The following is a 53,555-nucleotide window of genomic DNA, read 5'->3' on the forward strand; positions in this document are numbered from 1 at the left end:
AGGTTCCCCTAGCGCTACCTTGTTACGACTTCACCCCAGTCATGAACCACAAAGTGGTGAGCGTCCTCCCGAAGGTTAAACTACCCACTTCTTTTGCAGCCCACTCCCATGGTGTGACGGGCGGTGTGTACAAGGCCCGGGAACGTATTCACCGTGGCATTCTGATCCACGATTACTAGCGATTCCGACTTCATGGAGTCGAGTTGCAGACTCCAATCCGGACTACGACGCACTTTTTGGGATTCGCTTACTCTCGCAAGTTCGCCGCCCTCTGTATGCGCCATTGTAGCACGTGTGTAGCCCTACTCGTAAGGGCCATGATGACTTGACGTCGTCCCCACCTTCCTCCGGTTTATCACCGGCAGTCTCCCTGGAGTTCCCACCCGAAGTGCTGGCAAACAAGGATAAGGGTTGCGCTCGTTGCGGGACTTAACCCAACATTTCACAACACGAGCTGACGACAGCCATGCAGCACCTGTCTTACAGTTCCCGAAGGCACCAAAGCATCTCTGCTAAGTTCTGTAGATGTCAAGAGTAGGTAAGGTTCTTCGCGTTGCATCGAATTAAACCACATGCTCCACCGCTTGTGCGGGCCCCCGTCAATTCATTTGAGTTTTAATCTTGCGACCGTACTCCCCAGGCGGTCTACTTAACGCGTTAGCTCCGAAAGCCACGGCTCAAGGCCACAACCTCCAAGTAGACATCGTTTACGGCGTGGACTACCAGGGTATCTAATCCTGTTTGCTCCCCACGCTTTCGCATCTGAGTGTCAGTATCTGTCCAGGGGGCCGCCTTCGCCACTGGTATTCCTTCAGATCTCTACGCATTTCACCGCTACACCTGAAATTCTACCCCCCTCTACAGTACTCTAGTCTGCCAGTTTCAAATGCAATTCCGAGGTTGAGCCCCGGGCTTTCACATCTGACTTAACAAACCACCTGCATGCGCTTTACGCCCAGTAATTCCGATTAACGCTCGCACCCTCCGTATTACCGCGGCTGCTGGCACGGAGTTAGCCGGTGCTTCTTCTGCAGCTAACGTCAAACAAGCACGCTATTAACGTACCTGCCTTCCTCACTGCTGAAAGTACTTTACAACCCGAAGGCCTTCTTCATACACGCGGCATGGCTGCATCAGGCTTGCGCCCATTGTGCAATATTCCCCACTGCTGCCTCCCGTAGGAGTCTGGACCGTGTCTCAGTTCCAGTGTGGCTGATCATCCTCTCAGACCAGCTAGGGATCGTCGCCTTGGTGAGCCCTTACCTCACCAACTAGCTAATCCCACCTGGGCATATCCTGACGCGAGAGGCCCGAAGGTCCCCCTCTTTGAGCCGAAGCTATTATGCGGTATTAGCCATCGTTTCCAATGGTTATCCCCCACATCAGGGCAATTTCCCAGGCATTACTCACCCGTCCGCCGCTCGACGCCGTTAACGTTCCCCGAAGGTTCAGTTAACTCGTTTCCGCTCGACTTGCATGTGTTAGGCCTGCCGCCAGCGTTCAATCTGAGCCATGATCAAACTCTTCAATTTAAAGTTTTGTTCGGCTCAATGAATACTGATAAGTTCCTAGTAACTAGAAGCTAGTTCCTAGAAAACTTGAATTGACTGTGCTCGAATTCCCATCCTTTAACAAGGAAAGTCATTCAAATGGTCACTCAGTTCATTGAAACCTAATTTGAAACCGCTCTTTATTAAGAGAGATTTCTAATTGGATTATCATCAACGAGTGCCCACACAGATTGATAGGTTTATATTGTTAAAGAGCGTTCTTGGCTGTGACTCAGGTCACTCACAAGAGGCGGCCATTCTAGCGACTTAATTTTCAGTGTCAAACACTTTTTTAAGTTTTTATTTCAACGTTACCGCTGAGCTAGTTGACCTTGTCGACAACGCTGAACCCTTATGAGCTCTGCCCTGTCGACGAGGTGGCATTATAGAGATCGAAATCACATTGGCAAGTGATATTTTCATAAAAATGTAAAAATAGAGCCTAAATGAGCAATTAGCGCTCAAACCCCTATTTATCCAGCTTTACCCAACTATTTGCCACATGATAACCACAGAGTTATCCACAATGACTGATTCCAAGCGATAAAAAGGCCGCATACGCGACCTTTTTTTGAGGTTCATTGACGCAATTACCGCATCAAATACCCGAGCCATCGAGTTCGTTGTCTTCTTCATGCAGACCACACTCTCTCTTTAAGCCGAAGAAACGTGTTTCTTCTTCTGCCATTCCAGGCTCCCACTTCTTAGTGGTATGCGTATCGCCGACAGAGAGATACCCTTCATCCCAAAGTGGGTGGTAAGAGAGACCGTGCTCTTCTAGGTAATAGTGGATGTCCTTATTACTCCAATCAATCACTGGTAGAAACTTGAACACGCCATTTTGAATCGACAAAATGGGTAGTCCAGCTCGCGACTTAGATTGCTCGCGGCGTAAACCGGAGAACCAAGTGCTGACATTAAGCTCCTCTAGCGCGCGGCGCATAGGTTCCACTTTGTTTATCTTGTTGTACTTCTCGATACCCTCTATACCTTGCTCCCAAAGTTTGCCGTAGCGCGCCTCTTGCCATTGCGGACTCTCTTTAGCGCGATACACTTTTAGGTTGAGGTTCAATTTCTCTGTCAATTGATCGATAAAACGGTACGTTTGCGGGAACAAGTAACCGGTGTCGGTCAAAATGACTGGCACGTCCGGTTTCTGCTCAGTGACGAGGTGAAGCATCACCGCCGCTTGGATACCGAAACTCGACGAGACCGCGAACTCACCATCGAGGTTTTCAAGCGCCCATTTTACTCGCTGCTGTGCTGACAGTTGCTCAAGCTCGACATTGATCTGGGCAAGATGAAGACTTTGCTCGGTCTTGGTCAGTTTAAGCAGTTCTGCCAGCTCCGGCTTTGAAGCTACAGAATCAAGCATAAAAATCTCTCTTAGATACCAATACTTCTTGGATGATGCCAACACGAATCACGAAGTCACCGAAACACTCACCTTGCTCACGCTCAGTAGCCCAGCGACCGACCAGTTGATCTATCTCTTCGAGTATCTGACTATCTGTAATGTTCTCTTTGTACATTTTCGGCACGCGTGTTCCAGCGCGATTGCCCCCTAGGTGCAGGTTGTATCGACCTGGCGCCTTACCCACTAGACCAATTTCAGCCAGCATCGCGCGGCCACATCCATTAGGACAACCCGTCACACGCAGAATGATGTTGTCTTCTTTTGGTAGATTGTGTTTCGCCAAAATATCTTCTACGTCGGTCACGAACTGCGGCAAGAAACGTTCCGCTTCCGCCATGGCGAGCGGACAAGTTGGGAAGGCCACACACGCCATCGAGTTTTTACGTTGCTCGCTGACCGCGTCGTCCATCAAACCGTGTTCGCGCGCAATTTTCTCGATCTTCGCTTTGTTGCTTTTCGACACACCCGCCACAATCAAGTTTTGGTTGGCCGTCATGCGAAAATCGCCTTTATGGATTTTGGCAATTTCAGCCACACCGGTTTTGAGGGGCTTGCCTGGGTAATCCAATAGTCGGCCGTTTTCGATAAACAAGGCGAGATGATGTTTACCATCAATGCCCTCTACCCAGCCGATACGATCGCCACGTTCTGTGAATTCGTATGGACGGCTAGCTTGGAACTGAACACCGGCACGTTTTTCCACTTCCGCTTTAAACACATCAATACCGACGCGATCAAGCGTGTACTTGGTTTTGGCGTTCTTACGGTTTGAACGGTTACCCCAGTCACGTTGCGTAGTCACAACCGCGGCTGCCACATCCAACGTTTTTTCAAGTGGAATAAAACCAAAGTCATCCGCTCGACGTGGATAGGTCGACGTATCACCGTGAGTCATCGCAAGACCACCACCAACTAAAACGTTGAAACCCACCAGCTTGCCGTTATCGGCTATCGCGACAAAGTTCAAATCGTTCGCATGCACATCCACATCATTTTGCGGCGGAATCACCACGGTGGTTTTGAACTTACGCGGTAGGTAGTTACTGCCAAGGATCGGCTCTTCGTCTGTGGTCTCAACCTTCTCACCGTCTAGCCAGATCTCTGCGTACGCGCGCGTCTTAGGCAGCAGGTGCTCACTGATCTTTTTCGCCCACTCGTACGCCTCTTGGTGTAACTCAGATTCCACAGGGTTAGTGGTACACAATACGTTTCGGTTCACGTCACCTGCGGTAGCGATAGAGTCAATCCCAATACTGTGGAGCGTTTGGTGCATCAATTTGATGTTTGGCTTTAATACGCCGTGGAACTGGAACGTTTGTCGAGTCGTTAGACGGATACTGCCGTACAGAGAGTGCTCTGTAGCAAACTTGTCAATCGCCAACCATTGCTTCGGCGTGATAATGCCGCCCGGCATGCGCGCACGAAGCATCACATTGTGTAGAGGCTCCAGCTTTTGTTTCGCACGTTCGTTGCGAATATCACGGTCATCTTGCTGATACATACCGTGGAAACGGATCAGCTGGAAGTTATCCGCCGTAAATCCACCGGTGATGCGATCTTGCAGATCCGCTTCGATCGTCCCACGTAGGAAGTGACTTTCTCTTTTAAGACGTTCGTTATCGGAAAGCGGCCCTAACTCTTCGCCCAGTACCACCTGCTTGTTATTTTCAGTAGAAAAAGTCATTAGTACACATCCCTTTGATAACGTTTTGCTTTGCGTAACTCATTAATAAATTCTTCTGCGTCATCACGCGATAGATTGCCTTGCTGCTCAGCGACGATGATCAGCGCGTCATGAACGTCTTTTGCCATACGAGTGGCATCACCACAGACATACAGATACGCGCCATCTTGAATCCACTGCCACACTTGTGCCGCGTTCTCTAAAATGCGGTGCTGAACATACACTTTCTCGGCTTGATCGCGGCTAAAGGCCACATCCAAACGGCTGAGTACCCCTGATTTTAGGTATTTCTGCCACTCCACTTGGTAGAGGAAGTCCTGAGTAAAGGTACGATCGCCAAAGAACAACCAGTTCTTTCCAGACGCATCACGGTTCTCACGCTCCTGGATAAAACTGCGGAATGGGGCAATCCCAGTGCCTGGGCCAATCATGATAATCGGCGTGCTGTCATCTTGAGGTAATTTGAAGTTGTTGTTGTTTTCAACAAACACTTTGACCGCACCGCCCTCTTCGAGGCGCTGAGCCAAGAAACCTGAGGCACCACCAAAGCGAGACTCGTCACCTTGCTGGTATTCCACCAGCCCAACAGTCAAATGCACTTCTTCATCCACTTCGGCTTGGCTTGAGGCAATCGAGTAGAGTCTTGGCGTCAAGCGGCGCAACAAACCAATCAGTGCGTCTGCCGATAGGGTGGTTTTCTTCTCCGCTAACACGTCAACAATTTGCGTGTTGGCGGCGTACTCACGAAGCTTGTCTTTGTCTTCGACCAATTTTTGCAGTTTCTTGCTGCCTGACAGCTCAGCAAATTTTGTGACAAACTGAGGATTAGAAGCGGTGATTTCGAATTTAGTGACCAACGCGCTGTGAATCGACAAGCTCTCGCCATCCACTTCAACGCTTTCCACACCTGACAGACCCACTTTAGCTAGGATAGCATTGGCGAGTTCAGAGCTGTTCTCAAACCATACGCCCAAGGCGTCGCCTGGCTGATAAGTCAAACCTGAGCCTTCAAGATCAATTTCAATGTGACGCACGTCTTTTCCAGAATCACGCCCGGTGATCTTCTGGCTAGTCAGCAAAGTCGCGGTGTATGGGTTTTGCTTGTTGTAGGACGACACGACCGCCGATTGACCTACTGGCAACTGAACGACTTCAGCTTCTACGCCACCAGCCAACTCTTCTTTAACGATAGAGAGCGCTTTTTCACGCCACTCACTGGCTGGCGCTTCATAATCGACGTCACAGTCAACACGCTCAATAAAGGCCGTCGCGCCCAACTTGGAGAGATATGCATCGAAGTCTTTACCGGTTTGGCAGAAAAACTCATAGCTTGAGTCACCGAGCGCAATCACACCATATTTGAGGTTCGGCAGTTTCGACGCTTTCTTCGACTGCAAGAATTCATGCAGTTCAATGGCGTTGTCTGGGGCTTCACCTTCACCATTGGTTGACGCCACGATAATCACGTGGGTCTCTTTGGCTAAGCTTTTGCCTTTGTAATCACTGGCATCAAAGAGCGCCACATCAATACCTTGCGCTTTTGCGTCATGCTCGAGCGCTTCAGCCACGCCTTTCGCATTGCCAGTTTGCGAGGCGAAAATGATCGTCAATTTACCCGCAGGCTTGGCTGCCACCGCAACCGCCGCTTGACTGATGGGTGCAGACGCTGCTGCGGTTTGAGGCTGTTGTGCTAGGCCCCAAAAGTAGCCGCTGACCCATGCCAGCTGCTGAGTAGATAAACCAGCAACAGTTTGTTGCAAAGACCCTAGCTGCTGATCATTCAGCGGCGCAGCCAAAGCCGGTAATTCTTGTGATGCGTTTCCTTCAGAGGAGACGTTGTTTTTTAATGACATGGTCACGACATCCCTATTCATTGCGTGACGATAGATTAACCACTCTCCTTAATAACAAGAAAGAATAGAAGTGAATGTTTTATAACTTTTGGAATTAAAGGAAACGTGCAGCGCCTGAACGCCGTCAGCCAGTCGCGCGCCTTTACGCAGTACAAGCAGGGGAGGTAATAATGAGAGGTGATAGACAAGGCGTCTTTTTCTGTGAGTAGTGGGGACTATTTGGCTTCGACCCGTACGTGCTTAAAGCCCACCGCCATTGCCGACTTGGAGGCTAGATCAAGGTCTAGGTACTGACACTCCTCACCTTGAGCATCGGTCAATAACACGAAACCACCTCTAGCGTGGCGAAATTCCACCACCCAACTGCCCTCTTGGACAGACGGTTCAATAATGGCTTCCACCAGTTGATTGTCTCGATATAGGCTTCTTAGTTCATTAATCGTCATGAGATTCCCTTCTCTGGCTAGAAACAAGCGCCATCTATAAGCATGGAAGAAACTGACGATATCGCGACATTTTTTCGTGCATTTATAATGAATAGATATAAAAAAACAGTTCGATAGATACAAAAAAAGCGCCACATCAATCGCAGCGCTCTTTTTCTAGTTATAATGAAAGGCATGAGGCAGTCATACATCATGCTATCGAGAAGACGCATACATATTCTTCACTGGGAAGAATCGCTGACTTAGAAGCTCCACTCCGCGCCAACAAAAAAGCCATTGGCGAAGATAAACGATTTACCGAGGTCCTCGGATTTCGCATCGAACTTGCCCGACTCCAAATCAATCACGCGATAACCACCTCGGAAAGCCAACGTCGTCTCTTTCAGTGGCAGGCGGTACTGAACGCCCGCCATCAAATCGGTACTTTTGATGTCGTTGTTGTTGCCAAAGTTCATCTCACCGATGATATCAAAATGCGTATTGGGCACCGTCAGCTCTGCATAGCCGTACCACGCCCAGATAAATCCATCGAAATCGACTGGATTGTTGATGTCTTCGGCATTGACGTACTTGGTATCGGATAAATCCGTCAGGGTCACCCCCGCATCGAAATGCATTAAATCATGCTCAAGCAGGCGGTAGTAGAGCGTCAGGTCGAGCTTATCAAACGCCATGTAATCAGCATCAACACTGGAGTAACGCAAACGGGCATCGGGAAGGTACGGCGTGTCATGCTCAATCGCCAAATAGCCGCTGGGTGTGGTGTCGCTGTCGCGGTTTACTTCATTGACCTTGGTTTTCGGCCACCACATCTCTGCACCGACTTTCGCCGTGTACGAGGACTCCGCCATCGCCCATCCCGAAACCATCGAGGCGATAGTGAAAATTGCAGCCGATTTGATACCCATTGATTAAACTCTCCACACTGTTGCTATGCATCATAGATGACGTAGCGAAAATAGTACCACATTCACTGAGCTTGCCCGCAACAATTTAGCCTAAACAGCGCTAGGATCTTGGCTGCGCGACCACGCTTTTAAAAAACCATACCCCTATCGCGATAACCACTAACCAAGGGATTAATTTAATCACCGCCGACATCATCCCGAGCAGCAACATCACCACCATAGCAAAGCCAATGGCGGCCAATACGGTCAGGAAGGTCACGCCTGTGACCAGTAACGTCGCCGCGAAGATCAAAGCAAAAATCAATTCAAACATAGTGCTCTCCTTTTTGCTCAATCAATACAGATAGTGTGCCAAGATTAAAAATCAAGATAAGATCATGTTTTATATAGACAAAAAAAAAGAGGCTGGGTCTAACCCTACCTCTTCATATTCATCTATTGGTAAATTTAACCACTCAACTGGCGATTTTTACACATCTAACTCTTGGGGAATTTTCGCCAGCGCCGCTTGTACCACTTCAATTCCGGAACCCGGTTTGTGGGCGTTCTCACTGATGTAACGACGCCATTGACGCGCGCCTGGCATGTTTTGGAACAAGCCCAACATATGACGAGTGATGTGGCCTAAGTAGGCCCCCTTCGCCAACTGCTGCTCAATGTATGGGTACATCTCTTCGACCACTTGACGACGCTTCTTCACTGGCGTGTCGAGACCGAAAATCGTCTGATCAACGTGTGCCAATAGGTACGGGTTTTGGTAAGCCTCTCGCCCAACCATGACGCCATCAAGGTGCGCTAAATGTTCTAACGACTCATCCAAGGTTTTAATGCCGCCATTGACGCCAATGTTTAAGTGGGCAAAATCTTGCTTGATTTGATACGCGCGCGGGTAATCCAGCGGCGGGATCTCTCGGTTCTCTTTCGGACTCAAACCGCTTAACCACGCTTTACGAGCGTGAATCGTAAACTGCTCACAGCCACCTTTTTCAGACACAATGCGCACGAAGTCAGTTAGAAACTCATACGAGTCTTGATCGTCAATGCCGATGCGCGTCTTAACGGTCACAGGAATATCAACCACATCGCGCATGGCGGCAATACACTGTGCCACCAGCACAGGTTCCGCCATCAAGCAGGCGCCAAAACGACCATTTTGTACTCTGTCCGACGGGCAACCGACATTGAGGTTAATTTCGTCATAGCCACGCTCAGCCGCCAACTTCGCACACGTCGCTAAATCTTTCGGGTTGGAGCCACCAAGTTGCAGCGCCACTGGGTGCTCCTCCTCGTTGTACGCCAAGAAGTCGCCTTTACCATGAATGATCGCGCCGGTTGTCACCATCTCAGTGTAGAGCAAGGTCTCTTTAGTGAGGAGTCGGTGGAAGTATCGACAATGGCGATCTGTCCAATCGAGCATGGGTGCTATAGAGAAACGATTACTAGCGTATTTATTGGCTTTATCAGTGTTTATCATGATTTAGTCTCAAATTAACACTGTACAAACATACAGTGAATTACCTAGAATCTGATGGAAATTCCTCTTCCAGTCCCCCTATAGTCCCCCTCAAGGAGTAGGACAAATGGCAAGCTACAGCATAGAAACGCGCAAGCTAAAAAGTGGTGAACTTCGGTTCAAGGTAACGATAGTCGTGAAAAAAGATTCGCGCATTATACACAGGGAGAGCAAAACTCTAAAAAAGAAAGCACTCGCGAAGTCATACGGGATGAAAAGAGTGGCGGATCTCGAAGAGAATGGCGTTCATGGCCAGTCTAAGTCGGTTCCCCTCAGGGAGTTGATTGATCGGTACATGTATGAGCCCGAGTTGTGGAATCGAACCGGCAGAACAAAGCGTTACGTAATCCAATTATTGAGAGATTGCGATATTGCGAATATCGACTCCAACTCTTTGCTTACTAGTGACTTGATCACTCACTGTAAAAACAGAAAAGCAGCGGGAGCAGGTGGTGCTACCATCTATCATGACATTGCTTACCTACGCTCAGTCATGAAAAAGGCGAAGCCTGTATTCAACATAGCGGCCAACTATCAGATATTTGAAGAGGCTGTGCCAGTATTAACTGACATGGGGCTAATAGGTAAGAGCCAAAAACGCACACGGCGCCCGACTTCGGAAGAGCTCGATCGATTGCGTGAAGGACTGAAAAAACGTGAAGACTTCCGGCCAAATGGTAAGACCCGAATACCTTACTCTGACATTCTTGAGTTCAGTATTCTAACTTGTATGCGAATAGGCGAAGTCTGCAAAATTCTTTGGGAAGACTTGGACGAAGTAAACAAGACCGTAGTGGTTCGAGATAGGAAAGATCCGAGAAAGAAAGCGGGTAATCATATGCTTGTTCCCCTACTCGGAGAGTCCTTCAACATTGCCAAAAAGCAACCTCAAAAAGGGGATCGAATTTTCCCTTACAACGCCCGAAGCGTTACCGCTGGCTTTCAACGTGTCCGAAACGACCTAGGTATCGAGGATTTACGATATCACGATTTAAGACGAGAGGGAGCAAGTCGGCTGTTTGAAAAGGGGTATTCGATAGAAGATGTGGCGCAAGTAACGGGTCACCGGAATTTGAATGTGCTTTGGCAGGTTTATACTCAGTTATTTCCGCATAAGTTACACCAGAAGTAAGCCTTCCGTAGAGCCAAAAACAGCCCTCCCCCGATATACTCTGCGGCTTCTTAATTAGCAGTGCTATGAAACGAAATATGGCACTGTTCTCATATCAATCAGCCGTTAGATTCAACGACCTAACACACACATGTAGTACTTAACTATTGACTTGCGTTTCATATGCAGTAGAGAATTATGTGATTAATAGAATATAGAGCAATTTAAATGAAAATCATTTCCGTTTTTAACAACAAGGGTGGTGTTGGGAAATCAACACTAGGCTACCATTTGGCACATGCTCTTTCTGAGCAAGGCGTCAAAACACTGATGGTAGATTTAGATCCACAATCAAACTTGTCTTTACAGTGCCTCTCTCCAGAAACATTAGAGAAAATGTGGCTTGAGGAAGAGCCTTATATACAAGATTTTCAAGGTGCTATGGAAGATAGCACCGAAAGCTACGATGACTTTATATCTCAACCACGCTCTATTCATTGCCTTCTAAAGCCTATAGAAGATGGTATTTTCGACAAATTTAGACTGGGGGCAATTAACGAGATAAAAAAAAATCTTGGTATTATTCCTGGTCGATTAAGCCTCCATACCTTTGAAGATAAAATAGCCAAGTCTTGGAGTGATGCCTTCATGGGAGAGCCACAAGCTATTCGTCTAATCACTAGCATTCGTAATCTATGCCAAGAAGCTGAAAAAAAACATGGTTATCAGGTCGCAATTATAGACACGTCACCTAGTTTAGGCATACTCAACAAAGTCATCATATCTACATCTACTGGTTTTTTCGTGCCTTGTATGCCAGATATGTTTTCTACATTTGGCATAACCAATATAGGTATGGCACTAAAAATGTGGAAAACTCAATTTGACACGATGTATAGCCTCCTCACCGATAAAAAACGAGCAGCATTTCCCAATGAATTCGTAAAATTCTTAGGTTTCACAATTTATAATGCAAAAAGGTATGCAGGACAAAATGAACTTGACCTTGCCGCTGCACATTATTCATACGTGAAAAAGCTGCCTAAGATTATTCACCAAAACATACCTAATGAATGCTATAGCCATCTTACCGAAGACCAAATTAAAGATCCTATTGGTGGCATGGCCGTAATGCACTCTCACAATACATTACCCTCAATGGCACAAAAATATCGTCATCCAATTTGGGAAGTACCAGAGTTGAGCAACCTTGAAAAAAGTGATAAGGGAACTATTTCGGGAAATAGAAAGATGTATACCGAAAAACAACAAGGCTATCACGAGTTCGCTAAAGCTCTCCTCGTTCGTTTAAATGGTATAGAGGATTAATATGAACGAAGAATTAATGGAGAAGTATTCAGATATTCTTGCTGCTTACAAAGACAAGGAAGACCGAGTAAAACATTTTCACAAAAATGTAATCGCGTTTTTTGAGAACTCAAAACTTAGTAACACGGTCCATTCAATTCGTCATAGAAGAAAAGATATCAATCACTTAGTTCAAAAAATAGAACGAAAGAATCTCGAAGACGCTGAAAAGCAAGTTGAAGAGCAAAAAGGTCCAATTACTGCTGATAACTTTTTTGAACGTATAACAGACTATGCTGGAGTTAGGGTTTTACACCTCTACCAATCACAGCTTGAGTCGATTCATAAAACAATCGAACAAGCAATTAAAGAGGGTGAATTTTTTGAATTTGCAGAACCTCCCGTTGCTTATGTTTACGATCCTGAAGCAAAAAAATACTGCCAGTCTATCGGACTAAAAACTGCGGATAATGACCGATATTACACCAGCATACATTATGTTTTAAAACCGAACAAAAACAGTCCTATCACTTGCGAAGTTCAAGTGAGAACGATAATGGAAGAACTATGGGGCGAGGTAGACCATACGATGAACTACCCGCACCCTCACAAGGATGAACAATGTAGGGAAAACATTAAAGTCCTTGCTAGACTAGTGGGTGCAGGGGGAAGTCTCGCAGACTCGATAATGAAACGTTACTCTTAAGAGTACCTCTAGTGCCATATGGCCTGATCCTGTAAATAATCGTGCTATATGGCCCCCCTAAAAACATCACTCAGGATGCTCTGTTTTTATCTTCCAACCTAGTCAAGCGCTCATCCATTTTCTCCATCATCAGGCGTAACCATTTAACATCTGTCTTAAGAGTTACGCCTACACCCATACCGCTAGATAGAGCACTGGCCATAGCAACAATCAAAGTCTGATACTCAGCCATCACTTAAATTCATTCCGTATCATTTCCCAAGTACCAAGCAGTATTGGAAGTGTTGTTCCCACTAAGCCACCATATTGAACGCCTTCTGCCGTCACACTAGCCGTTAATAGTTCAGGATGCCCTGTAGCTAGAGCAACACCGGCCCCAAGTAGAGCAATACCTTTCTTCGTTGATGGCTGGTCTAAATCGATGCCAATCGTCTGTTTTAAAAATGCTTTCATTCGTTGTTTCCTTCTATGCCATGGCCACGCCTTCGCGTGCCATATTCAAACCGTAGTAGTTGCCGACTTCTTTTCGGCTCATTGCATGCAGCAACTTAGCAAGCTGCTCATGGTTGTACACATCCACCGTTTGATTGGGTTGAATGCCAGTCCAAGAGCTCACTTGTTGGATATACAGCGATGTGTTGTTTTCGCTTGGCGGTGCAAACCGAGTGATCATGTCTTTCAAGGTTTTATAACCTTGACGGGAGTAACTGCGAAGAACTCGCGCACCGGCTCGGAAGCCAAAAACAGGATGAGTGAACTCTTCAAAGGCTGAATCCAGATCCAAAGCGTGCTCACCTTCCCATTGGGTCGAATCACCTTCTGATTCTCGAATGTTTAACGGATTATTGTTTCGAACGCCTCGCGGCAATTCCTCTCGTAGCTTCATATAGCTTAAAACTCCTAGCGCTATGACCGCGCCGATAATCAGACGTGTATCCATGCTTAATTCACTTGGGAACCTTTAATGGTTCCAGTTTGGGTAAAGACTGCTTTTGATTTACCATCAATGGCATAACCGGCTCGTCCTCCCGTGCCACCACCGCCTCTTTTGTCAATGTGAACAGAAACGATCTCTGCGGCTGTCTCGCTGTGATAGACCCCAGCTCCACCATTCGCGCCTTTGGCACCGAGTGAGCCACCTTTTCCGCCTGACCCACCCAAGGTACGAAAGACCGCCGATGAAGAAGGCTTCCAACCAGAAGGACTACCGGAACCATTGGACCCAGCGCCGCCAGTCCCCCCATTTCCCCCTTTGCCGCCATAGCTATTGCCTTCGAACGTCACAAAGTTCTGTTGAAATGGAGGGCCAATTGCCATAGTCGCTTTAAAGTGCGCGCCGCCTCCACCTCCCGCACCACCACCACCGCCAGCGATCGTACCGTGATTTTCTATGGTGACAGGGTTGGCAGACTCACGTATGCGAAGTGCCGTACCACCGGCAGCGCCGTTACCTCCTCGGGCACCATTCGCACCGCCACCACCACCATTACCACCTCGCCCACGAATAACCCCATGATTACGAATGATGATATTTTTCCCTGAATACGCGTTGCCTATGCTTAACGCTGGAACTCCGCTATCCGCTGCGGTAATTACCGCACCTTGAGCGACTTCGATAACGATGGTGTCTGCATCAGGAATGCCTATTTTCTGGTAGAGATTGAAAGTGGAGTGACTACCTGTGACCGTCACTTTGAACTCATCGACGAACGAGACTTTCCAAGCGCCGTTTTGCTTCACCAACACCTTTTTGACTTTTTGCCATACAGTCGAGAGCTTGATGTGAGGCTTAGCTACCTGCCAAGCACCGGTCTTTTTCAGTTTGCTTTTCATGGCTTAACTCGTCACAAAGTAAACATCACCATCCCGACCTACATCAGCACTCGGTTCTACCGTACCATCAAGGATATTTGGCCTCGCTTCGAGTGCTTGTTGCAGAGTTGTCACGGTTTGCTTGAGCTCGTTGACTTTGGTATTCACCGTACCCACGGCTTTCTCACTGGCTGCAACATTGGTTCGAGTACCGCTGATTTGGTTGCTAAGTGTTACTTGTTCAGGAAACTCAATCTTTACCGGTGGCGGGATAATTTGACTCATGCTGTTACCTCACTGACATACAACTGGCAGTTGTCGGGAATCAGCACTTCTAGCTCAGCTCCATTCGATAAGATAAAGCCACCATCAGGGGCTAGCTCAAAGCCACGTTCAGCAATGCCACCAAGCCAAATAGATGCTTGGTTGTTCGCCCCAGCTTTTAAGATGAGCTCTTTCCGCTTTGTGTTACCACTAATGATTCCGGTAGCCGTCATGGTTTCATGCGCGACATAACGCAAATTAGGCGCGGTCTGTTCAACTACATGAACCTTTTGTACTTCGGGAACACTCTGAGCGTTGAGCACTTCCACTTTCATCTGTTCAGGAAAGTTGCTTACCTCTGCTTTGACTTGCTGACTAGGTAGCAATTCAACTGGCTGACGTCCTTCAAAACGTACTTCAAGGTTTTCCGCTTCAAGGTCTGCTGCGACACTGATTTTTGAACCGTCTAGAGTGGGAAAAAACTTACCTTCAATACAGACCAACGAGATCTCGCTATCTACTCCCATATTGACCACTTCAATTGCCTCGTAGGTCAATCCACTCGGCAGTTGAATTTGGTCACCACGACGGAGCATGTAAACGTGTCCTGAAGGGCGGCAAGTGACTTGCACCAACTCGCCCTTGCCTAGATAAACATTGGTACCACCAACGCTGGCTTTCAGTTTGTCGTTCTTACGTAAAAACTTCTCAACGTACATTTACTTACCCTTGTTCATCGTCAGAACCAGAAACCCGATCACTACCAATGCCATGACCAGGTAGAGATATTTTTGGTTGGCCAGCACATCCGAAGCGCCGCCAGTGTTGTTGCTCTTCACTGTGGACTGAATACCTTCAAGCAACTTAAAGTTGTTTGATGCTTGTTGACCTTGGAGCCCAGCCAAAGTGTCCAGTGAGCGATTATTTTGCTCTCGAAGGCTTTCCAGCGCCGAGCGAGTAATGACCTCACTGTTATCAAACGCTTCATCGATCACGTGAGAATTGGTGTCTAATGCTTTGGTCGTTACGGCTTCATTTGATTTCAGCGCGTCACTCACTACATCGAGCGAGTTTCCTAATGAGTCAAATGCTTCATCGGCAATCCCATCCGCAAAGTCAAAACTCGCCTTGATCGCACCGCCATCAAGCACATTGTTGATATTGTGGTTATTGACCACACTTGATTGAGAACTTTTAGACCGACTCATTACCACCTCCTAGTCGGATTCGATATGCCCCTTCTAGCCCTTCTCCCAAAATGGGAGTGGGTTGATGGCCACGCCAAAAGCGTAAAATCGCCAGCTCATCGTCAGCAATGTGAAACCTCATCGAAGTAGCACCGGCACTTTTCGCAATGTCCAAAACGAGTGAGGCCCACTTCTTCACGCCTTTTCCGAGTGAGGCCATCCACACCAATTCTCGGCCTTCACTTCGAAGCACCACAAGTAACTCGTCAAACTTCCAAACTTCACCAAGAAGAGTTAGCTCATCAAGAATGCTTGGTGTAAATCCGGCTTCTTCAAATCGCTTTCGCAATTCAGGCGACCATGCCAGTCGAACCGGTATCACTTTCTCAGCCATAGGAATACCACCACTAATACCGCAGCAATCATCAGGTAAGTTGAAGTGCTTTCTGTACGTCCTTGGTTGTTGTTAAACACCACACGACTGCCACCGCCACCCCCTGAAAAGTCGCCATTGGCAGCACTTGATGTGCCGCCAGTAATTCCACCGCCGCCGGTACTTACTCCACCGCCAATACTTGGAATCATGACAACCACCCCTTACGCCAAGCCACGTATGCAGCCGCGATAAGCAACACAATCAAAAGGTAAGGTGGACGGCCATTTTCACCACCCGTGACCGCCTCCACCGTCTCCTTTGTCCACCAAGCGCCACCAATACCGCCAACAATCAGCGGAATAAAAATAGGCATCGCTCCCCCTTACTTCTTAAGCAGCAAAACAAGAATGATGAGTAAAGCCACCCCGCCAAACATCAACATTTGTTGCTTGCTTTGAGCCTGTTGTGCTTGAAGCGCAGCATTGCTTTGCGCGATTCGCGCTTGCTCTGACAGCGTTGCATTTTCGTTGGCGGCTTTTTGCGCTTCTGCTTGGGCGGTCTGACTATTAAAATAAGACGCTGCTCCACCAAAAAGATCCGAAGCCAACTCACTGGCGCCATCTGTAAAGCCATCCCACCAGTTCGATTGAGTGGCATTTTCTGGAACTGCCATGCTCACCCCCTAGTTAATTCGGTAGCTTTTCAATTTCGATGTAATCCATGAAAACATCGACCGTTCCAACCGTGCGCTTCTCGATCACCAACTTAAGGCTGGTATTGGCCACCGGTACAAACGACTGCTCATTTGCAAAACCACAGCTCACAAAGTCGAGCCACACCCCTTTTGTGGGCGCTTGCGTCTCACCGTAACGAGACTGAGCAAACTTGATGTCTTCCACATCCTGTTCCCAAATCGTTTCGTTATCACGGCGAATAGATAGGCGCGTAATGTCATCATTCTCTGTTTCAAGTAGCATCGAGCGCAGACGAATATTGGCACCAACCAATGGGAACTCATGACGCTGCTCACCGGTCTGGGTGTGATCAATCGACGTTTCCGTGTAGCGTTGCTGAAAGAAACGGTCGCTTTGATAGTCCACCACTCGGGCTTTGGCCACGAACTCAGGAAAATCCGGATCGCCCTCTTCCTTTTGCTTCACTTGAATCTTTAGAACCAGTAGCTCACCCGCTTGGTGAACGTACTCACCGCGACGAATACCGGCTAGAGTGCGCAGCGTTTCATCGGCGAAAGGAATAATCAGGCGAGTTTTCGTCGCACCATTGACACCCTTTGCCTGCACTGGCAGCGCTTTTTTGATGTCGCGCTTATGAAAGAACGCCGCATCAACACCGATAATCTCTTTGTTGTTTCGTTCTAATGAAACACGCCCTAGGCGCTCAAGAGGCAGATCAGTGGTAATTTCCAGTGACGCAAACGCGTTCAAGATGTTGATGTCTAGAATTGCCTGTTTGCCATAAGGCGAACCGGCACGAAACGGATCCAAGTCCATAGGACGCACATTAAATGCGCCTTTAACCGCTGCAATCAGAGCAGCTTGTTGGCTAGTGTTTAGAGCCATAGATGTCATCCTTCTAAATAGTGTTTCAATCGAGCTTGGCGCTTAGTCCAAACCAACCTTTTCAGCGACATCTTCAAGCGCATCCACATTAGTGAGCGCATACATAACGGCTAGCATGACCACCACGGTCACCATCACCACTTTCCATTGTGCTTTTGAAATACCAAACATGTTTTCAAACCCTTTACTTACAAAAACGTTAAACGCAATTTTGAACATATAAACCTCGCCATTACTGGCTTGCGTTATTCAAAGTAAAAGTAGAATTTGAAGGATGGAATCAGGAGTAACCTATAGGTTAAGTGGTTAACCTATAGGTTGAATGAGCGTTAAATCAGCGGTAATTGAGGGATAATTTAGTGCCGTTAGCACAGTGAAAAGCAGCGTGCTCAACGTTGCCAATGCCATCACGCACTAACATATATTCGGCAACAGGCTTACCTATAGTTTGCTTGTTCATTTTCGCAGACACCAAAGCAGCAATTTGGTGCATGTCTAAGCCTTTCTTATCTGCCAGCCATTTAGCATCAGACATTGAGTTAACGGCACCTACCCACCATGTTGAGGATTGCTCCGTCACTGTTTTGGGTACCTCCTGACCTCGTTGGAACACTGTGTGAACCACCAGCCCATATTGACGGCCTCCACGAAGCAATTCACCAGCTCGACCTTTGAGCTTGCCTGACGTTTCAACACAACTGGCCAACTCTTCAATCACAACGTGGAGCTTTGACGCTTTACCGTTACCCATGGCCCATACCACCGCGCTAAAAAACTCGAGTTCTTCGGCGGTTGCACCATCGGAAGGGATGTAAGCCAATTTGAACGATTTACCACTCTTTCGCGCCATCAATAATGACTTGACGAACACAGCACGCGATCCCGTTGAGTGGCACATTTGCCCTTGAAATTTGCGCCCTGCATAGTTTCGGTATGGGTCAAAGAAAACGGCTTGCGACCCCTTAGGCACCAACCCAAGAAATCGCACTGCTGAGGTTTTTCCCCCACCGGTACCCGCCACATAGATGACATGCTCAGCATCATGTGACGGATCAGAATTAACCGGATTAGGCAGTTTGAGAGGCGTGGGCTTCTTCATCCTGTGCCCTCCGTTTTTCGGCTTTCAACGTCTTCAAGTTCATGCGTGTGGTATAAATCAGACCGAGTACCGCAAGCGCCAACGTCGCCTCTTCAAGGTAATCCCCAAACCAACCTGAAACAGCCGTGCCATGCTTACAAAGAACCGGTACAGCCGCTTGAGTCACTTCTTCACGGCTTTGCTCGTCAAACTTGAAGTCCACACCTGAAAACATTGCCGTACCCTTTTCAACAACCATGAACATGACTTCTAGAAATGCTTGTAATGATGCTGTGTTGTCGACATCTACAGCGGTACTCAGTTCTCCGCTATGCTCCGAATGTGCTTGTTCTTCGTTTTCCAGTTGATGAATGACCGCATCAAAATTACCCCAATCATCAGCCATGTTCTCTACTTCCTGCTCAGGCGGTAACGACATCAGTCACCTCCTGATTTGGCGTATCAAGTCGCTTTTTCTTCACCATCGTACGAACCAACCACACAACAAAAAGCAACACTCCCAATAGGAGCAATACTCGCTGCATCAGGTTTTTTTTATCATGCGTCGGCATGCTAGCAACGGTTGAGTCAGTGCTTTCAACCTTATCGTTATTGGTTTGAGCCACCATTGACTCGCCAGTTAGCTCAACGCTTTCGCTAGTCACTTCTAATGCACTAGCTGTACTGACCGCTTCATCATGTTCAGCGTTGTGTAGCGTGGTTAAATCCGGTTGAGGCGTTTCCGTCATTGCTCCCTCAATGTAGTTGTTCACCGTCTTACTCATTGAGCTATTACCGCAGTTGGGACAGCGGTAATACTTCAATCCAAGGTTGCGAGCGTTTTTAGTGGGTTCACCTTCCGCCATTAAACGCCCCTCACCTACCTGATGCACCGTTGCTTCGGTATGACAAACCGGACAGGGGACGTAGCCCCGCACTGGATTTGGAAATTTGCTCATGCCACCACCTCAGCCTCTTCAATGCTTTTCAATTGGTTCAAGTCAGACGTCACCACAGCACGGTACTTCTTGCGCGCCACGTTGTTGAGCTTTACTAATTGCTCCAGCTGTTCAAAAAAGTTATCTGGTAAGCCAAGGGCGGACAGAGATAGCTTGCCTGTCATCATCATGGATGCAGCTTTCTTCATTAATCCGTTGGCACCTAAATTACGCAGTGCTTCCACTTGGCCACTGATATTACCCTCAAGGCGGTCTGCCGCATCCAAAGCGGCGAGATCACGTTGGCACTCTTCGATACTTAGACGTTTTGTTTCTGTCATGGTCTTTTCCTTACGTTGTAATGAGTCGCCCTTGTCGTAGGCGAAGGGATAAATCTTTGTCTATCGGGACACGCTGCCCCGCGAGAAGGGGATAAATTAGGCATTGCACTCCCTCAATGCTCCATCCGGTCACACGTTGAAGGGCTTCAACTAGTGGGGAGTTACAGTTATTTTCAGTGCTCCAAGGTGCGGCGCTCCGCGCCTCTTGAAGACGCTTCACGTCTTTCTTTTTCACGATAGAGAACTGATCGCTAGCAGTTTCGATAAGATGACCAAGCCATGAAAAACCGATCACCTTCTTGGTCGTTTCACCGTATTGGTTTTGCTTCGATTGATATTCGACTTTTGCCCCATGAGCGAGTTGACAGAAAAGCGACCACTTGGACGAATCCGCAGCTTGGCGAAGTTCTTCTAGCTTTGGGTCTATGGTTGTCTGATCCGGTTTTGCTCTGCGTAAATTGCGCCAAAGCGATACAGGCTGACCACCAAACTGTTGAAACTGACGAATGCGATGCGTCGACGCCCATGCTCGCGCTCGATAGGCATACTCTTCTGCTTCACTTTCAGGCATGTGATTGCCATTGATATTCTTAGATACGTATTTAGCGATGTAGGCAGTAGCGCCGCCTTTAGTTGGATCGGCTTCTTTGACATCGAAACGAGGTGACACATCTTTGCCTAGCTCATTGCGGTCTTCGGCAATCGCGCACCCTTTAAGAATTTCGACAATGGTGCTTTTGTCTTCATGCGCACAAAACAGAAAATAGTGCGCATGACTGGTCGCATCTTTGTGCGGCTCGGCCACTCGAAATCCAAAATAATGAATGTCTTCCTTTGCGAGTAACGCTCGACCTAAAGCCCATTGATTCATGAGCACTTGGTGACCTTCTTTGACACTCGCTCCATTCCACTTTTTAGAGATTCGGTGGTACTTACTTGGTAGAGTCCAAGTAATGAAAAGTGCTGTATATCCCAAGTCCTGAGCAAGCTCTTCAAAGCCCCTTGAACGCACCATCATTTCAATACGGCGATTTTCAGGGTTGGCAGTAGTGCGCTTGACCACCTCAGCCAGATCAAAAGCTTCACCAGTCTCGTTATTCATCACTGCCATCGAGTCAGTAAACTGCTTAGCGTCTCGCTGCTTTTGCTTCCAGTTGGAAAACGACAACGCACTCACAACGGGTGACTGGTGCTTTCCTTCCCCAACACGCTCAAGTGCGATTTGTGCATACTCAATGTATTGAGCTCGTAAATGGAGTAAACGCGCCTCAATCCATGACTCTGACTGCATCTTTAAGATGGCTACTTGTAAGTCTTGCTCTAACTCTTCTGGCTTATCTGCACGTTTGTCCAGATTGACACATGGCGGGTTAATGTAGATTTGCTTGATTACTTGAACTTGTTGAGTAAAGACGTGCTCAAGGGCTTCCAAAAACGACCCAAATCGCTCTGATAAGCCCTCCTCCATAACAAACTCCGCGCACTTATCCGAGTACTCCTTGGCTAATGCTTCGACGGCTTCATCGCGCATTAGAATGTCGTGACTCAACGCCTTGTTTTTCGCTCGGGCACGGCAATCTACAAACGGATACTTATCTTCGATGAAGTGGGCGCGTTTTAGACCAAACTTAACTGCTTCTTCCGCAGATTTAATCAGGTTTTCTCGTGTGGCATTACTGCGCTTCTTTCGATGCACAATTTTACGCTTTACATCGTTGCGCACTATCTGAGGTAGACGAGGAAAAAAGCGCTTGGTAAACGCAGAGTAGCGAGGGATCTCCCCCGCTTCACTCTTATCGTTCATCGTCTTTAAAGCTTGATTAAGTTCGGCTTGGTTGAGCATGCTGCATGGCCTTTCGTTTTAAGCAATTGGCTTGCTGACTGATCAAAGTCTTTTGGCGCTCGGATTTAGCGCTTCGGTATTTACTGCGCTTGATCATGAGCTTTAGTTCTAGAGGTGGAGGAACCGCCATGATTCCTCCTTAAGCGTTAACGCTGAGCCAATCGCTTTTGGCTTCCTTGTGTCGCGCATCAATGTACGCCGCTAAATCCTCAACTTTGATTAGTGAAGGGCTACGTTCTGAATCTCGGAGCTTGAAGGTAGGAACAGGAAAGTCACATGCCTTAGCACGTTGCTCTGCTGTTTTGGGAGTGATACCAAAGAACTCTTGGCAAACTTGCTTAAGTTCAACTGTGGGGCTTTCGAAACGAGCTAAAAGTGCAAATGTTGTATTCATGGGTCACCTATGCGATTCTGAACAACTAAAAGAGGTTCAAGTGTGGTTCAATTCATTCCGACCCACTATAGAACCACTTTAATTCATTTGCAACACCACTGACCCACTTTGAACCACAGGTGACCCATCATGACTGATGTGAACGATAGAATTGAAGAATTAAAGAAGCTAACAAAAACTAGCAAAAACACTGAGTTAGCTAAGGTTCTCGGAATCTCCCCCTCTACTATTCAAACTTGGAAAAAAAGAGAGAAAGTTCCCGATGACATTTTCTTGAAGGCTAAAGAGATCTCAGAGAATGGTGCTGTACTACCTCGCGGCTATTTAGAGCTCAAATTCTTCGATATTGAAGTAAGTGCTGGGCATGGCGCTCTAGTTGAAAAAGAAGAAGAGTCACAAGCTATGGTTTTCAGCGAGAGGTTCATTCGCCAAGAACTTGGATACAACCCAAACAACATATTCTTGATGCCCGTTCGTGGCGATAGCATGACACCTACTTTGAAGAATCAAAGTATTGTGATGGTAAATAGGGTAGATGGATTCTCGACAGATGGGATCTATGTCTTTCGCTATGATGGCCGCTTGATGGTTAAGCGACTTCAGTTCCTACCAAATGGAATCAAGGTAGTGAGTGACAATCCATCATACGAGCCTTGGGAACTAAGCAAAGAAGACGTTCAAAGCGCAGACTTTGAAATCATTGGCGAGGTAGTTTGGTCAGGTCAGAGAATTTAGGAGAGTTTAAAGTTGGCTATAAAATACTCCCCGAAAGTCGGACAAATTCTAATGTGCGACTTTCACGGCTTTAGGGAGCCTGAGATGGTAAAAACAAGACCAGTATTAGTGATCGCTACAAGACCAAACGGTCATAAGCTAGCAACGGTTGTCGCTTTGAGTAGTACACCACCTGAAAAAGCACAGGGTTACCATATGACTTTGGAAAACAATCAGTTGCCTAGACACAAATTTTTTAAGGATAAAACTTGGGTAAAGGGAGACATGATTTATACGTTGAGCTTTGACAGACTCAGTTATGTTGCGACAGGTTCAGAAAATGGAAAGCGCATATATTTTCAGAATAGATTGAGCAGAGAAGTGATGAAAAATGTTTACTCATGCGTGCTGACAGGTATGAACCTAAATGGCCTATGTCAGCATCTATAGTGCTTACAGTTACCTTTAATTACGCTTAATAACCTTTTCTGCGCCTTTTAGACACAAATATTATTTGCATTTGGCACATATCAGCCATACTATCACCTTGTCACAGCTTCTTTGAGTCTTACTCAAAACGGAGCACTAAGACTGCATCTCGGATGTAGCCAGCCCACAACCAAGCGATGACAAGCTTACGTGGCGCTGCTGTACAACCCTCGCTTTTAGCGGGGGTTTTGTCTTTCTCAGGGATTAAAATTCAATCTCTCTTATCAAAACATCCCGCATTTCAGCTAAACTCTGTGCTACCGAGAATAACTAAAATACTAACGGGGCTCCCTATAGTCCCCCTTAATAAACCTAACTAACTGATAGTAAATATTAATCAACCCAATCGAGCATGGGTGCAATAGAGAATCGAGAGCTTGGAAAAACCCCGTTGTGAGTCGGTTTTTTCTCTTCGTTAGTGTCTAACATTGAACTCGCCTTTGTTTGCATCTTCTCACCCTATCAGCGCCCAACTCGCTGCCTCAAAGCTGCTTTGGGGCGCTATTGTGCCAAAAGCAGTCAGTGCTCGAATCGTGGTTTCATTAAAAAGAGCGCAGATTCTACATCAAGTTATCGCTGTGCCCAAGCATGGCGAGACACCACACAGACCTTAGAAATCTAAATCATTGATCTTGCGATATTGAACCTGTGTTTTCACACCATGCCAAGCAGTGGGGCATTTAACTCTCCCCACTCTACTGGGTCACTATGACGCTCGAGCGATTTCAAAACGGCCTGTCAGTTGATCGAGACGCTTCAGTGCATTTTGCATTAAGGCTGTTCGACGCGCGAGCTGTTGAGAAGAGATAATCAATTGTTCGGAGGTCACTTGAGCTTGATCGACCGTTTTACTGTGTTGAACACTGTTTTCAGCAATACCGTTAATAATGCGAAACAGTTCGGTAACTCGGTTCTGGAGAACCTCATTGCCATCCGTTCCATTGACCATGATGGCGTTGCTTTCGACGTTATCAATACCTTGCTGCATAAAGTTAACGGCTGTCTTTGATTGTGAACGAAGCTTTTGCAGCATGGTGCCGATATTGTTCGCTGCTTGAGAGGTTTTGTCTGCTAACGTACGAACTTCATCTGCAACCACGGCAAACCCACGTCCGTGCTCACCGGCTCTCGCGGCTTCAATCGCCGCATTTAATGCCAGCAAATTCGTCTGTGCCGTGATTTCAGAGATGATGTCGACAATGTCGGTGATCTTTTCCATTTCAGCGTTCACATCATTGACACTCTGAGCTGACGCTTCAACGATTTCTTTGATACCGTTGGCGGACTCAACCGCACGTTGATACTCCAGCGCCGCATGTTCAATTGTGCTTTGCATCGCTTTATCCATTTCTGTTGCAGAAAGGTTCGCACACTCGATGTCAGTTTGCTGGCCTTTACTAAGCACTATCATATCTTCAATGGAAGCACAGGTGTCTTGGCTAGCGGTGGTGAGCACTTGGCTGCGACGCAACAAAGAGGCGGACACTTGATTTACCTCTTTGCTTGCAAAGACCAACTCCGTGACCACGCCCTCTAAGTTATCGATAAAGCTATTGGTCCAGCGGCCAAGCCCGCCAATTTCATCAGGCTTCAAATGCTCCGTTTCAAGGCGCTGAGTCAAATTGCCATCCCCCTCTGCAAGGGTACGAATCACATTCGTCATTTCCTCAACACGTCGAGACAGTGGACGTGCACAGAGAGCGTGAAAAGAAAACGTCACCGCCATACAAACCAGTGCCGTCAACAGCCAGACAAACACTTGCGAAAGTTGAAAGTAGTGCGCAGCGAAAGACGGAAGCAATACAGAGGCCAAAACCCCGAACGCAAAATGTCGAGTTTGAGTTAAAGACAAACTTCGGTGTCGATAGACTTCTTCTAAGTCCGACTCACACATCATCCCCCAACGGTCCGGTGAACCGGGCAACTGAAACGTAACCCCTTTACCAATAACGGGAATGTGACGGTAGTCAGAGTAGCCTGGGTATTCAATATAGAGATTTTGCCCGTGACGAATGGTTTCTCTGACGCCAGGGTGTAACTCTTTCGTTGCCGGGTCTGTGAACAGAATTTCAAACTCAGTGTGATGGCGAACTTTCACCACACCGAACTCAGTGGTGATCCCTTGTTTTAAATTCTCTCCATGAGAAAAGGTATTGTCTTCAAAACGTGAGCGCGATAATGCCGTTCCCGGCAGAATACTTGGATCATGCTTGGCTTCAACCATAAACAGGTAGTTGTCACCAGATTCACTGTAGATGTGCCCTGCTTCGCGTTGAATAATGTCACCAATCACATCGTTGGGAATTCGACCGCAAAGGCATGCTTGCTCCTCACCGGGCTTACCCAACGGTTGATAGAACATCAATGTCACCGCATCATGAAATGTGGAACTTGAAGGGCCAACAGCCAGTGTGCGCTCATCCACATAAGGGCCTAGCAAGTATGGCGCCTTTAGACCCGATGCTAGCGCCACATCATCGACGATATGACTGCCGATATGATTCTTATGACTGGAGTGAGTGGTCATGCCCTGACTATCGACAATAAACAATTCTGAGAAGTCTTTTCCCCTCTGAGTCAGTTCCTCTAATGTCGTATTACGCTCATTGATAGGTTTACTTGAAAGGTAGAGCGCGGCATTGGTCAAAAAGGCCCATTGATTGTTCGCCCAATCCTGAAGCAAGTTCACTCGTGTGTGTGCGATATTCTCAAACGTTTGTTCGAGCTCATTTTTTCTATGGCGATTTAAATAGCACGCCTTTTTCATGGCAAGCTTACCTGTACTACCAAGCCACGGTAGCCAACGTTGTTCACTCTGAGTTAGGTTCATCCTTGTCCCTTATTATTATCTTATCGTATACAATCAAAACGGCTTCGAGTGATGCAAGTTTCACACCCGCCTCAACAAAGAAATAACCATTTGATTTTAAATAACAAAAAACAAGACCTCACCAAAAAAGCACAACAACTTGCACTAAAACCAAGCACTTAAAAAACAAAGCACTTACTTGGTGCAAATGACATTAACTCGGATGAACAAGGTAAAAGTAGAGAAGAAGTAATCGTAGCGAGGTGAAGGAGTGAACGCGCTGATGGCGATTCGTCCCGTGAAGGATACAGTAGCTCAACCTCTCACGTCTTGAGCAGAGCGCTACGATGAAGAGGTTGGAAGCAATTTGACGTTGACGCGCCGATTATTGATTGGCGTTAAGAAAGCGCTCGGCGCTGGCGAACAGTGCGTCACATTTCTTTTTCTGTTTGGCGTGTTCTGCGTCGCCTTCACTCATGGCGTCCAAGAGCTCTTTCTGTTTGTTGTATTCACCCACCATGAGAGAAAACTTATCTTCAAAGTCACTCTTACGCATTTTCTTGCCTGATTTTCTTGCAGGTCTTGCTGGTTTTCTCATTGTTTTCTCTCCAATTTAGAGTTCAATTCGTTCTTTCTGATCACGTTCTAAAAGAATGTCTTCAATTCTCTTGCGAATTTGATGGATGTTTTGGGGCTGGTCTTCTTGTTTCGTTGAAGCCTCTTCTGCAGGCTTACGAGGTTTTGCGTTCTTCTTCAATGCTTAATCCTTATCCGATTCGATATGGAAAGAGCCTAAAACCACACCGTCAGAATTTTGAAATTGACCAGACTCACTCACTTCACAAAATGAAAAATGTAAATCTAAATCGTCGGTGTTTAACTGAGGCAGCACGTGCCGCTTGAGAACGTCGCTATTGAGCTGGTGAAGGGAGGCAGACCAAGATGTCGACCTAGAGTAAAGGTGATAGTGTATTTTGAACAATGGCACTTTGCCCTTTAGGTAATTTTTGTTCGCGAAGAACATAATACCAATATGTTTTTCGGTTAGATTTTCTAGTCATTGAACTCCTTGATAAGCAATGAAAACAAAAAGACCTCGCCATCTGAATGAGACAGCGAGATCTCTTAAGTACAATTACAGTACAGTTACGTCCGCAGCTTGTGGGCCTTTGCCACCTTGCTCAACGTTGAACGCCACTTTTTGGCCTTCTGCGAGAGTTTTAAAACCATCGCTAACAATAGAACGGAAGTGAACGAAAAGATCCGCGCCACCGTTGTCTGGAGTGATGAAGCCAAAACCTTTAGTTTCGTTAAACCATTTTACTGAACCAGTTGTCTTATTAGACATAAATACCTCGATACATTGATACATTAATGAAGAAAATAGAAGCTACTAAGGAAAGCATGTAGAAAAAGGTATCGCAGGATAAGTATGACGACTGAATCGAAATGAAACTGTGAAGATCTTGAACTAGATATTACATTAATAGCCCGCTTTTTGAGCTGACGACACTATACACCTTGTAAAAATAATAGATAGTGATTTCTCACATTTTTATTTTCAACTCGCTTTTTCGTCAGCCCGCCCTGTCTTGGCGCAGCTCTGTGCTGGCTCGAACACAATTTCGCCCTGCCGCTTTTGCCTCGTACAAGGCTTGGTCAGCGCGTTTAAGTAAACTTTCAGGTGTGAGATCGAAAGCGCTAGGTGCCACCGCCCCTATACTGACGGTGATCGACATCCGAGTGCCATCATACTCATACGGGTATTGTGCGAGCGTGGCTCGAAGCGACTCAAACACCGACATCGCAGATTCCAGTTCTGACTGACGAACAATAAGCGCAAACTCTTCACCGCCAATGCGCGAGACATGCCCTAACCCTTTCATTTGCTGCATGGTGAGCGTCACCACTTGCTTTAAGACCTGATCCCCCGCTAAATGGCCATAGCGATCATTGAGCGGTTTAAAATGGTCAATATCCATCAAGCCAAGTACAAAGCCTTGGTGTTGTTCATGAAAATCCGACAAGGTTTGTTGAATCTTGGCTGAAAATACCCGGCGATTGGCAGCGCCAGTGAGCTCATCCGTCGTGGCCAGTTGGTTTAGCGCCATCACTTGCTGATGCAGTTGGATATTGAAGCTGACCCAATTGGCAATACATTGCAAAGTAATAGCTTGCTCTTCAGTAAAGTAGTGACTTTGATCGTGGCCAATATTAAGAGTACCCAAACATTGGTCACCACACACGAGAGGGGCATCCATACAGGTCTTTAGCCCAGAATCCCGCAGCATGACGCAATCTAACTCCTCAGAGGTGGCAAGATCGTCACAAATGAGCAGTGTACGTGTTGAGAAGGCTCGGCCGACGAGCGTTTGCGCAATAGGGAGATGGGAATCGAGTGGAATGGCTTTATTGCCACTGATCGAGTAGACCTTGAGCGTATCTCCGCCTTCCTTAAGCGTAATGCTGGCTCTTTGGGAGGCAAACATCTGCGACATCCATTGGGAGACGGTATCGAGCACCGCTTGCAGTGAGGTTGACACCGACAACGCCTGTATAAAAGCCGCAGGCAGTGTCACATGATGGCCTCGTTCTAATTCGGCAAGCTTCGAAAGACCATAGGCTCTTTCTGACCGCATAGCTCCCCCTAATGGTGCATTGTCGTTATTATAATTTTTGATGATTGACCCATTAAACATTAACCCTATTTCTGACAGATGCAAGCAACAAACACAAAGGGCACGCGTTATTGGTATCGTTTTCCCTGTAGATAAGGTAACTTATGCGCAAGTGTCAAAATGATGCTCTGTGTCCGGTGAGGGTAAATAACGCACTGACACACTTATCAGAAAATGCCTTACGCGCGACGCTAAAGTTGCGGAAATGGTATATTATTAAACATGTCCAATGGTTATGGTGAGAAATTTGGACCCACAGCTAGTCACACAAATTGAAGAAATCTGTGTCGCGAGAGGCGTACGGCTGACCCCTCAAAGAAAACGAGTCTTTGAGTTGATTTGTGCCAGCCCGAAAGCGTCCAGCGCGTATGAACTTTTAGAGGAGCTGAAACTCAGTGAACCGCAGGCTAAGCCGCCAACCGTTTATCGAGCACTCGATTTTCTGTTAGAGCAAGGTTTCATTCACCGAGTCGAGTCGACCAACAGTTTCATACAGTGCTGCTCTTGTAACGCACACAAGCACTTTTCTCATCTACTGATCTGTGACAAGTGTGGAAATGTCATTGAATTACAAGATGATAGTTTGATAGCCTTACTGGCAGACAACGCGGAAAGGCACGGTTTCAGACTCACAAACCACGTGATTGAATCACATGGGACTTGTCAGTCGTGCAGCGCTGACAAGGTGCAATAAGTCGCACAGTAAAATAAGTTTCACAGTACATTAAGTTTCAAAGTCCATTAATGAATAGAAGAAGATTATGCGCGCTGAATTTGTAAACCCGTTTTTAGCTTCACTGATGAATGTGTTGAAGACCATGGCATCACTGGAGCTAAAACCGCAAAAACCTCGTGTGAAAAAGGATGAGATCGCTCGCGGTGATATCTCTGGTTTGATTGGTATGGTTGGCCAGCAAACGCGTGGCTCGATGTCTATTACCTTTGATGAAAACTTGGCGCTGGAAATCATGCAAAACATGTTGGGTGAACGCCCGAATGGTTTGAATGATGAAGTCACCGATATGGTGGGCGAAATCACCAACATGGTCACTGGCGGTGCAAAACGCATCTTGGCAGAAAGTGGCTTTGATTTTGATATGGCGACACCTGTCGTGGTGTCAGGGAAAGGCCATACGATTCGCCACAAATGCGAAGGCTCGATCATCATCATGCCGTTCACCTCACAATGGGGCAACGCCTTTATCGAAATCTGTTTCGAATAAGCACAGCGCATCCCTCACGGCGTATCACAATGGCGCACATGAATGGCACACATGCGTGTTAAGCCTTGATGCTAAAACACGGGTGATAAAAAAGCTTCCGACATGGAAGCTTTTTTGGTTAAGCGATGATCTGCCGCTCTTTTAATGTCTCAAGACACATTGCCACCAGCTCATCGATGCTCTTTTCACCCGCAGGTAAATCGATTTCTGGGTTAAGCGGTGCTTGATACTCAGAATCAATACCGGTGAAGTTTGGGATCTCCCCTGCTCTTGCCTTTTTGTACAGCCCTTTTGGATCGCGCTGCTCACAGACATCGAGCGATGCGTTGACAAACACTTCCAAAAACTCGCCCTCAGGCAGCAGTTCACGCACCAGCTGACGCTCGGTTCGATGCGGTGAGATAAACGCAGACAGGACAATCAAACCGGCATCGGCCATCAATTTCGCCAGCTCACCGATGCGGCGAATATTCTCGCGTCGGTCTTGCTCTGAAAATCCTAAATCACTGCACAGGCCATGACGAACATTGTCGCCATCAAGCAAATAGGTGTGGTAACCCAGCTGCGCCAACTTGGTTTCAAGCGCGCCAGCCACGGTCGACTTTCCCGCTCCAGATAGCCCGGTAAACCAGAGTACCGCAGGGCGCTGATTTTTAAGTTTGGCACGCTGCGCTTTATCAACGGCGTGTGAGTGCCAAACGATGTTTTCGTCTTTTTCGCGGGTTTGTGTGGTCATAGTCAGTCCTTGTCAATCATTCCACTCTGCGAGCGAGGCAAAGCGGAGAAATAGCTGCATCAGAAGGGAAAAAAGATCGGGATAAGCCCAAGCACCAGTATCGAATAGACGATAGAGAGTGGAATTCCTACTTTGACATAATCCAGTAATGTGTAGTTGCCAACGCTATACACCAATAGATTGGTTTGATAGCCATACGGCGAAATAAAGCTCGCACTCGCGCCAAACAGCACGGCCATGATAAACGGCATCGGGTCTACCCCATAGCCCAACGCCATACTGTAGCCAATCGGGAACGCCAAGGCCGCGGCGGCATTGTTGGTCACCAGCTCTGTCAAAATCAGGGTTAAGAAGTAGGTCGCGACCAGTGCGCCAAAGACGCCCCAACCGTTAAATGCCTCGATAAACATCTGCCCTAAGTTTTCCGACAGGCCCGTCGAAAGCATCAATTGGGCAATCGACAGCGCCGAGCCGACAATGACAACGATATCGATAGGAAAACGGCGCCTCAGTTCGTTGATGTGGACAATGCCCGTCATCAAAGTCGCCAGCAAAAATACGCACAGCCCCTTAATGAGCGGCAGGACCTCCATCAGGGCGAGCCCAATCACCAGAGCAAAGCCCAGCAGCACCAAGGCGGATTTGTTGCCATCGAGGCGAGCACTCGAATCGAGATCATTCATCACCACAAACTCTTTGCGGTGAGCTTGCCTTTCTTGCTCAAAACGTTTCCCAGGCACCAATACTAAGGTATCACCCGCATTCAGCACTATGTTACCCAAGCCGCCTTCCAAACGCTCATGGCCACGACGAATCGCCACCACCACCGCATCAAAGCGATCGCGGAAGTGACTCGATTTTAACGTCTTGTTGCAAAAGCTCGCCGAAGAGCTCACCACCACTTCCACGTAGTTTTGCCCGTTGATGTGGTGCTGACCAAACAGCGTTAAGCCTTGGATCTCTTGCAAGGTCGCGACGCTTTCTATATCGCCACAAAAGAGCAAGCGGTCTCTGGCCTGCAAGACAAAATCAGGGTCCACCGATGGCATGGTTTGCCCATCACGGATCACTTCGGCCAAAAAGAGTTTACGCAGCGCACGCAAATTGTTCTCACTGATACTGCGCCCAACCAGCGGCGAGCCAGGCTCAACCCGCGCTTCTAAAAAGTACGGTAAGTCGTCTTGGCTGTGATCATCATAGTTTGGCAACAGATAACTCAGAGGGATCAAGATAAGCAGCCCGCCAACCAAGACTGATAAACCAATCAAAGTCGGGGTAAAAAAGCCCAAACTTGGCAATCCAGCGTTTTCAACAAAGCTGCTGATGATCAAATTGGTCGAGGTACCAATAAGGGTTAACGTACCGCCTAAGATGGCGGTATACGAGAGAGGGATCAATAACTTCGACGGGGCGTGTTGCTGGTTGCGCTTAATGGCGCCAATCAGCGATACCACCACCGCCGTATTATTAGTAAACGAAGAGAGCAGCGCCGTGGAGATACCCAACTTCGCCACGACGGTGCCTAATTTGCCCGTCGACAAAGAGCGGCTCACCCAGCTGATCAGACGCGTTTTTTCTAGCGCGCACGATGCCAAGATGAGCAGCACCAGCGTCACCAATGAGGCATTGGTGAAGTTAGAGGCGATCTCACTGACGTCAATCAAGCCGGCAATGAAGGCAATAAACGCTGCGCTGGCAAACAGATAGCTCGGTTTAACTCGTGTGCTGACTAAACAGGTCACAACCCCGACCAACAACGCCAGCACCACTCCTTGCTGCCACATTTCGCCTCTCCCTACTCGCTTACCTTGGCTTACTTCTGGCCAAGCAGTTGGCTGAGATCAGCCGCACCCCAATGAGGGAAGTGCTTACGAATCAGTGCATTGAGCTCAACTTCAAACTCAGAGAACTGACCTTCACCACGCGCAACCTGCGACAAGCTTTCGCGAATCAATCCCGCGCCGACTGTCACATTGGTTAAGCGATCAATCACGATAAAACCGCCGGTGTCTTGGCAAGCGAGGTATTTGTCCAGTGCGACCGACTCGTTCAAGGTCCATTCGCACAAACCGATCCCGTTTAACGGTAACTCGTCAGCACTGTGGCTCGAGAGGTTGTTGATATCGTACTGGTGACGAATCGTTTGCACCTGACCTACCGTTTTCTTACCCGCGATCTTGATGTCGTAATCACGTCCCGGTTTAAGCGGCTGCTCGGTCATCCATACCACATCGGCCAGCAGGTGGTTACTCGACTCCACAGAAGAGGACTCCAGTACGAGCAGATCGCCGCGGCTAATGTCGATTTCATCTTCCAGCGTCAACGTCACCGCAAGTCCGGCTTGCGCCTTCTCCAAATCGCCATCAAAGGTCACAATACGCGCCACCGTTGAGGTTTTGCCTGATGGCAACGCTTTAATTTTGTCACCTACGCTGACACTGCCAGAGGCAATCGTGCCGGCAAAGCCACGGAAATCGAGGTTCGGGCGGTTAACGTATTGCACAGGGAAGCGGAAATCGCCCACTTCTTTTTCGCTGTCTACATCGACAGACTCCAAAAGCTCAAGCAGTGATGGGCCTTTGAACCAGCTCATGTTGGCACTGGGCTCAACCACGTTATCGCCTTCGAGCGCTGACAGCGGGATGATCTGAATGTCCGTCTCACCTTGCAGGTTCTTGGAAAACTCAAGGTATTGCTCACGAATCTCTTCAAAGCGCTGCTGTGAGTAATCGACCAAGTCCATCTTGTTAACCGCCACCACAAAGTGCTTAAGACCAAGCAAATTAGAGATGAAGGAGTGACGACGCGTTTGATCCAAGACGCCCTTACGCGCATCGATCAAGATCACCGCCAGATCACAGGTTGACGCACCGGTCGCCATGTTACGCGTGTATTGCTCATGCCCCGGTGTATCCGCAATGATGAATTTGCGTTTTTGGGTAGAGAAATAACGGTAGGCCACATCAATGGTGATGCCCTGTTCACGTTCCGCTTGCAGACCATCGACCAACAGCGCCAAGTCTGGGCGCTCTCCGGTGGTGCCGACACGCTGAGAATCAGAGTGGACCGCCGCCAACTGATCTTCATAAATTTGTTTTGAGTCATGCAGCAAGCGACCGATCAAGGTACTCTTGCCGTCATCAACTGAGCCACACGTTAAGAATCTAAGTAGTGACTTGTATTGGTGCTGTTTTAGGTATCCCTCGATACCAAGCTCTGCGAGCTCCGCTACGACTGCGCTGTTCATTTTCTTTCCTTAGATCCTACTTAGAAGTAACCTTGACGTTTTTTGAGCTCCATCGATCCTGACTGATCGTGGTCGATCGCTCGACCTTGGCGCTCACTCGACGTCGCCACTAACATCTCTTCGATAATACCGGTCAACGTGTTGGCGGTGGACTCAATCGCCCCAGTCAGTGGGTAACAACCCAAGGTACGAAAACGCACGCTTTTCTCTTCCACCACTTCACCCGGTTGCAGCTTCATGCGCTCGTCATCGACCATGATCAACATGCCATCACGCTCAACAACAGGACGCGTATCCGCCAAGTACAAAGGCACAATCTCGATGTTCTCTAAGTAGATGTATTGCCAGATGTCGAGCTCAGTCCAGTTCGACAGTGGGAACACACGAATACTTTCGCCTTTGTTGATTTGACCGTTATAGGTGCGCCATAGCTCTGGACGCTGGTTTTTCGGGTCCCAGGTGTGGTTTTTATCTCGAAATGAGTAGACGCGCTCTTTCGCTCGAGACTTCTCTTCGTCACGGCGGGCACCGCCAAAGGCAGCGTCAAAGCCGTATTTGTTCAGCGCCTGCTTTAACCCTTGGGTTTTCATGATGTCCGTGTGTTTCGAAGAGCCATGATCGAATGGGTTGATGCCCATCGCCAGACCTTCTGGGTTCTTATGGACCAAAAGCTCAAAGCCATACTTCTTCGCGGTTCTATCGCGAAATTCGATCATTTCTCTAAACTTCCAGTCGGTATCGACGTGCAGCAATGGAAATGGGATCTTGCCTGGGTAAAACGCTTTACGCGCAAGATGCAGCATTACTGAGGAGTCTTTACCGATGGAGTACATCATCACAGGGTTATCAAACTCAGCGGCAACTTCGCGGATGATATGAATACTCTCCGCTTCCAGTTGCTTGAGGTGAGTTAAACGTTCTTGGTCCATGTTGGTGCTTCCTTTACGGCTCGCGTTGAGCTTCTGACTATTAAATTCAGGGTGATGTGCAAAAATTAAGCGCTATGCGCTCTGGCGGCCAAGTTGGCTTATGGGCGCCTCGGTTTGCTCGCGGGCAAACCAATCGAGCTTTTCGGACAACGCCACCACTTCACCGATCACAATCAATGACGGGGACTCGGCGCTTTTGGCCAATTCACTCAAATCGCTCAATTGACCTTTCAGTACGCGTTGGGCTTGCTGCGTACCACGCTCGATAATGGCAATTGGCGTGTGCGCGGCGCGGCCATGCGTAATCAACTGGCTTTGGATGTAATCGGACTTCATCAGCCCCATATAGATGACTAGCGTTTGATTGCCACGCGCCAATGTCGACCAATCCATCTCATCACGTTCGGCTTTGAGATGACCGGTAATAAACATCGCCGACTGAGCGTAATCTCGGTGCGTCAATGGAATGCCTGCGTAGGCCGTCGCGCCAGCAGCAGCGGTGATCCCTGGTACCACATGAAAGGCGATACCCGCGTCAGCCAACACTTCGAGCTCCTCTCCGCCGCGACCAAAAATAAACGGATCGCCACCTTTAATGCGCACGACTTTGTGCCCTTGCTGAGCAAAATCGACCAACAGTTGATTGGTTTTCTCTTGCGGTACGCTGTGGTGACCCGCACGTTTGCCGACGCAGACCAAAATGGTGTCGCTTGGCACCAGTGCCATGATCTCGTCTGACACCAAGTAGTCATACAGCACCACATCGGCCTGCTGTAAAAAGCGCAACGCTTTAAGCGTCAGCAACTCCACATCGCCTGGCCCTGCGCCAACCAATGCCACTTCACCGGCTTTCAAACCACTGCGGCCCATTGCGTGCAACGGCGGTAGGTTGCGCTCGACTTGGGGCTGGCGAAGTGGAAAGGGAGAGACAGTTTCCTTGTGCGCCATAACGTCATCCTTTTGCTAATCTATGGATGGCATTATGGCGCTGCGAACATATTACCTGAAATTCTAAAATTTCATTTTTTATACCAATTGCTGATAAGAGACGACTCTTGTGACACCGAATCGAGGCAAAAAGTGAGAGTTGAGCACCACAACCCGTTGATACCAACGGTTAAGATCACGTTTTCCTGATGAATGAAATTCTTGTTTCATACAACTTTGTTACATTATGCAGTACTGTTGACCCCCCCTCATCGGAGCAAAAAATGAACGTAGCAGTGAAACCTCTCTCTCTGGCCGTCCTCAGCGGGATGCTGGTTATGGCCAGCCCAGCGATGGCAGAAACCATCAAACTTCGCATTATCGAGACCACCGACATCCACACCAACGTGATGGATTACGACTACTACAAAGACAAACCGTCACAAAAGATTGGTTTGACTCGCGCCGCAACCTTAGTCAAAGCCGCGCGCAGTGAAGTCGAAAACAGCGTCTTGGTTGATAACGGTGATTTGATTCAAGGCAGCCCAATGGGTGACTACATGGCGGCCAAAGGCATTGAGAAGGGCGAAGTTCACCCTGTTTACAAGGCAATGAATCAGCTTGGCTACGATGTGGGTAACATCGGTAACCACGAGTTCAACTACGGCTTAGAGTTTCTGGCAAAATCGCTGGAAGGTGCCGAGTTCCCTTATGTCAGCGCAAACGTTTTTGACCAAAAAACCGGTGAGCACTACTTCAAACCTTATCTGATAAAGTCGCACATGTTTAAAGATGTCGATGGTGTCGAACACGAAATCAAAGTCGGCTACATCGGCTTTGTGCCGCCACAAATCATGGTATGGGATAAGAAAAACCTCGAAGGCAAAGTGTTTGCCAAAGACATCAAAGAATCAGCGATGACCCTAGTGCCACAAATGAAGGCTGAAGGCGCAGATGTGATTGTCGCCATCCCGCACTCAGGCGTATCCTCTGATCCGCACAAAATGGGCGAAGAAAACTCCACTTACTATCTCTCTGAAGTCGAAGGCATTGATGCGATTGCGTTTGGTCACTCGCACGCCGTCTTCCCAGGAAAAGGCTTTGAAAACATCCAAGGTGTGGATAATGAAATGGGTACCATCAACGGCGTTGCCGCCGTCATGCCAGGACGTTGGGGCAGCCACGTTGGTGTGATTGACCTAGAGCTTAAGCAAGAAGGTGAGCAGTGGGTGGTGGTAAAAGGCCAGTCGGAAGCACGCCCAATCTTTGATTCAGCGACTAAACAGCCTATCGCCGACGCGGATGCCGGTATCGTCAAAGCGCTTGAAGCAGACCACAAAGCGACGCGCGACTTTGTCAATCAGCCGATTGGTAAAGCCAGCGACGTGATGTACAGCTTCCTCGCCTTGGTGCAAGACGATCCCACCGTACAAATCGTCAACCTTGCACAAAAAGATTACGTTGAGCGCTTTATCCAAGGCGATCCTGATTTATCAGACATCCCTGTGCTCTCAGCGGCAGCGCCATTTAAAGCGGGCGGTCGTAAAAACGATCCGAATAACTACACCGAAGTGGAGTCAGGTCAGTTGACCTTCCGTAACGCTGCGGATCTCTACCTCTACCCAAATACTTTGGTGGCGATGAAAGTCAGCGGTCACGAAGTGAAAGAGTGGCTAGAGTGCAGCGCCGGTCAATTTAACCAGATCGATACCAACAGCAGCGCCGTACAAAGCCTGATTGATTGGGATGGCTTCCGTACTTACAACTTTGACGTCATTGATGGGGTTAACTACCAGATTGATGTGACCCAGCCAGCGAAATACGACGGCAACTGTAACGTCATCAATGAAGATGCTGAGCGTATCGTCGGTTTGACTTATCAAGGGAAAGCGATTGATCTGAAACAGCCATTTATCATTGCGACCAACAACTACCGTGCGTACAGCAACAAGTTCCCAGGCACGGGTGCCGAGTTTGTTGCGTTTGACTCGCCAGATGAAAACCGCTCGGTTGTGGCTGCGTACATTACCCGCGTCAGTGAAGAAAACGGTGAGTTTGTACCAAGCGCAGACAACAACTGGTCTTTCGCCCCTATCCAATCGGATAAAAAACTCGATATCCGTTTCGAAACCTCACCGGGTGAAAAGGCAGCTAAGTTCATCGCAGATAAAGGTCAATACCCAATGGCCTTCGTTGAGAATGATGATGTAGGCTTTGCGGTCTACCAAATCGATCTGCAAAAATAGCACTTTGCTCAATCAGAGATTCTTTCATTAAGCCGCAGTCACTGCGGCTTTTTTCTCTCTATTTTACAAAGATCGTTAATATTGCAGCCACTTATCTCAGGTTGATATGATGGCGTCCCTTATTTACCACCAATAGGTGTCCGATGGATTGGCAACTGCGTACCTTTGAAGCTTTGAGCAACCACGAACTGTATCAATTACTCAAACTAAGAGTGGATGTGTTTGTGGTCGAACAAACCTGCCCATACCCCGAGCTCGATGACAAAGACCCAATCACGGGGGTGTATCACCTACTGGGTTATGAGCAAGGCCAACTGATCGCCTGCGCGCGCTTACTGCCTGCGGGGATCAGTTATCCGAGCGTCAGTATTGGCCGAGTGGCGACACATGAAAAAGCGCGTGGCAACGGGCTGGGTCATCAACTGTTGGAGCAAGCGATTCATCAATGCCAACGGTTGTGGCCAAACAGCGCAATTGAAATCGGCGCGCAGGAGCACTTAAGTGCCTTCTATGGCCGATATGGATTTGTTGCCACCTCTGAGATGTATCTCGAAGATGGCATTCCTCATATTGATATGAAGCGAGAGAGTGGGGCTTGAGGGGCAAAGGGGAATGGGTAGCGGGCAGAGGGTAAGTGATTACTTACTGCGGCCAAATCCACCATCTGATAACCTAAAGAACATCACCGATTGCTGATTTTTCTCAAGCTGAAGAATATCAAGCTGACCTTCATCGGTCACTTTGTAGCGCACCAACTGGCCTTGGCGAATTTGACTAAGCGGTTTATCTTGCCCCTCGACTTTGACGAGTGCGTTTAAGTCCGCCATTGAGAGCCCATTGCGTCGAAACATCTCAGCTAGGGTATCGCCACTTTTCACCGTATCTTCTTGCCACGGGTTCGTGACTTGTCTTGGGTTTGTTACTTGTTCTTGATGTGAGACTGGCGTTGAGCTTTGCTGGCTCAGTGAGGTGGTGTTGATATCAATGGAGACACGTTGAGGTGACGCAACCTGCACCGAAGCCGTCTCCGGTGTCGACTGTGATGTGGGCAACATCAGCAAAATGACAAGCAGTGGAACCAGTACCATCAACCCACGTTGATGCCACTTAGGTAGACGATGCCAAAGCGCCTTGCCTTGCTCGGGTAACGTGCGCCATTTAGCCCCAAGGGGAGACGATGGGTTCGTCTCAGGCGTGCTTGAGTCGGGCTGACTAGGCCCTTGCTTTTTCAGCTTGAGTGCGCCCAACGGGTTTGAATGACGAAAGCGCGCCAACTGTGTTTTCAATACCTCAGCATAATCGACACGTTGTGGTTTCTTCTTTCTGCGATTCATCGCCCTATTTCTCCCAATACTACCCTGCCCCAAGTATAAAAATGATAATCAACCGAGTATAGGGATTTTGCGCGCGTTAAGTAATAACTCGGTCAAATCTCACGGAATTCTCATCGATAGGCGCATTTCACCCCGAGAGTGATGGTTATTCTCCCCCGAGAGTGATAGTTAAAAGGGCGCTATCGTTTCATCACTGTGTGAGAACTGGTAGACTTGATGACTTTATACACCCAACAAGAGAGACATCATGTCTGAAGTGAAATTTGAAACTGTAGAGCAAAAAGCCAGCTACGGAATCGGCCTACAAATGGGTCAACAACTTGCGGGTTCTGGTCTTGACGGCCTAAACGTTGACGCCATTGCTGCGGGTATCGCAACAGCATTGGTTGGTGACATGCCAGCAATCGAAGTAGACGAAATCAACAAAGCGCTGCAAGAGCTGCACACTCGTGCAGAAGCAGTACGTCAAGAAGCGGCAAAAGCGGCGGCGGCAGATGGCGAAGCCTTCCTAAAAGACAACGCTCTACGTCCAGAAGTGACCGTACTAGAGTCAGGTCTTCAGTACGAAATCATCACTGAAGGTACGGGTGAAATCCCAACTTCAGACAAGCAAGTTCGCGTTCACTACCACGGTGAATTGACTGACGGTACGGTATTTGACAGCTCAGTGTCTCGTGGCCAACCAGCAGAATTCCCAGTTACTGGCGTGATCAAAGGTTGGGTAGAAGCCCTACAACTGATGCCTGTTGGCTCAAAGTGGAAACTGTACATTCCTCAAGACCTTGCCTATGGTGAGCGCGGCGCTGGTGCGGCGATCCCTCCATTCGCAGCCTTGGTCTTCGAAGTCGAATTGCTGGCTATCCTGTAATAGCCTGGCAGAACAGCCGAAAGTTCAAGACAGACAGCGGTGCTCTATGAGCGCCGCTTTTTTTCATCTTGACGCAGAGATGGCTCTATTCACTGTGAGATGAGTGTGATACAAGTATCGCTTATGGAAGCAATATACCCATTGATCCATTCAATCACTCTGGCCTATCAGAGTGTTAAAGCGAACACTGCATGGAGGCTCTATGCGCAAACACCTTCTTACTGCGGCGCTGCTGGCTCTGTCTGCCGGACAAGCGCACGCCTTTCTCAATTCCATTACTGAAAAATCAAGCCAAGAGGGTTTGATGGACATGGTTAGCCAAGGGCTCAACCTGCAATCTTCACCAATAAGCGAGCTGTTGACCAGTCAGCTTCCTGTGACCAGCGAACAAGCGACAGCGGGCGGCGGCGCACTGTTGGCGTTCGCACAAAGTCAGTTATCTTCTGCAAACAGCAACGAATTAGAGTCTTTAGTACCTGGCCTCTCGCAACTCAACGATGCGGGTGGGCTCTTTAGTCAACTTGAAAGTATCGAGGCGGTGCGCGGCGTCTTTGATAAAGTGGGCCTAGACCCTTCGATGATCAGCCAATTTGCACCTGTGATCCTTGGCTATCTTGGCGACCAAGGCGCCAGTGACAATCTATTAGGCTCGCTCGGTGGACTCTGGACCGATTTAGAATAGTCGTCAGTGAGTAGAGTGGTGCTCTGCATTAAATCTTGATGTCTCGATGAGATAACGTACAGAGACATTACCTATACGACAGGCACAAAAAAGCCGAGCTAACGCTCGGCTTTTTCGTTATACGAACTGATTACTCAGCAGCTTCTTCAGCAGCTGGGCGATCAACAAGCTCAATGTAAGCCATTGGAGCTTTATCACCAGCACGGAAGCCAGCTTTTAGGATACGAGTGTAACCGCCCTGACGAGCAGCAAAACGTGGACCTAGTTCGTTAAATAGTTTTGCAACTACTTCGTTGTCACGAGTACGTGCAAATGCTAGACGACGGTTAGCAACGCTGTCAGTCTTAGCTAGTGTAATCAAAGGCTCAACTACGCGACGTAGCTCTTTTGCTTTTGGCAAAGTAGTCTTGATAACTTCATGACGTACTAGAGAGCTAGCCATGTTGCTGAACATCGCTTTGCGATGTGAGCTGTTGCGGTTGAGTTGACGACCACTCTTACGATGGCGCATGACCTAATCCTTCTAACTAGTATCGATTAATCTTCAGCGATAGACGCTGGTGGCCAGTTTTCTAGGCGCATGCCCAGAGACAGACCACGTGATGCAAGTACGTCTTTAATCTCAGTAAGAGATTTTTTACCAAGGTTTGGCGTTTTAAGTAGCTCAACCTCAGTGCGCTGTACAAGATCACCGATGTAGTGAATCGCTTCTGCTTTCAGACAGTTAGCAGAGCGAACTGTTAGTTCAAGATCGTCTACAGGACGCAGTAGGATCGGATCGAATTCTGGCTTCTCTTCCTTCTCCTCAGGTACACGTACATCACGAAGATCTACGAACGCATCCAATTGCTCAGCAAGAATAGTTGCTGCGCGACGGATTGCTTCCTCAGGGTCTAGAGTTCCGTTCGTTTCCATGTCGATAACAAGCTTGTCTAAGTCTGTACGCTGCTCTACACGAGCGGCTTCAACAGCGTAAGCAATCTTGTCTACTGGGCTGTACGTAGCGTCAACCAGTAGGCGGCCAATTGGACGCTCATCTTCTTCAGTATGGATACGAGCTGAAGCTGGAACGTAACCGCGACCACGTTCAACTTTGATACGCATAGCGATCTCAGCGTTGTCATCCGTTAGGTGACAAATTACGTGTTCTGGGTTAGCGATCTCTACATCACCATCATGGGTGATGTCACCTGCAACCACAGGGCCTGAGCCTGATTTGTTCAGTGTAATAAACACTTCATCTTTGCCTTCGGCAACGCGAACAGCCAAACCTTTAAGGTTTAGAAGAATTTCAAGAATATCTTCTTGAACGCCTTCTTTAGTGCTGTACTCGTGCAGAACGCCTTCAATTTCAACTTCAGTCACTGCGCAACCTGGCATAGACGAAAGTAAAATACGGCGAAGTGCATTACCTAGAGTGTGACCAAAGCCACGCTCTAATGGCTCAAGAGTTACTTTTGCGTGTGTCGTGCTGACTTGTTCGATGTCAACCAGACGTGGCTTAAGAAATTCTGTTACAGAACCCTGCATTGTGTCCTCTCTTTAGTTTAAACCTTACTTAGAGTAAAGCTCGACGATCAGTTGTTCGTTGATGTCAGCAGACAGATCAGAACGCTCAGGCAGACGCTTGAACGTACCTTCCATCTTAGTGCCATCTACTTCAATCCAAGTTGGTTTTTCGCGTTGTTCAGCAACTTCTAGTGCACCTTTGATGCGAGATTGCTGTTTCGCTTTTTCGCGAATAGAAACAACGTCGTTAGCCGCAACTTTGAAAGAAGGAACGTTTACCACTTTACCGTTAACTAGAATAGCTTTGTGGCTAACTAGCTGACGTGCTTCTGCGCGAGTTGCACCAAAGCCCATGCGGTAAACTACGTTATCAAGACGACCTTCAAGAAGCTGAAGCAGGTTTTCACCTGTGTTGCCTTTAAGGCGAGCAGCTTCTTTGTAGTAGTTACGGAATTGTTTTTCTAGAACGCCGTACATACGACGAACTTTTTGCTTCTCACGAAGCTGAACGCCATACTCAGATAGACGACCGCGACGAGCGCCGTGTACACCTGGTGCGTTATCAATTTTACACTTGGTATCGATCGCGCGTACACCAGACTTAAGGAATAAGTCAGTACCTTCGCGACGGCTAAGCTTCAGCTTAGGACCCAAATATCTTGCCATGATCTTTCTCCAGTAATCTAAAAAACGTTATACGCGACGTTTCTTAGGTGGACGACAACCGTTATGAGGGATTGGTGTAGCATCAACAATGTTTGTGATGCGGAAACCAGCAGCGTTCAGTGCGCGAACAGTAGATTCACGACCTGGACCTGGACCCTTAACCATAACTTCCAAGTTCTTTAGACCGTATTCTTTAGCCATTTCAGCACAACGCTCAGCAGCAACCTGTGCAGCGAACGGAGTAGACTTACGAGAACCACGGAAACCTGAACCACCTGCAGTAGCCCAAGCTAGTGCGTTACCTTGACGGTCAGTGATGGTTACGATTGTGTTGTTGAAAGAAGCATGGATGTGCGCTACGCCATCTGCAACTTGCTTGCGTACGCGCTTACGAGCGCGAGTTGGTTGTTTAGCCATTGTACTCTACCTTCCCGATTATTTCTTGATCGGCTTACGCGGACCCTTACGGGTGCGAGCGTTGGTTTTAGTACGCTGTCCACGTAGTGGTAGACTGCGACGATGACGAAGACCACGGTAACAACCAAGGTCCATAAGACGCTTGATGTTCATAGATACTTCACGACGTAGATCACCTTCTACAGTGTACTTAGCTACACCATCACGCAGTTGATCGATCTGCTCTTCAGTTAGTTCACTGATCTTAACATCTTCAGCAATACCCACTTCAGCTAGGATAGCTTGAGAGCGAGTTTTACCGATGCCGTAGATTGACGTTAGTGCAATCACAGCATGTTTCTGATCAGGAATGTTAATGCCTGCAATACGGGCCATTATTCACTCCTAGTGTTTCTTAAAAAGAATTAGCCGCAACAAAGCCCGTTATGGATACGTTGCGGAATACTACTTCTTTTGCACGCAAAAGGTAGGCCGAGGAATATACTCGACCTAACCTTCTATTTCAAGTAAAAATTTCTGCTAATTAGCCTTGGCGCTGCTTGTGCTTTGGCTCACTGCAAATCACGCGAACGACACCGTTACGCTTGATAACTTTACAGTTACGGCAGATTTTTTTAACGGAAGCACGAACTTTCATTGCTAAACTCCGTAAATGAAATCTGAGACTACCGCCGAATTAACGGCCATAACCTTTCAGATTCGCTTTCTTCAACACAGAATCATATTGTTGAGACATCATATGAGTCTGTACCTGTGCCATAAAGTCCATGATAACAACAACTACGATAAGTAGTGATGTACCGCCGAAGTAGAAACGTACGTTCCATGCGACCATCATGAACTCCGGAATCAGACAGATAAAGGTAATGTAAAGCGCGCCCGCAAGGGTTAGTCGCGTCATTACTTTATCAATGTACTTAGCTGTCTGCTCACCTGGGCGGATGCCGGGTACGAATGCACCTGACTTCTTCAAGTTATCTGCTGTTTCACGCGGGTTGAATACCAACGCCGTGTAGAAGAAACAGAAGAAAATAATCGCTGCTGCATAAAGCATTACATACAGAGGTTGACCTGGGCTAAGAGCCAAAGACACGTCAGTTAACCAACCGAACGCGCTGCTCTCACCGTTCTGACCGAACCACTGAGCCAATGTTCCTGGGAACAGGATAATGCTCGAAGCGAAGATTGCTGGAATAACACCGGCCATATTAATTTTTAATGGCAGATGCGTACTTTGCGCAGCAAATACTTTGCGACCTTGTTGACGCTTCGCGTAGTTGACAACGATACGACGTTGACCACGTTCCATGAAAACAACAAAGTAAATGACAGCGAAAGACAATACAGCAATCAACAGCAGAAGAAGTACATGCAATTCACCTTGACGCGCTTGCTCAATTGTTTGGCCGATTGCCGAAGGCAATCCAGCAACAATACCTGCAAAGATCAGCAACGAGATACCGTTACCAATTCCGCGCTCTGTAATTTGTTCACCTAACCACATAAGGAACATGGTACCGGTTACTAAACTTACGGTCGCAATAAGCGTAAACATGGTTTGGTTGATAACAACCAGATTGTCGACCATGTTTGGTAGGCCTGTTGCAATACCAATAGCTTGGAAGGTTGCAAGTACAAGCGTGCCGTAGCGTGTATATTGGCTTATCTTACGACGGCCTGCTTCACCCTCTTTTTTGAGTTCAGCTAACGCTGGATGAACTACAGTTAGCAGTTGGACAACAATCGATGCCGAAATGTACGGCATGATGCCCAACGCTAATATAGATGCACGCTCAAGAGCACCACCGGAGAACATGTTAAACATCTCTACGATGGTACCTTTTTGCTGTTCGAACAATTGGGCAAGTACAGCAGCATCAATACCAGGTAGTGGTACAAAGGAACCTGCACGGAATACCAAAAGTGCGCCTAAAACGAACAATAAACGCGACTTTAATTCCGCCAATCCATTCTTTGCACTACTAAAATCTTGTCCTGGTTTTTTAGCCATCTGTACCCTTCCTTCGAAGATTATTCTTCGATTTTACCGCCAGCAGCTTCGATTGCAGCTTTAGCGCCTTTAGTCACACGTAGACCTTTAACAGTCACTGCTTTGTTAATTTCACCAGAAAGAACAACTTTTACAAATTCGATGTTCTTAGTGATGACGTTAGCAGCTTTAAGGCTGTTTAGGTCAACCACGTCACCTGTTACTTTCGCTAGCTCAGCTAGACGAACTTCAGCAGACACTAGGCTCTTACGAGAAGTGAAACCGAACTTAGGTAGACGTTGTTTTAGAGGCATCTGACCGCCTTCAAAACCTGGACGAACACTGCCGCCAGAACGTGATTTTTGACCTTTGTGACCACGGCCACCAGTTTTACCAAGGCCAGAACCGATACCACGGCCAACTCGCTTCGCAGGAGTCTTAGCGCCCGCAGCCGGTGCTAGAGTATTCAAACGCATTCTGATTACTCCTCAACTTTAACCATGTAGTAAACCTTGTTGATCATACCGCGTACACACGGAGTATCTTCAAGTTCTACTGTATGGTTGATTTTACGAAGGCCCAGACCACGCAAAGTAGCTTTGTGCTTTGGTAGGCGACCAATTGAGCTTTTAGTTTGAGTAACTTTAATAGTTGCCATGGTGTTCTTACTCCGAAATAGATTCAACAGTTAGACCACGTTTAGCAGCAACCATGTCTGGTGACTTCATGCTACCTAGCGCATCGATCGTCGCACGAACGATGTTGATAGGGTTCGTAGAACCGTATGCTTTAGATAGTACGTTGTGTACACCTGCTACTTCTAGTACTGCACGCATCGCACCACCTGCGATAACACCTGTACCTTCAGCCGCTGGCTGCATGTAAACTTTAGAGCCCGAGTGGCGACCTTTTACCGGGTGGAAAAGTGTGCCTTCGTTAAGCGCGATCGTAGTCATGTTACGACGTGCTTTTTCCATTGCTTTTTGAATCGCTGCAGGTACTTCACGGGCTTTGCCGTAACCGAAACCTACGCGACCGTTACCGTCACCAACTACAGTTAGTGCAGTAAAGCTCATGATTCGACCGCCTTTAACCGTTTTAGATACACGGTTAACTGCGATTAGCTTTTCTTGCAAATCATTCGCTTGAACTTGTTGTTCTTTAGCCATCTTCCAACCCTACCTTAGAATTTCAGACCAGCTTCGCGAGCAGATTCTGCTAGCGCCGCTACTCGACCGTGGTATTGGAAACCAGAACGATCAAATGCAACTGCGTCAACGCCTTTTTCAAGCGCGCGCTCTGCAATAGCTTTACCTACTGCTTTTGCTGCATCGATGTTACCAGTGTTCTTCACTTGCTCACGGATCGCTTTTTCTACAGTAGAAGCTGCTGCGATTACCTCAGAGCCGTTTGATGCGATAACCTGTGCGTACACGTGACGAGGAGTACGGTGTACTACTAGGCGAGTTGCACCCAGTTCTGCAATCTTACGACGTGCGCGTGTAGCACGACGGATGCGAGATGCTTTCTTATCCATAGTGTTACCTTACTTCTTCTTAGCTTCTTTAGTACGCACATTTTCATCTGCGTAACGAACACCTTTGCCTTTGTATGGCTCAGGCTCACGGTAAGAACGAATGTCAGCCGCAACTTGACCAACTAGTTGTTTGTCACAACCAGTGATAACAATTTCAGTTTGGCTTGGACACTCAGCTTTGATACCCGCTGGCAACTCGTGCTCAACTGGGTGAGAGAAGCCTAGTGTTAGACCTACAGCGTTGCCTTTGATAGCAGCACGGTAACCAACACCTTTAAGAGTTAGCTTCTTGGTAAAGCCTTCAGTAACACCAACAACCATGTTGTTCACTAGAGCGCGAGCAGTACCTGCTTGAGCCCATGCGTTAGCAACACCTTCTTTAGGACCGAAAGTAAGGTTGTTTTCTTCCTGAGCGATAACAACAGCGTCGTTAAGAACGCGTGTTAGTTCGCCCTTCGCACCTTTTACAGTGATTTCTTGGCCGTTCAGTTTCACCTCTACGCCAGCTGGAATAGCGACAGGTGCTTTAGCAACACGAGACATTTTCTACTCCTATTACGCTACGTAAGCGATGATTTCACCACCAAGACCTGCTTTACGTGCAGCACGGTCTGACATCAGACCCTTGGAAGTTGAAACGATAGCAACACCAAGACCACCCATTACAGAAGGAAGTTCATCTTTCTTCTTGTAAACACGTAGACCTGGACGAGAAACACGTTTAAGTTGCTCGATTACTGGTTTCGCTTGGAAGTACTTAAGAGTAACTTCTAGCTCAGGTTTTACTTCGCCTTCAACAGCGAAATCAACGATGTAACCTTCAGCTTTTAGTAGTGCAGCAATTGCAACTTTAAGCTTTGAAGAAGGCATTTTAACAGAGACTTTGTCTGCTGCCTGACCGTTACGAATGCGGGTCAGCATATCCGAAATCGGATCTTGCATGCTCATATGATTTACTCCAAATGATTAAGTGGCAATTACCAGCTAGCCTTACGAAGTCCAGGAATCTCGCCTTTCATGCAAGCTTCGCGAACTTTGATACGGCTTAGACCGAACTTACGTAGGTAACCGTGTGGACGACCAGTTTGGTTACAACGGTTGCGCTGACGTGATGCACTTGAATCACGTGGAAGAGTTTGCAGTTTAAGCACTGCATCCCAACGATCTTCTTCAGATGCGTTTACATCGCTGATGATAGCTTTAAGAGCCGCACGCTTTTCAGCGAACTTAGCTACAAGCTTCGCACGCTTTGCTTCACGTGCTTTCATAGAATTTTTAGCCATAACAGTAACCCTTCACCTTACTTACGGAATGGGAAGTTAAAGGCAGCCAGCAGAGCACGGCCTTCCTCATCAGTACCAGCAGACGTCGTAATAGTGATGTCTAGACCGCGTACTCGATCAACTTTATCAAAGTCGATTTCCGGGAAGATGATTTGCTCGCGAACGCCCATGCTGTAGTTACCGCGACCGTCAAAAGACTTAGCGCTAACACCACGGAAGTCACGTACACGTGGAAGAGCGATCGAAATTAGACGCTCAAGAAAATCCCACATACGTTCGCCACGCAAGGTTACTTTACAACCGATAGGGTAGCCTTCACGAATTTTGAAGCCTGCAACAGATTTACGCGCTTTAGTGATAAGTGGCTTTTGACCAGAGATCGTTGCCATATCAGATGCTGCGTTTTCTAGCAGTTTCTTGTCGTTGATTGCTTCACCAACACCCATGTTAAGGGTGATTTTCTCGATTCTAGGGACTTGCATGACGCTTGAGTAACCGAACTGTTTGGTCAGTTCAGCGACTACAGACGACTTGTAGTAATCATGCAGTTTCGCCATAGTAGAACTCCAAATTACTTTCTATTAGTTAGAAACAGTTTCGCCGTTAGACTTGAAGAAACGAACTTTCTTGCCATCTTCGATACGGAAACCGATACGGTCAGCTTTACCAGTAGCTGCGTTGAAAATCGCCACGTTAGAAACGTCGATTGCTGCTTCTTGCTCTACGATACCGCCTTGGATACCCATAGCAGGAACAGGTTTCTGGTGTTTCTTAACAAGGTTGATACCTTCAACGATAACTTTACCAGTAGCTAGGACCTTAGTTACTTTACCTTTCTTGCCTTTATCTTTACCAGCAAGAACGATTACTTCGTCATTACGACGGATTTTAGCTGCCATCTTTACGTGCTCCTTACAGAACTTCTGGAGCCAGTGAAACGATCTTCATGAACTTATCGTTACGAAGTTCGCGTGTCACAGGACCAAAGATACGTGTACCGATTGGTTGCTCAGTATTGTCATTTAACAGTACGCAAGCATTACGGTCGAAGCGAATGACAGAACCGTCTGGACGACGTACGCCTTTACGGGTGCGAACTACCACCGCCTTCAGTACATCACCTTTTTTAACTTTACCGCGAGGAATTGCTTCCTTAACAGTAACTTTGATGATGTCACCGATATGTGCATAACGGCGGTGAGAGCCACCCAGAACCTTAATACACATTACGCTGCGAGCGCCTGAGTTATCAGCTGCGTCCAGCATACTTTGCATTTGGATCATGTTAGTGCTCCGCTAAATATATAAAAAAACTAGACCCTCACGGGTCGGGCTGCCTCTTTAAAAGGGACGCGAATTGTACCACCCTTTTTTTCACTTGGGTAGTCAAAAAATAAACGGCCCCAAAAAAACTTTTTGGAGCCGTTTCATCATAGAATTAACGAGATTACATCTTCGCTTTTTCTACAACTTTCACCAAAGTCCAAGACTTAGTCTTAGACAGTGGACGACACTCTGCGATTTCAACTTTGTCGCCTAGGCCACATTCGTTGTTCTCGTCATGTGCGTGTACTTTTGTCGTGCGTTTTACGAACTTACCGTAAATTGGGTGTTTTACGAAACGCTCGATAGCAACAGTGATAGACTTGTCCATCTTGTCGCTGATAACACGACCTTGTTGAGTACGTTTTACTTCGCTCATTATGCGCCTGCCTTCTCAGTCAAAACAGTTTTCACACGTGCGATATCACGGCGTACAGCTTTCAGAGTATGAGTTTGCTGTAGTTGACCAGTCGCAGCTTGCATGCGCAAGTTGAACTGTTCACGTAGCAAACCTAGAAGCTCTGCATTTAGCTCTTCAACGCTTTTTTCGCGTAGATCTTGTGCTTTCATCACATCACCTGCTTAGTTACAAATGTCGTCTTGAATGGCAGTTTACGAGCCGCTAGGCGGAACGCTTCACGTGCCAATTCTTCAGGTACACCACCCATTTCGTACATCACCTTACCAGGTTGGATTTGGGCTACCCAGTACTCAACGTTACCTTTACCCTTACCTTGACGAACTTCAAGTGGTTTCTCTGTGATAGGCTTGTCTGGGAACACACGGATCCAGATTTTACCTTGACGCTTAACGTGACGTGTCATTGCACGACGTGCCGCTTCGATTTGACGAGCAGTTAGACGACCACGGCCAACAGCTTTAAGACCGAATTCGCCGAAGCTTACATCAGTACCTTTAGCTAGACCACGGTTACGACCAGTCTGAACCTTACGGAACTTAGTACGTTTAGGTTGTAGCATCTGTCGACTCCTTACTTACGGCCTTTGCGCTGCTTCTTAGGCTTGTCGCCTTTAGGCTCTACAGCGTTAGCTGCTGGCATGCCGCCTAGGATCTCACCTTTGAAGATCCAAACTTTAATGCCGATTACACCGTATTGGGTGTGAGCCGAAGAAGTTGCGTAATCAATGTCAGCACGTAGAGTGTGTAGAGGCACACGGCCTTCACGGTACCACTCTGAACGTGCGATTTCAGCGCCGCCTAGACGACCGCTTACTTCCACTTTGATACCTTTAGCACCTAGACGCATTGCGTTTTGTACCGCGCGCTTCATAGCACGACGGAACATCACACGACGCTCTAGCTGAGACGCGATGCTGTCACCAACAAGTTGCGCATCCAGTTCAGGCTTACGTACTTCAGCGATGTTAATTTGCGCTGGTACACCTGCAATTTTAGCTACAGCTGCGCGTAGCTTCTCAACGTCTTCACCTTTCTTACCGATAACAACGCCTGGACGAGCAGTGTGAATAGTCACACGGATGCTCTTAGCAGGACGCTCGATAACGATACGTGAAAGAGACGCTTTCGAAAGTTCCTTAGTTAGGAACTGACGTACCTTGAAGTCGCCGTCTAGGTTGTCAGCGAATTCTTTGGTGTTAGCAAACCATGTAGCATTCCAAGGCTTAACGATGCCTAGACGAATACCATTAGGATGTACTTTTTGACCCATTGCTTACTCTCCTAGTCTCAAGCGTCTGCAACAACAACAGTGATGTGGCTTGAACGCTTCAAGATACGATCCGCACGACCTTTAGCACGAGGCATAATACGCTTCATGATCGGGCCTTCATCTACGAAGATTTTAGCGACTGATAGATCGTCGATATCTGCACCTTCGTTGTGCTCCGCGTTCGCGATAGCTGATTCAAGAACTTTCTTGATCAGTTCAGCCGCTTTTTTGTTGCTGAACGTCAAGATTTCTAGAGCTTGATCAACTGATTTACCACGAATTTGATCTGCAACTAAGCGAGCTTTCTGAGGCGAAATGCGAGCAAAGTTATGTTTAGCTACTGCTTCCATCATCTACTCCTTAACGCTTCTTAGCTTTCTTATCCGCAGCGTGACCGCGGTAAGTACGTGTTGGTGCGAATTCGCCCAGTTTGTGACCGATCATTTCTTCGGTAACGAAAACTGGAACGTGCTGACGACCATTATGGACAGCGATGGTCAAACCGATCATTGTTGGAATGATCATTGAGCGACGGGACCAAGTCTTAATAGGCTTTTTGTCTCCGCTTTCCACCGCTTTCTCTACCTTCTTCAGCAAGTGTAGGTCAATAAATGGACCTTTCTTGAGAGAACGTGGCATGGCTTATCCTCTTATATAGATTACTTGTTACGACGACGTACGATGTACTTGTCAGTGCGTTTGTTCTTACGGGTCTTGAAGCCTTTAGTTGGCATACCCCAAGGAGAAACTGGGTGACGACCACCAGATGTACGGCCTTCACCACCACCGTGTGGGTGGTCTACTGGGTTCATTACCACACCGCGAACGGTTGGACGAACACCGCGCCAGCGGTTAGCACCAGCTTTACCTAGTTCGCGTAGCATGTGCTCAGCGTTGCCTACTTCACCGATTGTTGCACGGCCTTCAGACAATACTTTGCGCATCTCACCAGAACGTAGACGGATAGTCACGTACGCACCGTCGCGAGCAACGATTTGAGCGTAAGCACCAGCCGAACGAGCTAGCTGAGCACCTTTACCAGGCTTAAGTTCAACACAGTGAACAGTAGAACCTACAGGGATGTTGCGCATCGGCAGGGTGTTACCTGCTTTGATAGGCGCATCAACACCAGATTGGATCTGATCACCAGCTTGAACACCTTTAGGTGCAATGATGTAACGACGCTCACCGTCTGCGTACAGAACTAGAGCGATGTTTGCGCTACGGTTTGGATCGTATTCTAGACGCTCAACTTTCGCTGGAATGCCATCTTTAGTACGTTTGAAATCGATAACGCGGTAGTGGTGTTTGTGACCACCGCCGATGTGACGTACTGTGATACGACCGTTGTTGTTACGACCACCGTTCTTAGAGTTTTTCTCTAGAAGAGGTGCGTAAGGCTTACCTTTGTGAAGGTCAGCGTTAACAACTTTAACTACGTGACGACGACCAGGGGAAGTCGGCTTACATTTAACAATAGCCATTGTTTAACTACTCCTGTTATTCCGCACCGCCAACGAAGTCAAGATCTTGACCTTCTTTCAAAGTAACGTACGCTTTCTTAACGTCGCTGCGGCGACCTTGGCGTAGACCTTGACGTTTGGTCTTACCCTTAGTGATAAGAGTATTTACAGACTTAACTTCAACTTCAAATAGCTTTTCTACGGCTGCTTTGATCTCTTTCTTAGTCGCATCTTTTGCTACTTTGAAAACGATAGTGTTCGCTTTCTCAGCAGCCATCGTTGCTTTTTCAGAGATGTGCGGTGCACGTAGAACTTTTAGGATACGCTCTTCAGTGATCATGCTAGCATCTCCTCAACTTGCTTAACTGCTTCAGCAGTCATTACAACTTTGTCGAACGCGATCAGTGAAACTGGGTCGATACCAGCAACATCACGTGCGTCAACTTTGTATAGGTTACGAGCCGCTAGGAATAGATTCTCATCTAC

Annotated in this window: 73 protein-coding genes and 1 rRNA gene (1 of these 74 running past the window's edge); 11 read left to right on the forward strand and 63 right to left on the reverse strand. The window is 47.6% G+C overall.

Translation table 11 applies throughout. The annotated features are described in order from the left end of the window. The 8 genes from AC6R0S_RS11825 to dusA all read right to left on the reverse strand — a co-directional run. Positions 1-1,532, reverse strand: a 16S ribosomal RNA gene (locus AC6R0S_RS11825); the annotation flags it as partial. 616 nt (positions 1,533-2,148) lie between these two features. Then, positions 2,149-2,925 carry a phosphoadenylyl-sulfate reductase gene (locus tag AC6R0S_RS11830; protein ID WP_334554553.1) on the reverse strand — a complete coding sequence of 259 codons (777 nt, stop codon included), beginning with the start codon at positions 2,923-2,925 and terminating at the stop codon, positions 2,149-2,151. Further along, entirely contained in the window at positions 2,918-4,651 is a 1,734-nt protein-coding gene (cysI, locus tag AC6R0S_RS11835; RefSeq protein ID WP_500637977.1) for an assimilatory sulfite reductase (NADPH) hemoprotein subunit, read from the reverse strand. Before cysI ends, AC6R0S_RS11830 begins: the two co-directional genes overlap by 8 nt. Further along, positions 4,651-6,504, reverse strand: a complete 1,854-nt coding sequence (locus tag AC6R0S_RS11840) for an assimilatory sulfite reductase (NADPH) flavoprotein subunit (RefSeq protein ID WP_500637978.1) — start codon at positions 6,502-6,504, stop codon at positions 4,651-4,653. The genes cysI and AC6R0S_RS11840 overlap by 1 nt, the downstream gene beginning before the upstream one ends. A 215-nt stretch (positions 6,505-6,719) precedes the next feature. Then, on the reverse strand, positions 6,720-6,950 hold the full coding sequence (locus tag AC6R0S_RS11845) for a hypothetical protein (RefSeq protein WP_334554559.1): 231 nt from the start codon (positions 6,948-6,950) through the stop codon (positions 6,720-6,722). A 242-nt stretch (positions 6,951-7,192) separates the two neighbouring features. Further along, positions 7,193-7,858: a TIGR04219 family outer membrane beta-barrel protein gene (locus AC6R0S_RS11850; protein WP_500630371.1), complete on the reverse strand. Its 666-nt coding sequence runs from the start codon at positions 7,856-7,858 to the stop codon at positions 7,193-7,195. A 100-nt stretch (positions 7,859-7,958) separates the two neighbouring features. Further along, positions 7,959-8,171, reverse strand: coding sequence for an envelope stress response protein PspG (gene pspG, locus AC6R0S_RS11855; RefSeq protein WP_487903281.1), 213 nt, complete (start codon positions 8,169-8,171; stop codon positions 7,959-7,961). A 156-nt stretch (positions 8,172-8,327) separates the two neighbouring features. Continuing rightward, complete coding sequence (dusA, locus tag AC6R0S_RS11860; protein WP_500637979.1) at positions 8,328-9,332, reverse strand: tRNA dihydrouridine(20/20a) synthase DusA; 1,005 nt, start codon at positions 9,330-9,332, stop codon at positions 8,328-8,330. A 106-nt stretch (positions 9,333-9,438) separates the two neighbouring features. Here dusA and AC6R0S_RS11865 point away from each other — a divergent pair, with 106 nt between their 5' ends. The 3 genes from AC6R0S_RS11865 to AC6R0S_RS11875 all read left to right on the forward strand — a co-directional run bounded on the left by AC6R0S_RS11865 (position 9,439) and on the right by AC6R0S_RS11875 (position 12,496). Continuing rightward, positions 9,439-10,503 (forward strand): site-specific integrase, encoded by a 1,065-nt coding sequence (locus tag AC6R0S_RS11865; protein ID WP_500637980.1) that lies wholly within the window; start codon positions 9,439-9,441, stop codon positions 10,501-10,503. Positions 10,504-10,710: 207 nt separating this feature from the next. After that, positions 10,711-11,811 (forward strand): ParA family protein, encoded by a 1,101-nt coding sequence (locus AC6R0S_RS11870; protein WP_500637981.1) that lies wholly within the window; start codon positions 10,711-10,713, stop codon positions 11,809-11,811. 1 nt (position 11,812) lies between these two features. Next, positions 11,813-12,496: a RelA/SpoT-related domain-containing protein gene (locus tag AC6R0S_RS11875; RefSeq protein WP_500637982.1), complete on the forward strand. Its 684-nt coding sequence runs from the start codon at positions 11,813-11,815 to the stop codon at positions 12,494-12,496. 231 nt (positions 12,497-12,727) lie between these two features. On the opposite strand, the gene AC6R0S_RS11880 is transcribed toward AC6R0S_RS11875, so the two are convergent. The 18 genes from AC6R0S_RS11880 to AC6R0S_RS11965 all read right to left on the reverse strand — a co-directional run bounded on the left by AC6R0S_RS11880 (position 12,728) and on the right by AC6R0S_RS11965 (position 22,309). After that, positions 12,728-12,949: a hypothetical protein gene (locus AC6R0S_RS11880; RefSeq protein ID WP_500637983.1), complete on the reverse strand. Its 222-nt coding sequence runs from the start codon at positions 12,947-12,949 to the stop codon at positions 12,728-12,730. Positions 12,950-12,962: 13 nt separating this feature from the next. Next, a complete protein-coding gene (locus tag AC6R0S_RS11885; protein ID WP_500637984.1) occupies positions 12,963-13,382 on the reverse strand; it encodes a virion protein in 420 nt (139 codons plus the stop codon). A 56-nt stretch (positions 13,383-13,438) separates the two neighbouring features. Continuing rightward, the gene (locus tag AC6R0S_RS11890) at positions 13,439-14,329 is read right to left on the reverse strand and encodes a hypothetical protein (RefSeq protein WP_500637985.1); all 891 of its coding nucleotides are present in this window, start codon (positions 14,327-14,329) and stop codon (positions 13,439-13,441) included. 3 nt (positions 14,330-14,332) lie between these two features. Further along, a complete protein-coding gene (locus AC6R0S_RS11895) occupies positions 14,333-14,593 on the reverse strand; it encodes a hypothetical protein (protein WP_500637986.1) in 261 nt (86 codons plus the stop codon). Next, positions 14,590-15,291: a hypothetical protein gene (locus AC6R0S_RS11900; protein ID WP_500637987.1), complete on the reverse strand. Its 702-nt coding sequence runs from the start codon at positions 15,289-15,291 to the stop codon at positions 14,590-14,592. Before AC6R0S_RS11900 ends, AC6R0S_RS11895 begins: the two co-directional genes overlap by 4 nt. Further along, on the reverse strand, positions 15,292-15,780 hold the full coding sequence (locus AC6R0S_RS11905; protein ID WP_500637988.1) for a hypothetical protein: 489 nt from the start codon (positions 15,778-15,780) through the stop codon (positions 15,292-15,294). Continuing rightward, entirely contained in the window at positions 15,767-16,153 is a 387-nt protein-coding gene (locus AC6R0S_RS11910) for a hypothetical protein (protein WP_500637989.1), read from the reverse strand. The genes AC6R0S_RS11905 and AC6R0S_RS11910 overlap by 14 nt, the downstream gene beginning before the upstream one ends. Continuing rightward, a complete protein-coding gene (locus AC6R0S_RS11915; RefSeq protein WP_500637990.1) occupies positions 16,138-16,344 on the reverse strand; it encodes a hypothetical protein in 207 nt (68 codons plus the stop codon). Before AC6R0S_RS11915 ends, AC6R0S_RS11910 begins: the two co-directional genes overlap by 16 nt. Beyond that, a complete protein-coding gene (locus AC6R0S_RS11920) occupies positions 16,341-16,508 on the reverse strand; it encodes a hypothetical protein (protein WP_500637991.1) in 168 nt (55 codons plus the stop codon). The genes AC6R0S_RS11915 and AC6R0S_RS11920 overlap by 4 nt, the downstream gene beginning before the upstream one ends. A 9-nt stretch (positions 16,509-16,517) precedes the next feature. After that, positions 16,518-16,808, reverse strand: coding sequence for a hypothetical protein (locus AC6R0S_RS11925; RefSeq protein WP_500637992.1), 291 nt, complete (start codon positions 16,806-16,808; stop codon positions 16,518-16,520). Positions 16,809-16,821: 13 nt separating this feature from the next. After that, entirely contained in the window at positions 16,822-17,715 is an 894-nt protein-coding gene (locus tag AC6R0S_RS11930) for a major capsid protein P2 (RefSeq protein ID WP_500637993.1), read from the reverse strand. 42 nt (positions 17,716-17,757) lie between these two features. Beyond that, entirely contained in the window at positions 17,758-17,934 is a 177-nt protein-coding gene (locus AC6R0S_RS11935) for a hypothetical protein (protein ID WP_500637994.1), read from the reverse strand. 115 nt (positions 17,935-18,049) lie between these two features. Then, entirely contained in the window at positions 18,050-18,814 is a 765-nt protein-coding gene (locus tag AC6R0S_RS11940) for a hypothetical protein (protein WP_500637995.1), read from the reverse strand. Further along, on the reverse strand, positions 18,783-19,232 hold the full coding sequence (locus AC6R0S_RS11945) for a hypothetical protein (RefSeq protein ID WP_500637996.1): 450 nt from the start codon (positions 19,230-19,232) through the stop codon (positions 18,783-18,785). Before AC6R0S_RS11945 ends, AC6R0S_RS11940 begins: the two co-directional genes overlap by 32 nt. Further along, on the reverse strand, positions 19,216-19,752 hold the full coding sequence (locus AC6R0S_RS11950) for a hypothetical protein (protein ID WP_500637997.1): 537 nt from the start codon (positions 19,750-19,752) through the stop codon (positions 19,216-19,218). The genes AC6R0S_RS11945 and AC6R0S_RS11950 overlap by 17 nt, the downstream gene beginning before the upstream one ends. After that, positions 19,749-20,072, reverse strand: a complete 324-nt coding sequence (locus tag AC6R0S_RS11955; protein ID WP_500637998.1) for a hypothetical protein — start codon at positions 20,070-20,072, stop codon at positions 19,749-19,751. The genes AC6R0S_RS11950 and AC6R0S_RS11955 overlap by 4 nt, the downstream gene beginning before the upstream one ends. Positions 20,073-20,082: 10 nt before the next feature. Next, positions 20,083-21,915, reverse strand: a complete 1,833-nt coding sequence (locus AC6R0S_RS11960) for a replication endonuclease (protein WP_500637999.1) — start codon at positions 21,913-21,915, stop codon at positions 20,083-20,085. Positions 21,916-22,054: 139 nt separating this feature from the next. Continuing rightward, entirely contained in the window at positions 22,055-22,309 is a 255-nt protein-coding gene (locus tag AC6R0S_RS11965) for a pyocin activator PrtN family protein (protein WP_500638000.1), read from the reverse strand. 129 nt (positions 22,310-22,438) lie between these two features. Between AC6R0S_RS11965 and AC6R0S_RS11970 the strand changes: the two genes are divergently transcribed. Together AC6R0S_RS11970 and AC6R0S_RS11975 are read left to right on the forward strand one after the other, a co-directional pair. Further along, positions 22,439-23,044: a LexA family transcriptional regulator gene (locus AC6R0S_RS11970; RefSeq protein ID WP_500638001.1), complete on the forward strand. Its 606-nt coding sequence runs from the start codon at positions 22,439-22,441 to the stop codon at positions 23,042-23,044. Between the two features lie 12 nt (positions 23,045-23,056). Further along, positions 23,057-23,473, forward strand: coding sequence for a type II toxin-antitoxin system PemK/MazF family toxin (locus AC6R0S_RS11975; protein ID WP_500638002.1), 417 nt, complete (start codon positions 23,057-23,059; stop codon positions 23,471-23,473). A 745-nt stretch (positions 23,474-24,218) separates the two neighbouring features. Here the strand turns inward: AC6R0S_RS11975 and AC6R0S_RS11980 are convergent. From AC6R0S_RS11980 to AC6R0S_RS12000, 5 genes are all read right to left on the reverse strand, one after another. After that, a complete protein-coding gene (locus AC6R0S_RS11980) occupies positions 24,219-26,342 on the reverse strand; it encodes a methyl-accepting chemotaxis protein (RefSeq protein ID WP_500638003.1) in 2,124 nt (707 codons plus the stop codon). Positions 26,343-26,706: 364 nt separating this feature from the next. Beyond that, entirely contained in the window at positions 26,707-26,919 is a 213-nt protein-coding gene (locus AC6R0S_RS11985) for a hypothetical protein (protein WP_500627535.1), read from the reverse strand. A gap of 15 nt (positions 26,920-26,934) precedes the next feature. After that, positions 26,935-27,078, reverse strand: a complete 144-nt coding sequence (locus AC6R0S_RS11990; protein WP_500627534.1) for a hypothetical protein — start codon at positions 27,076-27,078, stop codon at positions 26,935-26,937. A 378-nt stretch (positions 27,079-27,456) separates the two neighbouring features. Further along, a complete protein-coding gene (gene cspE, locus AC6R0S_RS11995; protein ID WP_500627533.1) occupies positions 27,457-27,669 on the reverse strand; it encodes a transcription antiterminator/RNA stability regulator CspE in 213 nt (70 codons plus the stop codon). A gap of 229 nt (positions 27,670-27,898) precedes the next feature. Then, positions 27,899-28,960 (reverse strand): sensor domain-containing diguanylate cyclase, encoded by a 1,062-nt coding sequence (locus tag AC6R0S_RS12000; RefSeq protein WP_500630332.1) that lies wholly within the window; start codon positions 28,958-28,960, stop codon positions 27,899-27,901. A gap of 274 nt (positions 28,961-29,234) precedes the next feature. On the opposite strand from AC6R0S_RS12000, the gene zur reads away from it, so the two are divergent. Together zur and AC6R0S_RS12010 are read left to right on the forward strand one after the other, a co-directional pair. Then, complete coding sequence (gene zur, locus AC6R0S_RS12005; protein ID WP_487903286.1) at positions 29,235-29,693, forward strand: zinc uptake transcriptional repressor Zur; 459 nt, start codon at positions 29,235-29,237, stop codon at positions 29,691-29,693. 67 nt (positions 29,694-29,760) lie between these two features. After that, positions 29,761-30,222: a chemotaxis protein CheX gene (locus AC6R0S_RS12010; RefSeq protein WP_500627531.1), complete on the forward strand. Its 462-nt coding sequence runs from the start codon at positions 29,761-29,763 to the stop codon at positions 30,220-30,222. Between the two features lie 118 nt (positions 30,223-30,340). On the opposite strand, the gene cysC is transcribed toward AC6R0S_RS12010, so the two are convergent. The 5 genes from cysC to cobA are packed head-to-tail and all read right to left on the reverse strand — an operon-like array spanning position 30,341 to position 36,082. Then, positions 30,341-30,958, reverse strand: coding sequence for an adenylyl-sulfate kinase (gene cysC, locus AC6R0S_RS12015; RefSeq protein WP_487903287.1), 618 nt, complete (start codon positions 30,956-30,958; stop codon positions 30,341-30,343). A 59-nt stretch (positions 30,959-31,017) separates the two neighbouring features. Beyond that, positions 31,018-32,742, reverse strand: a complete 1,725-nt coding sequence (locus AC6R0S_RS12020; protein WP_500627530.1) for an SLC13 family permease — start codon at positions 32,740-32,742, stop codon at positions 31,018-31,020. A gap of 29 nt (positions 32,743-32,771) precedes the next feature. Then, positions 32,772-34,205, reverse strand: coding sequence for a sulfate adenylyltransferase subunit CysN (gene cysN / locus AC6R0S_RS12025; protein WP_500627529.1), 1,434 nt, complete (start codon positions 34,203-34,205; stop codon positions 32,772-32,774). Positions 34,206-34,225: 20 nt separating this feature from the next. Continuing rightward, positions 34,226-35,200, reverse strand: a complete 975-nt coding sequence (cysD, locus tag AC6R0S_RS12030) for a sulfate adenylyltransferase subunit CysD (RefSeq protein ID WP_334554971.1) — start codon at positions 35,198-35,200, stop codon at positions 34,226-34,228. A gap of 6 nt (positions 35,201-35,206) precedes the next feature. Then, positions 35,207-36,082: a uroporphyrinogen-III C-methyltransferase gene (cobA, locus tag AC6R0S_RS12035; RefSeq protein WP_500638004.1), complete on the reverse strand. Its 876-nt coding sequence runs from the start codon at positions 36,080-36,082 to the stop codon at positions 35,207-35,209. A 263-nt stretch (positions 36,083-36,345) separates the two neighbouring features. Here cobA and AC6R0S_RS12040 point away from each other — a divergent pair, with 263 nt between their 5' ends. Both AC6R0S_RS12040 and AC6R0S_RS12045 read left to right on the forward strand, forming a co-directional pair. Then, the gene (locus AC6R0S_RS12040; protein WP_500638005.1) at positions 36,346-38,307 is read left to right on the forward strand and encodes a bifunctional 2',3'-cyclic-nucleotide 2'-phosphodiesterase/3'-nucleotidase; all 1,962 of its coding nucleotides are present in this window, start codon (positions 36,346-36,348) and stop codon (positions 38,305-38,307) included. 143 nt (positions 38,308-38,450) lie between these two features. Beyond that, the gene (locus AC6R0S_RS12045) at positions 38,451-38,906 is read left to right on the forward strand and encodes a GNAT family N-acetyltransferase (RefSeq protein WP_500638006.1); all 456 of its coding nucleotides are present in this window, start codon (positions 38,451-38,453) and stop codon (positions 38,904-38,906) included. A gap of 39 nt (positions 38,907-38,945) precedes the next feature. On the opposite strand, the gene AC6R0S_RS12050 is transcribed toward AC6R0S_RS12045, so the two are convergent. Beyond that, entirely contained in the window at positions 38,946-39,641 is a 696-nt protein-coding gene (locus AC6R0S_RS12050) for a LysM-like peptidoglycan-binding domain-containing protein (protein WP_500627526.1), read from the reverse strand. 247 nt (positions 39,642-39,888) lie between these two features. On the opposite strand from AC6R0S_RS12050, the gene bamJ reads away from it, so the two are divergent. Together bamJ and AC6R0S_RS12060 are read left to right on the forward strand one after the other, a co-directional pair. Next, a complete protein-coding gene (gene bamJ / locus AC6R0S_RS12055) occupies positions 39,889-40,509 on the forward strand; it encodes a BamJ family beta-barrel-assembly machinery protein (protein ID WP_500627525.1) in 621 nt (206 codons plus the stop codon). Positions 40,510-40,711: 202 nt separating this feature from the next. Further along, positions 40,712-41,191 (forward strand): DUF2780 domain-containing protein, encoded by a 480-nt coding sequence (locus tag AC6R0S_RS12060; RefSeq protein ID WP_500638007.1) that lies wholly within the window; start codon positions 40,712-40,714, stop codon positions 41,189-41,191. 130 nt (positions 41,192-41,321) lie between these two features. Here the strand turns inward: AC6R0S_RS12060 and rplQ are convergent, their stop codons facing one another. From rplQ to rplD, 26 genes are all read right to left on the reverse strand, one after another. Next, positions 41,322-41,702 carry a 50S ribosomal protein L17 gene (rplQ, locus tag AC6R0S_RS12065; protein WP_005383141.1) on the reverse strand — a complete coding sequence of 127 codons (381 nt, stop codon included), beginning with the start codon at positions 41,700-41,702 and terminating at the stop codon, positions 41,322-41,324. Positions 41,703-41,728: 26 nt separating this feature from the next. Beyond that, complete coding sequence (locus AC6R0S_RS12070; protein ID WP_334554594.1) at positions 41,729-42,721, reverse strand: DNA-directed RNA polymerase subunit alpha; 993 nt, start codon at positions 42,719-42,721, stop codon at positions 41,729-41,731. A 24-nt stretch (positions 42,722-42,745) separates the two neighbouring features. Beyond that, the gene (rpsD, locus tag AC6R0S_RS12075; protein ID WP_334554596.1) at positions 42,746-43,366 is read right to left on the reverse strand and encodes a 30S ribosomal protein S4; all 621 of its coding nucleotides are present in this window, start codon (positions 43,364-43,366) and stop codon (positions 42,746-42,748) included. Positions 43,367-43,393: 27 nt separating this feature from the next. Next, a complete protein-coding gene (gene rpsK / locus AC6R0S_RS12080; RefSeq protein WP_001118870.1) occupies positions 43,394-43,783 on the reverse strand; it encodes a 30S ribosomal protein S11 in 390 nt (129 codons plus the stop codon). An 18-nt stretch (positions 43,784-43,801) separates the two neighbouring features. Next, complete coding sequence (gene rpsM, locus AC6R0S_RS12085; protein WP_005435100.1) at positions 43,802-44,158, reverse strand: 30S ribosomal protein S13; 357 nt, start codon at positions 44,156-44,158, stop codon at positions 43,802-43,804. 148 nt (positions 44,159-44,306) lie between these two features. Beyond that, positions 44,307-44,420: a 50S ribosomal protein L36 gene (gene rpmJ, locus AC6R0S_RS12090; RefSeq protein ID WP_000868186.1), complete on the reverse strand. Its 114-nt coding sequence runs from the start codon at positions 44,418-44,420 to the stop codon at positions 44,307-44,309. Positions 44,421-44,459: 39 nt separating this feature from the next. Beyond that, complete coding sequence (gene secY / locus AC6R0S_RS12095; RefSeq protein ID WP_500627523.1) at positions 44,460-45,794, reverse strand: preprotein translocase subunit SecY; 1,335 nt, start codon at positions 45,792-45,794, stop codon at positions 44,460-44,462. Between the two features lie 20 nt (positions 45,795-45,814). After that, positions 45,815-46,249: a 50S ribosomal protein L15 gene (rplO, locus tag AC6R0S_RS12100; protein ID WP_500627522.1), complete on the reverse strand. Its 435-nt coding sequence runs from the start codon at positions 46,247-46,249 to the stop codon at positions 45,815-45,817. A 5-nt stretch (positions 46,250-46,254) separates the two neighbouring features. Further along, complete coding sequence (gene rpmD, locus AC6R0S_RS12105; protein WP_000201159.1) at positions 46,255-46,431, reverse strand: 50S ribosomal protein L30; 177 nt, start codon at positions 46,429-46,431, stop codon at positions 46,255-46,257. Between the two features lie 7 nt (positions 46,432-46,438). Continuing rightward, on the reverse strand, positions 46,439-46,942 hold the full coding sequence (gene rpsE / locus AC6R0S_RS12110) for a 30S ribosomal protein S5 (RefSeq protein ID WP_500627521.1): 504 nt from the start codon (positions 46,940-46,942) through the stop codon (positions 46,439-46,441). A gap of 14 nt (positions 46,943-46,956) precedes the next feature. Further along, positions 46,957-47,310 carry a 50S ribosomal protein L18 gene (gene rplR, locus AC6R0S_RS12115; RefSeq protein ID WP_334554606.1) on the reverse strand — a complete coding sequence of 118 codons (354 nt, stop codon included), beginning with the start codon at positions 47,308-47,310 and terminating at the stop codon, positions 46,957-46,959. A 9-nt stretch (positions 47,311-47,319) separates the two neighbouring features. Continuing rightward, positions 47,320-47,853: a 50S ribosomal protein L6 gene (gene rplF / locus AC6R0S_RS12120; RefSeq protein WP_334554608.1), complete on the reverse strand. Its 534-nt coding sequence runs from the start codon at positions 47,851-47,853 to the stop codon at positions 47,320-47,322. Between the two features lie 12 nt (positions 47,854-47,865). After that, positions 47,866-48,258 carry a 30S ribosomal protein S8 gene (rpsH, locus tag AC6R0S_RS12125; protein WP_500627520.1) on the reverse strand — a complete coding sequence of 131 codons (393 nt, stop codon included), beginning with the start codon at positions 48,256-48,258 and terminating at the stop codon, positions 47,866-47,868. Positions 48,259-48,287: 29 nt separating this feature from the next. Beyond that, positions 48,288-48,593 carry a 30S ribosomal protein S14 gene (gene rpsN / locus AC6R0S_RS12130; protein ID WP_334554612.1) on the reverse strand — a complete coding sequence of 102 codons (306 nt, stop codon included), beginning with the start codon at positions 48,591-48,593 and terminating at the stop codon, positions 48,288-48,290. Positions 48,594-48,610: 17 nt separating this feature from the next. Further along, positions 48,611-49,150, reverse strand: coding sequence for a 50S ribosomal protein L5 (rplE, locus tag AC6R0S_RS12135; protein WP_334554615.1), 540 nt, complete (start codon positions 49,148-49,150; stop codon positions 48,611-48,613). Between the two features lie 24 nt (positions 49,151-49,174). Next, on the reverse strand, positions 49,175-49,492 hold the full coding sequence (gene rplX, locus AC6R0S_RS12140) for a 50S ribosomal protein L24 (RefSeq protein ID WP_334554617.1): 318 nt from the start codon (positions 49,490-49,492) through the stop codon (positions 49,175-49,177). A 13-nt stretch (positions 49,493-49,505) separates the two neighbouring features. Continuing rightward, complete coding sequence (rplN, locus tag AC6R0S_RS12145; protein WP_334554619.1) at positions 49,506-49,877, reverse strand: 50S ribosomal protein L14; 372 nt, start codon at positions 49,875-49,877, stop codon at positions 49,506-49,508. Between the two features lie 163 nt (positions 49,878-50,040). Continuing rightward, positions 50,041-50,295, reverse strand: coding sequence for a 30S ribosomal protein S17 (gene rpsQ / locus AC6R0S_RS12150; RefSeq protein WP_500627519.1), 255 nt, complete (start codon positions 50,293-50,295; stop codon positions 50,041-50,043). Continuing rightward, entirely contained in the window at positions 50,295-50,486 is a 192-nt protein-coding gene (gene rpmC, locus AC6R0S_RS12155; RefSeq protein ID WP_334554623.1) for a 50S ribosomal protein L29, read from the reverse strand. Before rpmC ends, rpsQ begins: the two co-directional genes overlap by 1 nt. Continuing rightward, on the reverse strand, positions 50,486-50,896 hold the full coding sequence (gene rplP, locus AC6R0S_RS12160; RefSeq protein ID WP_005379577.1) for a 50S ribosomal protein L16: 411 nt from the start codon (positions 50,894-50,896) through the stop codon (positions 50,486-50,488). The genes rpmC and rplP overlap by 1 nt, the downstream gene beginning before the upstream one ends. An 11-nt stretch (positions 50,897-50,907) precedes the next feature. Next, a complete protein-coding gene (gene rpsC, locus AC6R0S_RS12165) occupies positions 50,908-51,606 on the reverse strand; it encodes a 30S ribosomal protein S3 (protein ID WP_334554625.1) in 699 nt (232 codons plus the stop codon). Between the two features lie 17 nt (positions 51,607-51,623). Beyond that, the gene (rplV, locus tag AC6R0S_RS12170) at positions 51,624-51,956 is read right to left on the reverse strand and encodes a 50S ribosomal protein L22 (protein ID WP_334554973.1); all 333 of its coding nucleotides are present in this window, start codon (positions 51,954-51,956) and stop codon (positions 51,624-51,626) included. Positions 51,957-51,966: 10 nt separating this feature from the next. After that, positions 51,967-52,245: a 30S ribosomal protein S19 gene (gene rpsS / locus AC6R0S_RS12175; RefSeq protein ID WP_005435078.1), complete on the reverse strand. Its 279-nt coding sequence runs from the start codon at positions 52,243-52,245 to the stop codon at positions 51,967-51,969. Between the two features lie 20 nt (positions 52,246-52,265). Beyond that, the gene (gene rplB / locus AC6R0S_RS12180) at positions 52,266-53,090 is read right to left on the reverse strand and encodes a 50S ribosomal protein L2 (protein ID WP_334554627.1); all 825 of its coding nucleotides are present in this window, start codon (positions 53,088-53,090) and stop codon (positions 52,266-52,268) included. A gap of 16 nt (positions 53,091-53,106) precedes the next feature. Beyond that, positions 53,107-53,409 (reverse strand): 50S ribosomal protein L23, encoded by a 303-nt coding sequence (gene rplW, locus AC6R0S_RS12185; RefSeq protein WP_004398471.1) that lies wholly within the window; start codon positions 53,407-53,409, stop codon positions 53,107-53,109. Continuing rightward, a protein-coding gene (rplD, locus tag AC6R0S_RS12190) for a 50S ribosomal protein L4 (protein WP_005379556.1) crosses the window boundary here: on the reverse strand, positions 53,406-53,555 show its final stretch. It continues 453 nt past the right edge of the window; the window shows 150 of its 603 coding nt (coding positions 454-603); its start codon lies beyond the right edge, outside the window — the gene reads right to left on this strand; the stop codon is at positions 53,406-53,408. Before rplD ends, rplW begins: the two co-directional genes overlap by 4 nt.

Source organism: Vibrio sp. R15-SG3-ISO1B (assembly GCF_059833835.1).

Coding starts and splice junctions, on each gene's coding strand:
- AC6R0S_RS11830 (WP_334554553.1), bottom strand. CDS start 2,925: ATGCTTGATTCTGTAGCTTCAAAGCCGGAGCTGGCAGAACTGCTTAAA.
- cysI (WP_500637977.1), bottom strand. CDS start 4,651: ATGACTTTTTCTACTGAAAATAACAAGCAGGTGGTACTGGGCGAAGAG.
- AC6R0S_RS11840 (WP_500637978.1), bottom strand. CDS start 6,504: ATGTCATTAAAAAACAACGTCTCCTCTGAAGGAAACGCATCACAAGAA.
- AC6R0S_RS11845 (WP_334554559.1), bottom strand. CDS start 6,950: ATGACGATTAATGAACTAAGAAGCCTATATCGAGACAATCAACTGGTG.
- AC6R0S_RS11850 (WP_500630371.1), bottom strand. CDS start 7,858: ATGGGTATCAAATCGGCTGCAATTTTCACTATCGCCTCGATGGTTTCG.
- pspG (WP_487903281.1), bottom strand. CDS start 8,171: ATGTTTGAATTGATTTTTGCTTTGATCTTCGCGGCGACGTTACTGGTC.
- dusA (WP_500637979.1), bottom strand. CDS start 9,332: ATGATAAACACTGATAAAGCCAATAAATACGCTAGTAATCGTTTCTCT.
- AC6R0S_RS11865 (WP_500637980.1), top strand. CDS start 9,439: ATGGCAAGCTACAGCATAGAAACGCGCAAGCTAAAAAGTGGTGAACTT.
- AC6R0S_RS11870 (WP_500637981.1), top strand. CDS start 10,711: ATGAAAATCATTTCCGTTTTTAACAACAAGGGTGGTGTTGGGAAATCA.
- AC6R0S_RS11875 (WP_500637982.1), top strand. CDS start 11,813: ATGAACGAAGAATTAATGGAGAAGTATTCAGATATTCTTGCTGCTTAC.
- AC6R0S_RS11880 (WP_500637983.1), bottom strand. CDS start 12,949: ATGAAAGCATTTTTAAAACAGACGATTGGCATCGATTTAGACCAGCCA.
- AC6R0S_RS11885 (WP_500637984.1), bottom strand. CDS start 13,382: ATGAAGCTACGAGAGGAATTGCCGCGAGGCGTTCGAAACAATAATCCG.
- AC6R0S_RS11890 (WP_500637985.1), bottom strand. CDS start 14,329: ATGAAAAGCAAACTGAAAAAGACCGGTGCTTGGCAGGTAGCTAAGCCT.
- AC6R0S_RS11895 (WP_500637986.1), bottom strand. CDS start 14,593: ATGAGTCAAATTATCCCGCCACCGGTAAAGATTGAGTTTCCTGAACAA.
- AC6R0S_RS11900 (WP_500637987.1), bottom strand. CDS start 15,291: ATGTACGTTGAGAAGTTTTTACGTAAGAACGACAAACTGAAAGCCAGC.
- AC6R0S_RS11905 (WP_500637988.1), bottom strand. CDS start 15,780: ATGAGTCGGTCTAAAAGTTCTCAATCAAGTGTGGTCAATAACCACAAT.
- AC6R0S_RS11910 (WP_500637989.1), bottom strand. CDS start 16,153: ATGGCTGAGAAAGTGATACCGGTTCGACTGGCATGGTCGCCTGAATTG.
- AC6R0S_RS11915 (WP_500637990.1), bottom strand. CDS start 16,344: ATGATTCCAAGTATTGGCGGTGGAGTAAGTACCGGCGGCGGTGGAATT.
- AC6R0S_RS11920 (WP_500637991.1), bottom strand. CDS start 16,508: ATGCCTATTTTTATTCCGCTGATTGTTGGCGGTATTGGTGGCGCTTGG.
- AC6R0S_RS11925 (WP_500637992.1), bottom strand. CDS start 16,808: ATGGCAGTTCCAGAAAATGCCACTCAATCGAACTGGTGGGATGGCTTT.
- AC6R0S_RS11930 (WP_500637993.1), bottom strand. CDS start 17,715: ATGGCTCTAAACACTAGCCAACAAGCTGCTCTGATTGCAGCGGTTAAA.
- AC6R0S_RS11935 (WP_500637994.1), bottom strand. CDS start 17,934: ATGTTCAAAATTGCGTTTAACGTTTTTGTAAGTAAAGGGTTTGAAAAC.
- AC6R0S_RS11940 (WP_500637995.1), bottom strand. CDS start 18,814: ATGAAGAAGCCCACGCCTCTCAAACTGCCTAATCCGGTTAATTCTGAT.
- AC6R0S_RS11945 (WP_500637996.1), bottom strand. CDS start 19,232: ATGTCGTTACCGCCTGAGCAGGAAGTAGAGAACATGGCTGATGATTGG.
- AC6R0S_RS11950 (WP_500637997.1), bottom strand. CDS start 19,752: ATGAGCAAATTTCCAAATCCAGTGCGGGGCTACGTCCCCTGTCCGGTT.
- AC6R0S_RS11955 (WP_500637998.1), bottom strand. CDS start 20,072: ATGACAGAAACAAAACGTCTAAGTATCGAAGAGTGCCAACGTGATCTC.
- AC6R0S_RS11960 (WP_500637999.1), bottom strand. CDS start 21,915: ATGCTCAACCAAGCCGAACTTAATCAAGCTTTAAAGACGATGAACGAT.
- AC6R0S_RS11965 (WP_500638000.1), bottom strand. CDS start 22,309: ATGAATACAACATTTGCACTTTTAGCTCGTTTCGAAAGCCCCACAGTT.
- AC6R0S_RS11970 (WP_500638001.1), top strand. CDS start 22,439: ATGACTGATGTGAACGATAGAATTGAAGAATTAAAGAAGCTAACAAAA.
- AC6R0S_RS11980 (WP_500638003.1), bottom strand. CDS start 26,342: ATGAACCTAACTCAGAGTGAACAACGTTGGCTACCGTGGCTTGGTAGT.
- AC6R0S_RS11985 (WP_500627535.1), bottom strand. CDS start 26,919: ATGAGAAAACCAGCAAGACCTGCAAGAAAATCAGGCAAGAAAATGCGT.
- cspE (WP_500627533.1), bottom strand. CDS start 27,669: ATGTCTAATAAGACAACTGGTTCAGTAAAATGGTTTAACGAAACTAAA.
- AC6R0S_RS12000 (WP_500630332.1), bottom strand. CDS start 28,960: ATGCGGTCAGAAAGAGCCTATGGTCTTTCGAAGCTTGCCGAATTAGAA.
- zur (WP_487903286.1), top strand. CDS start 29,235: ATGGTGAGAAATTTGGACCCACAGCTAGTCACACAAATTGAAGAAATC.
- AC6R0S_RS12010 (WP_500627531.1), top strand. CDS start 29,761: ATGCGCGCTGAATTTGTAAACCCGTTTTTAGCTTCACTGATGAATGTG.
- cysC (WP_487903287.1), bottom strand. CDS start 30,958: ATGACCACACAAACCCGCGAAAAAGACGAAAACATCGTTTGGCACTCA.
- AC6R0S_RS12020 (WP_500627530.1), bottom strand. CDS start 32,742: ATGTGGCAGCAAGGAGTGGTGCTGGCGTTGTTGGTCGGGGTTGTGACC.
- cysN (WP_500627529.1), bottom strand. CDS start 34,205: ATGAACAGCGCAGTCGTAGCGGAGCTCGCAGAGCTTGGTATCGAGGGA.
- cobA (WP_500638004.1), bottom strand. CDS start 36,082: ATGGCGCACAAGGAAACTGTCTCTCCCTTTCCACTTCGCCAGCCCCAA.
- AC6R0S_RS12040 (WP_500638005.1), top strand. CDS start 36,346: ATGAACGTAGCAGTGAAACCTCTCTCTCTGGCCGTCCTCAGCGGGATG.
- AC6R0S_RS12045 (WP_500638006.1), top strand. CDS start 38,451: ATGGATTGGCAACTGCGTACCTTTGAAGCTTTGAGCAACCACGAACTG.
- AC6R0S_RS12050 (WP_500627526.1), bottom strand. CDS start 39,641: ATGAATCGCAGAAAGAAGAAACCACAACGTGTCGATTATGCTGAGGTA.
- bamJ (WP_500627525.1), top strand. CDS start 39,889: ATGTCTGAAGTGAAATTTGAAACTGTAGAGCAAAAAGCCAGCTACGGA.
- AC6R0S_RS12060 (WP_500638007.1), top strand. CDS start 40,712: ATGCGCAAACACCTTCTTACTGCGGCGCTGCTGGCTCTGTCTGCCGGA.
- rplQ (WP_005383141.1), bottom strand. CDS start 41,702: ATGCGCCATCGTAAGAGTGGTCGTCAACTCAACCGCAACAGCTCACAT.
- AC6R0S_RS12070 (WP_334554594.1), bottom strand. CDS start 42,721: ATGCAGGGTTCTGTAACAGAATTTCTTAAGCCACGTCTGGTTGACATC.
- rpsD (WP_334554596.1), bottom strand. CDS start 43,366: ATGGCAAGATATTTGGGTCCTAAGCTGAAGCTTAGCCGTCGCGAAGGT.
- rpsK (WP_001118870.1), bottom strand. CDS start 43,783: ATGGCTAAACAACCAACTCGCGCTCGTAAGCGCGTACGCAAGCAAGTT.
- rpsM (WP_005435100.1), bottom strand. CDS start 44,158: ATGGCCCGTATTGCAGGCATTAACATTCCTGATCAGAAACATGCTGTG.
- rpmJ (WP_000868186.1), bottom strand. CDS start 44,420: ATGAAAGTTCGTGCTTCCGTTAAAAAAATCTGCCGTAACTGTAAAGTT.
- secY (WP_500627523.1), bottom strand. CDS start 45,794: ATGGCTAAAAAACCAGGACAAGATTTTAGTAGTGCAAAGAATGGATTG.
- rplO (WP_500627522.1), bottom strand. CDS start 46,249: ATGCGTTTGAATACTCTAGCACCGGCTGCGGGCGCTAAGACTCCTGCG.
- rpmD (WP_000201159.1), bottom strand. CDS start 46,431: ATGGCAACTATTAAAGTTACTCAAACTAAAAGCTCAATTGGTCGCCTA.
- rpsE (WP_500627521.1), bottom strand. CDS start 46,942: ATGGCTAAAGAACAACAAGTTCAAGCGAATGATTTGCAAGAAAAGCTA.
- rplR (WP_334554606.1), bottom strand. CDS start 47,310: ATGGATAAGAAAGCATCTCGCATCCGTCGTGCTACACGCGCACGTCGT.
- rplF (WP_334554608.1), bottom strand. CDS start 47,853: ATGTCTCGTGTTGCTAAAGCACCTGTCGCTATTCCAGCTGGCGTAGAG.
- rpsH (WP_500627520.1), bottom strand. CDS start 48,258: ATGAGCATGCAAGATCCGATTTCGGATATGCTGACCCGCATTCGTAAC.
- rpsN (WP_334554612.1), bottom strand. CDS start 48,593: ATGGCTAAAAATTCTATGAAAGCACGTGAAGCAAAGCGTGCGAAGCTT.
- rplE (WP_334554615.1), bottom strand. CDS start 49,150: ATGGCGAAACTGCATGATTACTACAAGTCGTCTGTAGTCGCTGAACTG.
- rplX (WP_334554617.1), bottom strand. CDS start 49,492: ATGGCAGCTAAAATCCGTCGTAATGACGAAGTAATCGTTCTTGCTGGT.
- rplN (WP_334554619.1), bottom strand. CDS start 49,877: ATGATCCAAATGCAAAGTATGCTGGACGCAGCTGATAACTCAGGCGCT.
- rpsQ (WP_500627519.1), bottom strand. CDS start 50,295: ATGAGCGAAGTAAAACGTACTCAACAAGGTCGTGTTATCAGCGACAAG.
- rpmC (WP_334554623.1), bottom strand. CDS start 50,486: ATGAAAGCACAAGATCTACGCGAAAAAAGCGTTGAAGAGCTAAATGCA.
- rplP (WP_005379577.1), bottom strand. CDS start 50,896: ATGCTACAACCTAAACGTACTAAGTTCCGTAAGGTTCAGACTGGTCGT.
- rpsC (WP_334554625.1), bottom strand. CDS start 51,606: ATGGGTCAAAAAGTACATCCTAATGGTATTCGTCTAGGCATCGTTAAG.
- rplV (WP_334554973.1), bottom strand. CDS start 51,956: ATGGAAGCAGTAGCTAAACATAACTTTGCTCGCATTTCGCCTCAGAAA.
- rpsS (WP_005435078.1), bottom strand. CDS start 52,245: ATGCCACGTTCTCTCAAGAAAGGTCCATTTATTGACCTACACTTGCTG.
- rplB (WP_334554627.1), bottom strand. CDS start 53,090: ATGGCTATTGTTAAATGTAAGCCGACTTCCCCTGGTCGTCGTCACGTA.
- rplW (WP_004398471.1), bottom strand. CDS start 53,409: ATGATCACTGAAGAGCGTATCCTAAAAGTTCTACGTGCACCGCACATC.